Consider the following 55782-nt stretch of genomic DNA (forward strand, 5'->3'; position numbering starts at 1 on the left):
CGTCCGCGACGACGACGGCGCGCCCCGCGCCGTCCAGGGCGACCGTCGCGCGCGGGAGCGCGAGCGCTGCCGGCGCCACACCCTTGGCGAGCTGCACTGCCACGGGCGTGGTGTCGGCCCGCCGGTCGCCGGGGTCGATCACCGCGCCGAGCATGTGGTCGCCGTCGAGAGCGATGAGCCCGCCGTCTGCGAGCAGCCAGCCCCGGCCGTCGGCCCGGACGACCCCACCGGCGACCCGGCCGCCGACCACGGGCAGCGGCGAGCGGGAGCCGACGCGGAAGGCGCCGGTGGCCGTCACGAGCAGGGGCGGGCGCCCGCCCAGGTCGGGAACCAGTTCCGACCCGTCCTGTCGCAGCTGGGGGAACCGGTCGGTGCCCGCCGCCGTGCCGTGCACCGGGGTGCCCGGCGCCTCCACCCACCAGACGCCGCCCGAACCGTCGGGCCACACCGGCCCGGCGCCGCCGTCCGCGCGGACGCCGACAGGTGTGCGCGCGCCGCCGGGGGCCACCACCGCGATCTCGCCGCCCGGTCCGGCGGACGCCCAGCGGCCGTCGGCGCCCAGCGGGATGCCGAGCCTGTCGCGGCCCGTCCGGCTGACGGGCACCAGCGCGACCGGTGGGGCGAGCGGGGCGAGCGGGGCGGCGCAGCCGGGTGCCGGGGCAGGCAGGTCCGTCAGCGCGGCGGCGGGGTCGGGCAGCCGCCATAGCGCGGGGCCGGCCGCGTCGGCCAGAGTCAGCACCGGTTCCCCGTCGGGCGTGACGACCATCGACGACGCCACACCCGGCAGCGGCGCGGCGACCACTCGGAGCTCGCCGTCCGGCCCGAGGCGGGCCAGCCTCCCGTCAGGAGCCGGTCCGGTCACGAACCAGACGCCGCCCTCGCCGTCCGCCGCCAGCGGGCCCGGCTGCGGGAGGAAGCTCGCCGGGCCGGAGCGCGTCAGGCCGCAGGTGGCGTCCAGGCCACCCGCCAGCAACGTCACCGTTGTGTGGCCACTCGCGTCGCCCGAGAGCCGCTCGAGCCGCTGCCCCGCCTCCTGGGGGACCGCCCGGATGGCGCCCGTCCCCACCGGCAGCAGCGTCGCGACGTCGACCGCGGCGCTGGCGGTGGGCCCGTGTATCGCGAAGACGGGCAGGTAGGTGGCATCGGCGGTCTGCTCGCCGTCGCGCTGGGCGAGGTCGAGCAGGCGGGCCGTGCCGGGTGGGTCGCTAGTGGCGCGCACCCAGAGCGTGCCATCCGCGCCTAAAGGACTCGCGGCGCTCACCCCGTGCACGGTGACGGCCACCGGGTCGCGCTCGTCGAGTCCCGTGACGGTGACCGCGTCGGCCGCCGACCAGCGCACCACCCGCCCGCCGGCCGCACCGATGATCGACGCGCGCTCCGGCGGGCCGTCGGGGGTCGTGGCGAGGACCTCGGCGTTCCCTGCCGCGTCGAGGACGGTGAGCCCGCCCGCGGTGACGACGCCCGCCCGCCCGTCGACGACAACCGCGACGGCGGCGGCCGCGTCCAGGCGCGCGACGCGGACGAACGGTCCGGCCGCACCTCCCGTGTCTGGTGCGGCCGTGTCTGGTGCGGCGCGGTTCACCGGGCCGCCGGGGAGCACGGGCACCACGGCGGCGAGGAGCGCCACCGCGAGGATCGCCGGCAAGCCGAGCGCGGCGAGCACGGCTGCCGCCGCTCCGCAGACCGCCGCCGCGGCCGCCGGGAGGCTCGCCCCTCGTCCGACGAGCACACCGGCCCCGACGGCCACTCCCGTGGCGCCCGCCAGCACGAGCACGACCCGTGCCGCACCGCTGCGGCGCACCGCGAGCAGCACGGCGGCCGCCACGACCAGCGCGACGAGCAGGGTGGTGGTGACCGGCCCGGCCAGCTCCCACCCCGCCTGGCCGGCGGCCTCGCCGCGGGTGGCCGGGCCCGTTCCGACCAGCACGACAGGCGCCCGGGGCGCCGTCAACCAGGGAAGTGGCAGCAGCAGCGCCGCCGCGGCGGCGAACCCCAGGGAGGCGAGCAGCGTGCGGGGCGGCGGTACAACCACGACACCTCCTCACGAGCGCGGCGGTTCCCGTGTGTGACGGCCCGAAGCGCCCCGCCACCCGGGCGGGGCTACCCTGGATCAGCGTGACAGCTCCGTCCGTGTTCGCCGACCTCGAACCCCTGCTGCCCCGGGTCTCGAAACCCGTGCAGTACGTCGGGGGTGAGTTGAACGCGCAGCTCAAGGACTGGGAGTCCGCCGCGGTGCGGTGGGCGCTGATGTACCCCGACGCGTACGAGGTGGGGCTGCCCAACCAGGGCCTCATGATCCTCTACGAGCTGCTCAACGAGCGGGCCGACGCCCTGGCCGAGCGCTGCTACGCCGTGTGGCCGGACCTCGAGGCGCTGATGCGGGAGCACGGCGTACCCGCCTTCACGGTGGACTCCCACCGGCCACTGGCGGCCTTCGACGTGCTCGGGGTCAGCTTCTCCACGGAGCTGGGCTACACGAACCTCCTCACCGCGCTCGACCTCGCAGGCATCCCGTTGCACGCCACCGACCGGGGCGTCGAGCACCCGGTTGTGGTCGCGGGCGGGCACGCGGCGTTCAACCCGGAGCCGATCGCGGACTTCGTGGACGTCGCCGCGATCGGCGACGGCGAGGAGGTCGTCGGCGACATCACCGACGTCGTCAAGGCGTGGAAGGCCGAGGGACGGCCCGGCGGGCGCCGCGAGTTGCTGCTGCGGCTGGCGGCGGTCGACGGCTGCTACGTCCCGTCGCTGTACTCGGTGACCTACGGCGATGACGGCGCGATCGCCGCCGTCGAGCCGGTCGAGGCGCGCGTGCCGCGCACCGTCACCAAGCGCACCACCATCGACCTCGACGACTGGCCCTACCCGAAGCAGCCGCTCGTCCCGCTGGCCGACACGGTGCACGAGCGGGCGAGCGTGGAGATCTTCCGCGGCTGCACGCGGGGCTGCCGGTTCTGCCAAGCGGGCATGATCACCCGCCCCGTGCGCGAGCGGTCGCTGCAGGGCATCGGCGCGATGGTGGACTCGGCGGTGCGCGCGAGCGGGTTCGACGAGGTCGGGCTGCTGTCGCTGTCGTCGGCCGACCACTCGGAGATCGCCGAGATCACGAAGGGCCTCGCCGACCGCTACGAGGGCACCAACACCTCGCTCTCGCTGCCGAGCACGCGGGTGGACGCGTTCAACATCGACCTCGCCAACGAGATCTCCCGCAACGGCCGCCGCTCGGGGCTGACGTTCGCGCCGGAGGGCGGGTCGGAGCGGATCCGGCGCGTGATCAACAAGATGGTGTCGGAAGAGGACCTCATCCGCACCGTCTCGGAGGCGTTCGGGCAGGGCTGGCGGCAGGTCAAGCTCTACTTCATGTGTGGCCTGCCCACCGAGGAGGACGATGACGTCCTCCAGATCGCCGACATGGCGCACAACGTCATCCGCGCGGGCCGCGAGGCGTCGGGCCGCAACGATGTGCGCTGCACGATCTCCATCGGCGGGTTCGTGCCCAAGCCGCACACCCCGTTCCAGTGGGCGGCGCAGGCGCACCCCGACGTCGTCGACGACCGGCTTCGCAAGCTGCGCGCTGCCGTCAACAGCAACCGCAAGCTGGGCCGCAACGTGGGTATGCGCTATCACGACGGCCAGCCGTCGCTGATCGAAGGGCTGCTCGCCCGTGGTGACCGGCGCGTCGGGCGCGTGATCGAGCGGGTCTGGCGTGAGGGCGGCCGGTTCGACGGCTGGAGCGAGCACTTCTCCTACGAGCGCTGGACGGGCGCGGCGGCCGCCGAGCTGGAGCCGCTCGGCGTCTCGCTGGAGTGGTTCACCACCCGCGAGCGCGAGCGCGCGGAGGTGCTCCCGTGGGACCACCTCGACTCCGGGCTGGAGCGCGACTGGCTGTGGGACGACTGGCAGGACGCTCTCGCCGCTCGTGAGCAGGACGACTGCCGCTGGACGCCGTGCTTCGACTGCGGCGTCTGCCCCTCGACGGGCACCGACATCCAGGTCGGGCCGAGCGGCACCATGTTGCTGCCTCTGACCGTCGTGAACCCGCTGACCAGCGGAGACACGAGCGCGGGTGGCTGACCGCAGCGCTCCCGGACCACAGGTCGGTATCCGCGTCGCGGACGAGCGTGACGTCGGGGCACTGGCCGGGCTGCGGCGCGCGTGGCTGGAGGAGCGCACCGGGAGCCCGGTGGAGGACCCTGGGTTCGAGGCCGCGTTCGCCCAGTGGTGGCGGGTCGAGCTGCCGCGCCGGACGTTCTGGCTGGCCGAGGTGGGCACCGCGCGCAGCGGCTACACGGCCGTCGGCTCGATCAACGTGGTGGAGATCGTGCACATGCCCCGCCCCGGCGCCCGCGGCGGGCGGATCGGGCACGTCGGCAACGCGTTCGTGCTGGCGTCCTTCGCCGACCGCGGGGTGCCCGGCGCGCTGCTCGGAGCGGCGATCGAGCATGCCCGGATGCGTCGCTACCGGCGGCTGCTGCTCGCCCCCACCGCGGGCAGCGCGGCGTTCTACCGCAGGGCGGGCTTCGTCTCGTCGGGCGAGTCGCTGCTAGTGCTCGACCCGTCGACGCTGCCGGCGCCCGCTTCCTGAGGCTCACACCGGCAGCTGCGCCGTCCGTAGTGACTCCAGCGGTGTGTGCGACCTACTCGGGGTTCACGTCCGCCGGGAACACCGTGTCCACCTCCACCTCCACCAGCCAGCCCGCCACCGGGAGGCTCTGCACCTCCAGGGCGAAGCGGCTAGGTCGGGTCGGGTTGCGTAACAGCGGGGCGGCCGGCTCCGCCGAGCCCAGCGGCACCAGCTCGGTGTCGCCCGTCGTCAGGTTGGTGTTGGCGAAGTACTGGCGGTAGGCGCGGTTCCAGCCCGCGTAGTCGGCGCGGTCGGCCGCTCGGCCCTCGCCGTCCCGGTGCGCGACGCGAGCAGCTCCGTGGTCGGCTGCATCGTCGGGATCGGGAAGACCGGACGGCTCGGCGTCGAGGACGCGGGGCTGGCGGACCTGCTGCGCAGCTACGCGGAGCGAGCAGCGGCGCACCCGAGCGTGCGGTAGGTCTGGATTAATGGGCCGTTCGTGCAACCCGGGATTCACGGATCGTGCACCGCTGTTGAAACCGCGTCGCCCGGCAGTTGTGTCGCTGCGGCATCCGGGGGAGGCGATCCGGGCACCGCATGGACCTGTCGGCCCTGTCCGCCGACCAGCGACGGGTCTAACGTTGCTCGCCCCGGGAAGTTTGGACGGGGGTGTGAAGCGGATGGTGCGGTACGAGTACCGGTGTCCTGCCTGCGGGCCCTGGACAGCCGCGTTCCCGATGGGAGCCGCTGAGGCGGCGCGGCCATGTCCCGAGTGCGGAGTGCGGTCGCCACGGCTCTGGTCCGCGCCGGCACTGAACCGCATGGACCCCGGGGTGGCTCGCCTGCGACAGAGCGAGGAGGCGAGCAGTGACGCCCCGGGCGTGACGTCGACCGTTCCGGCGGCGGCGCGGCGGCCCCGCCGCACGGATCCGCGTCAGGCGCGCCTGCCGCGGCCCTGACCTCGCACTGATAGCTCCTCCGTTCGGACCCAGCCAACGAGGAGGTCGGATATGGGTTTCGTCGGTCTTCTGTACGTAGGTGCCGTGCTCTTCATCAACGGCTTGATGCTGCTCGGAGCTGTCGAGCCCAGATCAGCTGCGCCCATCAACCTGTTCGTCGGCGCCCTCCAGGTCATCACACCGACTTACCTGATCTTCACCGCGAACGGCGACCCGGCGGTGATCCTCAACGCCTCGGGCCTGTACCTGTTCGGCTTCACCTACCTCTACGTCGGCATCAACCTCCTGGCAGGCCTCGACGGGACCGGGGTCGGCTGGTTCTCGCTGTTCGTCGCGGTCGTCGCGGTCGGCTACGCCTGGGCGAACTGGCAACTCCTGGGCAGCCTCCCGTTCGCCGTCATCTGGCTCTACTGGGCGTTCCTGTGGGCGCTGTTCTTCCTGGTCCTCGGGCTCAAGCGCGAGGAGCTCACCCGCTACACCGGCTGGGTGACCGTCATCGAGGCCTGGGTGACGGCGGCGATCCCGGCGTTCCTGCTGCTCACCGGTCTGTGGCGCGAGCCGGGCATCACCGCGATCGCTCTCGCCGTGGTCGGAGTGGTCGTGTTCGGCGCGCTCTACGCGCGCATCCACCCGCGCGCGCCGAGCGCGCCCGCCACCACACCCACCCGGACCGCCCACCCGGCGGCGGGCTGACCCACCGGATGAAAGGAGCACAGCCATGCCCGATGTCGTGTTCACCGTCGATCAGTCGAAGTCGATGCGCGATCAGGCAGTGCCTGGGCACAACCGCTGGCACCCGGATGTACCGAACGCGGTGATGGTCCGGCCCGGGCAGCAGATCCGGGTCGAGTGCCGGGAGTGGACCGACGCCCAGATCGGTAACAACGACTCGGCCAACGACGTCCGCGACGTCGACCTGACGCACGCGCACATGCTCAGCGGGCCGATCGGCGTCGAGGGGGCCGAGCCCGGCGACCTGCTGGTCGTCGACATCCTCGACCTCGGGCCGGTGCAGGCCCCGCAGGAGTACGGTGATGCCCCCGGCCAGGGATGGGGCTACACAGGCATCTTCGCCAAGGTCAACGGCGGCGGCTTCCTGACCGACTACTTCCCCGACGCCTACAAGGCGATCTGGGACTTCGCCGGGCAGGTCGCGACGTCCCGGCACCTCCCGGGGGTGCGCTTCACCGGCATCACGCACCCCGGCCTGTTCGGTACGGCGCCGTCGGCCGAGCTCCTGGCCCGCTGGAACCAGCGCGAGCGGGCCCTCATCGACACCGATCCCGACCGGGTGCCGCCGCTCGCCCTTCCACCGCTCGAGCAGAACACGCTCGGCGGGACCGCGTCCGGCTCGGACGCGCAGGGGATCGCGCGGGACGGAGCCCGCACGGTGCCCGCCCGCGAGAACGGCGGGAACCACGACATCAAGAACTTCACCCGTGGCTCCCGTGTCTTCTACCCGGTGCACGTCAACGGCGCGAAGCTGTCGGGCGGGGACCTGCACTTCAGCCAGGGCGACGGGGAGATCACGTTCTGCGGCGCCATCGAGATGGGCGGGTTCATCGACTTCCACGTCGATCTGATCAAGGGCGGGATGGAGACCTACGGCGTCACCACGAACCCGGTGTTCATGCCGGGCAACGTGGAACCGCGCTACTCGGAGTTCCTGACCTTCATCGGGGTCTCGGTGGACCGGGAGACCGACGAGAACTTCTACCTGGACGCCACGGTGGCCTACCGCAGGGCCTGCCTCAACGCCGTGGAGTACCTGAAGAAGTTCGGCTACTCCGGGGAGCAGGCATACCTGCTGCTCGGCTCGGCCCCCATCGAGGGCCGGGTCAGTGGGATCGTCGACATCCCGAACGCCTGCTGCTCGCTGTACCTGCCCACCTCCATCTTCGACTTCGACATCAAGCCGTCGGCGTCGGGACCGGTGATGGCCGACCGCGGCCAGTGCGCGATGACGTCCTGACGGAGACGGTGCCGGATCACGCCTCTTCGGAGCGGTGATCCGGCACCGCCGGCCGGGCGGTGACGGTGACGGCACCGCCGCAGTTCCAGCACGAGGGATCGGAGCCGGGTCCGCGGCCTTCCACGTCGCAGGCGGCGCAGAACCAGTGCGCCACGATCCGAATGCTCACGATTCGAGGGTAGATCCGCCGCACCAGGCGGGAGGAGGTGGCGTGAGCGAGGAGACACCTCACGAGAAGACCTCGGACGAGCTACCGGTGCACCCGAAGCACCGGGCCCGCGACAGGTTCGGCAAGGAGGCCCTGCAGACGGCTCACGAGATCACCCAGGCGCTGGCCGAGACCGGGGCGGACGACGACGGTGTCGTCGTGCTGCGGACGGGTGGCCCGCGTCCGGCGCTCGCCGATCTCGAGCGGCTCATCGACGAGGCCCTCGAGGAGGAGGCCCGGGCCGAGGCCGGCGAAAGCGGCGAAGCAGGCGGAACCGCCGAGGAGCCGGGTTCCCGGTAGCCGACGCGGTCCGGGTTCCCGTGAACTGGTCCGAATGTTGGCAGCCATCGGCTCCTGGGTGAGGATGGCGGGGTGAGCGAAGCGCGGGAGGTCGCTGCCCGGAACGAGAGCGAGGCTGCCGTGATGGCGGCCATCGGATCGTCGGTCCGCAGGGCGCGGGCGCGCAGCGGCCTGTCCACCCGCGAGCTCGCGCAGCGGGCGTCGATGTCGCAGCCGTTCCTGTCCAACATCGAGAACGGCCGCTCGACGCCGAGCGTCGCCACCCTCTACAAGCTCGCCGCCGCGCTCGGCGTGAGTGCGTCGGAACTGCTCCCGGACAGCGCAGACGAGGGGATCGTGGTGGTGCGGGCCGGGGAAGGCGTCGCGACCGGCATGGACGAGACGCCCGGCGTGGCGCTCTCGACGCTGCTCGCCGGCGCGCCCGGCCGGATCATGGAGGCCCGGCGCGCAGTGATCGAGCCCGGCCAGCCCGCGGGCGACTGGTTCGACCACGGAGGCGAGGATTTCCTGCACGTGGTGGACGGGGTCGTCCTGGTCGAGTTCGGCACCGGCCGCGTCGAGGAACTGAGCGCGGGCGACTCCCTGTGGCACGAGGGGACCATCCCGCACCGCTGGCGCGTCGGGCCCGATGTCGGTGCCCGGTTGCTCCTCGTCACCGGCCAGGTACCAGGTCACGATTGATTCCCCTGGGGAATCGCAACGCCCCCGCAACACGGCGACATCTGGACATAACGCCTTCTCCCTAGCGTTCGGGGCTCCCACCAGACGGGCCCGGACGAAGGACGCCGCCGATGCCACGAACCAGGACCCACCGGCGCGGGTGGCGCGCCACTCTCGTCCTGACCGCCGCCGCAGTGCTCGTGCTCGCGGGTTGTGGCGACGCGGGACGCCGGGACACCGCCGCGCCCGGTGGGGCGGCGTCGAGCGCGCCGCGGATGGCGATCGTCTACTACCCCCAGCTCCGCGACGGTTCGTGGGGCGAGGCGGCGCTGACCGGCGCGCAGAAGCTGAAGGACGCCGGTGTGATCTCCGACTTCGCCGTGCAGGAGAACGTGAACCCCGGTGCCGACGGCGTGCGCGCGCTGCGCAGCTTCGCCGAGCAGGGCTACAACCCGATCATCGCCCACTCGTTCAACTACGGCGACGACGTCAAGCAGGTGGCGGCCGAGTTCCCGAACACGATCTTCGCCTACGCGGGCGGTTTCGGCGACGTGGCCGCGAACGTCGCCGACTACGCCCAGCCGTTCTACGAGGCCACCTACCTGGAGGGCATCCTCGGTGCCGGGGCCACGGCGGGCGGCGGCGTCGCGGGTGCGGGCGGGTTCGACATCCCGGTCTGCCGCGCGATGTTCAACGCCTACCTCGAAGGCGCGCGGGTGGTGCGGCCGGACACGAGTGGCGCGTTCGTGGCCGTCGGAGACTGGTCGGACGTGCAGCGGGCCAAGGAGGCTGCGCTCGCGCAGGCCGACCAGGGCGCCACGATGTTCGTCGGCTGCGGACAGGGCCCGACGTTCGGGCAGATCGAGGCCGCGGCGGAGCGCCAGGGGGTGGCCAACGGTTACACGGGCGACATGTCCGGGCTCTCGCCCTCGGTCCTCGCCTCGTTCACGTGGAACCTCGACCGCATCTTCGAGGAGATGGTCGCCGACGTCGCTGCCGGGCGGGTGAACCCGACTCGGTACTTCGAGGTGGGCATGTCCGGCGGCGGGATGGAGGTCGTGATCAACCCCGCGTGGCGCGACCGCATCCCGGCCGTGGTGATGTCCACCTACGAGCAGCGCCTGGCCGACATCCGCAGCGGGGCGTTCACCGTCCCGTACAACGACAAGTGACGTCCGCTCCCCCGGCCGTGGTGACCGGGGTCCGGCGCCGGTTCGGCGCCGGGCCCCCGGCCCTCGACGGCGTCGACCTCGAGCTTCGTGCCGGGGAGGTGCACGCGGTGCTCGGTGAGAACGGGGCTGGCAAGACCACGCTCATGCGGATCCTCGCCGGGCTCGACGAGCCGGACGAGGGCAGCGTTGTGGTGGCGGGCGAGCCCGTCACCGAGTTCACGCCGCGCGCCCTGCGCGAGCGCGGGGTGGCCATGGTGCAGCAGCACTTCACGCTGGTCCCCACGCTGACCGCGGGGGAGAACCTGGCGCTGGCGCGGCCGGAGGGCCGGCTCCGGCCCGGGGCGCGCCGCGTCCGGCGCCGCGTCGAGGCGCTGGCGCAGCGGTACGGGCTGCCGGTGCGCGCGGACGTGCCGGTGGACCGGCTCTCGGTCGGCGAGCAGCAGCGCTTGGAGATCTTGCGCGCCCTCGACGCCGACGCCCGGCTGCTGATCCTCGACGAGCCGACCGCCGTGCTCGTCGACGCCGAGGCCGAGGCGCTGCTCGCCGTGTGCCGCGCCCTCGCCGCCGAGGGCCGGGCGGTCGTGATCATCACGCACCGGCTGGCCGAGGTGTTCGCAGGCTGCGACCGCGTGACGGTGCTGCGCCGGGGCGCGGTGGTGTGCGCGGGCGAGCCGGTGTCGGCACACGACCGGACGAGCCTCGCGACGCTCATGGTGGGCGCGGTGCCGGCTCCGCCCCTGTCGATCGAGCGGCCGGCCCGAAGCGGCGTGATCCGGATTGCCCTCGACGGGGCGGCCCGTGGCCGGCTCCGGCCGCTCGACCTGGAGGTGCACGCGGGCGAAGTGCTCGGCGTCGCGGGTGTGGACGGCAACGGCCAGGCCGAGCTGGAGGACCTCCTCGCCGGGATCGCCGCGCCGCAGCAGGGGACCGTGTGCGTCGAGGGGACCGAGATGCCGGTCGGCGCGCCGCGCGAGCGGGTCGGCAAACGCGTCGCGTACGTCCCGGCCGACCGCTACCGCCGGGCGCTGGCCGGGCCGCTGTCGCTCGCCGACAACTTGGAGCTGGGCCGTGGCCCGAGCCGGCGTGCGCCGCGGGGGCGCAGGGAAGAGCAGGCCGTTCCCGCGCTCGCCGCGTGGGACGTGCGTGCGGCCGGGCCGGGAGCGAGCGCCGCGAGTCTGTCGGGTGGCAACGCGCAGAAGCTCGTGCTGGCCAGGGAGTTGGGGGTGGGCCCGGCGGTGGTCGTGGCCGCGCAGCCGACCCGAGGGCTCGACCCCGAGGCTGCGCGGATGATCACCGAGCGGATCCTCGCGGCCGCCGCCGACGGTGCGGCTGTGGTGTGGTTCGGCGCGGAGCTCGACGAGCTGTTCGCCGTGGCCGACCGGCTCGTCGTGCTCGCCGACGGCATCGCCACCCCGTTCGAGCCCCCCTACGACCGCGCGGCTGTCGGGATGGCGATGGCCGGTGGAGCGGGCGCATGACGCTCACCCGCGACCCCGCCCCGGCCGGGCAGCAGGCGCCGGACGGGCTGGTCGGGAAGGCCCTGCGCGGCCCGGCCGACCGGTCGCCGCTCGGTCTCGTCGCGGTGCCGCTGCTCGCGCTGCTCGGCGCGCTGGTCGTGGGCGGGGTGCTCATGGCGGTCGAGGGGGTGGCGCCGCTGTCGGCGTACGGCGAGGTGGTGCGTGGGGTGTTCGGGCGCACCCGCGGACTCGTCGACACCGCCGTGATCGCGACGCCGCTGGTGCTGCTCGCGCTCGGCATCACCGTCGCGTACCGGGCACGGGTGTTCACGATCGGCGCGGAGGGCCAGTACATCGCGGGAGCGCTGGCGGGCACGGCGTGGGCGACGGTCGGCCCGCTCCCGGGGTTGCCCGCGCCGGTGCTGGTGGTGAGCTCGCTCGCCGTCGCCGTGCTCGCGGGTGCCGCGTGGTCCGGCGTGACGGCGTGGCTGCAGAGCCGGTTCGGCGCGAGTGTGGTGATCACGAGCCTGCTGCTCAACTACGTGGCGGCCGCCGTGCTGGCCTGGGCGGTGCGGGTCGGGATGCGCGACCCCGGCTCGTTCACGCCCCAGAGCCGCCAGGTCGGCGACGCGGCCCTCCCCGACCTCCCCGGCACCGCGATCCACCTGGGCTTCCTGTTCGCGCTGCTCGCGGTGCCCACCGTCGCCGCGGTGCTGCGCCGCACCCGTTTCGGGTTCCGGGTGGAGGTGCTGGGCGCGAACCCGGACGTGCTCGCGGCCACCGAGGCCCGCCCGTCGCGGACCCGTTTGTGGGTGCTCGCGGTGGCGGGCGCGCTCGCGGGCCTCGCCGGGTTCGTCGAGGTTGCAGGCGTGACCGGCCGGATGACGCAGGCGTTCGCCGTCGGCTACGGCTTCACGGCGATCATCGTGGCGCTGCTGGGCAGGCTGCGGCCGCTCGGCGTGCTGGCGGCCGCGCTGGTGATGGCCGGGATCACGGTCGGGTTCGACGAGGCCGAGCGCGTGTTCGTCATCCCGTCGGCGACGGTCGGGGTGATCCAGGCGCTCATCGTCGTCTTCTTCGTGACGGGTGACGCGCTCAGCAGGCGACGCCTCCGCAGGCGGGAAGGGGCCTGAGCATGGACACCCTGTTCACCCTCGCCACGCTCGCGGCGGCGGTCCGGCTCGCGATCCCGGTGGCCGTGGCCGCGCTGGGCGAGGTGGTGACCGAGCGGTCGGGCGTGCTCAATCTGGGGCTCGAAGGCACGATGCTCTTCGGCGCGCTCGCCGGGTACCTGGCCACCCTCGCCACCGGCTCCCCTTGGATCGGGCTCGGCGCGGGCCTCGGCGCCGGAGCGGGCTGCGGCGCACTGCTGGCGCTGCTCATGGTGGTGGTGCGGGCCGACCAGATCGTCACCGGGCTGGCGTTCACGCTGTTCGCGGGCTCGGCCACCACCTACCTCTTCGAGCTCTCGTACACGATCGGGCAGCCACCGCCGCGGATCGAGAGCCTGTCGATGGTGCCGCTCGTCGTGATCGTGCTCGTGGTGCTGGTGGCGGTGTGGTTCCTGCTGACCCGGACGTCCGCCGGGCTCGTGCTGAGCGCAGCGGGGGAGGCGCCCGCCGCCGCGGACGCGCTCGGCTACCGCGTCGCCCGCGTGCGCGCGGCGGCCACCGTCGCCGGCAGCGCGCTCGCCGGGCTCGCGGGCGCGATGCTCGTCTGCGGGCCGCTCGGGCTCTTCGTTCAGAACGTCACGGCAGGGCGTGGGTGGGTGGCGCTCGCGCTGGTCGTCTTTGCGCGCTGGCGTCCCGGCCGGGCGGTGGCGGGCGCGCTGCTCTTCGGGCTCTGCGACGCCGCCCAGTTGCGCCTGCAGGGCACGGCCACGCAGATCCCGTACGAGGTCTTCCTGGCGCTGCCGTACGTGGTGACGCTGCTCGCGCTGATGGTGCGCGCCCGGCGCAGCGGCACCCCCGCCGCGCTCGCCGTGCCGTTCGTTCGAGGGCCGGCCAGATGATTCCCGACCTGCGGATCGGCCCCGCGCTGGTCGTCCCGGTGACGGCGCCGCCGCTGCGCGGGTACGTCGAGGTCACGGCCGGGGCGATCAGCCACGTCGGCGCCGCGCCGACGGCCGGACGGGCGGTGGAGACCGTCGAGGCGCGGGACCGGATCGTCATCCCCGCGCTGGTCAACACCCACTGCCACACGAGCCAGCAGCTCGGGCGCGGCCTCGGCGACGACGTCGGGCTGCTCACCTGGCTGCACGACCGGATCTGGCCCTACGAGCTGGCCCTGGAGGAGTCCGACGCGGAGCTCTCGGCACTGGTCTGCGCCATCGAGCAGATCCGCAACGGCTGCACGCTGCTCGCCGACCCCGGCGGCCGCCACGTCGACGGGATGGCCCGCGGGATCGCGGCTGCGGGAATCCGGGCGCTGCTCGGACGCAGCGCGATGGACTCCGGCGACGGGCGGCCCGACGGCGACCGCGAGACGACCGCCGAGGTGCTCGACGCCCAGGACGAGCTGGCCGATCGCTGGCACGGGGTGGGCCTGCTGCGCTTCTCCTACACGCTCCGGACGATCTTCAACTGCACGGACGAGCTCGTCACGGCCACGATGGAGCGGGCGCGGGCGCTCGGCACCGTAGCGCAGATGCACGTGGCCGAGGTGCCGGAGGAGAACTCGCACGCGGTCGCGACCCGGGGCGCCACAACCGTCCGGCACCTGGACCGGCTCGGCGCCCTCGGGCCCGACCTGCTCGCCGTGCACGCCACCTGGGTGGACGACGAGGAGATCGCGCTGCTCGCCGAGCGCGGCTGTCCGGTGTCGCACAACGCGGCATCCAACCTCAAGATCCTCGGCAGCCCCCGCGTCGCCGACATGCTCGACGCGGGGGTGCTCGTCGGGCTCGGCACCGACGGGGCCCCGTCCAACAACCGGATGAGCATGATCGACGAGATGTGGCTCGCGGCCATCGTCCAGAAGGGGCTGCGCCGTGACCCGACCGTGCTCCCGGCGGACGCGGTGTTCCGGATGGCGACGGCCGACGGCGCCGCCGCGCTCGGAATGGCGGACGTCGTCGGGGCGATCGAGGTGGGCAGGCGAGCGGACCTCGTGGTTCTCGACCCGTTCACGCCGAACTTCGCCACCGCGGCCGACCCCGTCGCCGCGCTGGTGACCGCACTCAAGTCGGAGAATGTCGAGTCCGTCCTGTGCGACGGCGAGTGGGTGCTGCGCGACCGGTGCATCACCCGCGTCGACGAGGCGGCGGTGCTCGCCGAGGCCGCCGGCCGGGCAGCCGCGGTGCGCCGCCGCGCCGGTCTGCTCACCTGACACCGGAAGGGAACACCGTGACCGAGAGCCTGCCCACCGTCGACGTCAGCTCCTTCGCCACCGGCGTCCCGCCGAGCCCCGAGCAGGACGCGACCGCCGCCGAGATCGACCGGATCTGCCGCGAGACCGGCTTCTTCCTGATCACCGGCCACGGCGTGGACCCGCAGGTCAAGACCACGATGATGGATGCGATGCAGGACTTCTTCTCCCGTCCGCTCGACGAGAAGCTCGCGATCGCGATCGGCAACTCGCCCTGCCACCGCGGGTACGTCGCGATCGCCGCGGAGACCCTCGACGAGGACACGGCGGGCGACCTCAAGGAGTCGCTCGACACCGGCGGCGAGCACGGCCCCGACCACCCCGAGGTGCAGGCGGGCGTGCCGATGTTCGGGCCCAACCAGTTCCCACCCGACCCGGCGTTCCGCGCCGCGTGGGAGGCATACCGCGCGCAGGCGATCGAGGCTGCGCGGCGCGTGCAGCGGGCGATGGCCCGCGCGCTCGGCCAGCACGACGAGTTCCTGCTCGACCGGCCCGGCGGCGAGGTGATGTACCACCTGCGTCACCTGCACTACCCGCCGCAGGACGCCGTGACCCCCGGCCCCGACCAGCTCGGCTGTGGCGCACACACCGACTACGGCACCGTCACCCTGCTCGCCGACGACGGGGTCGGCGGGCTGCAGGTGATGCGGCGCGACGGCGCCTGGATCGAGGTCGAGGTTCCCGCGGACCGGCTCGTGGTGAACATCGGCGACCTCATGGCGATCTGGACGAACGACCGCTGGGTCTCCAACCCGCACCGCGTGGTGAACCCGCCACACACCGACCGCTACTCCATGCCGCTCTTCGTCACCCCGCCGTTCCACGCGCAGATCAGCTGCCTGCCCGCGTGCCTGGAGGCGGGGGAGGAGCCGAGGTACGCGCCGCAGGAGGCGGGGGCGTACCTGATGAGCCGGATCGACGCGACCCACAGCTACCGCAACCCGTTGCTGGCCGCCAACGCCTGACACCCCGGGCCTGACACCCCCGGCCGGCCCCAGGCTCTGCACACATATACGCGTCCATCGTCGGCCGGCCCGCCGGTGAGATTCGCACCAGGGCTTTTGGATCTTGCTCTGATGGCGCTGGCGTGCATCTCACGGCCGCCCGGTGCGTATGTGTGTGCAGAGCCTGCGGTTGCAGCCGCGCCCCTAGACTCAGCCCATGGCTCGTGTGCGGCCCGGAGAAGCCGCCAATCCCGCTCCGCCCACCGTGCAGCGCGTCCGGCTGCGGTTCGCGAAGCGGGGCAGGCTGCGTTTCCTCTCCCACCGCGACGTGGCCCGCAGCTTCGAGCGCGCGGTCCGGCGGGCCGGGATACCGGTCGCGCACTCGCACGGGTTCAACCCGCACCCGCGGATGTCGTGGGTCGGCGCGGCGCCCACCGGCTCCGCGAGCGAGGCGGAGTACCTGGAGATCGGCCTGACCCGCCAGGTCGAGCCCGCGGCGCTGGCCACCGCACTCGACGCTGCCCTGCCCGACGGACTCGACGTCCTCGCCGCTGCCGAGGCCGAGGGCGCCGCGCTCGCCGAGCGGATCGACGCGAGCCGCTGGCGGCTCGAACTGCCCGGTGTTGAGCCCGCCGAACTGCGCTCGGCGCTCGCCGCGCTGATCGCCCAGGATTCGGTTGTGGTCGAACGCGTCACACCCTCGGGACGGCGGCACATCGACGTCAGGGCCGCTCTCGTGCGGGCCGATGTACTCGACGAGGGGGTCGAGAGCGGCGTCCCGACGGGTGCCTCCGCTTCCACGCCCCCCGGTCGGGCGCGAGTCTGTGCGATAATGAGCGCGGTCGTGCGGCAGACGACACCCGCCGTTCGACCCGACGACGTGTTGGGTGCACTCGACGTTGTCGCAGGCCTCAAACTGCCGGTGCCCGCGAAGGCGACCCGGATGGCGCAGGGCCTGCTCGACCGTCAAGGGGACCTGCGCGATCCTCTCGGCTCTGACCGGGTCACCACCCGGGCCTGAGCGAGGAGGCTCGCGTCCCGGCGCACCGGCCCTTGCCGGTGCCGGCTCGCCGTCGAGGACGACCCGCCCCCCGGGGTGGAGCGAGACAAGGATTGCTCGTCGCGCACCGCGCGGAGAGAGAACTGCACGTGCCCCTGCGCGGCCGCCTCTACCGGAGGCGCCCGGGGGCGGAGGAGCTGGATGTCGAATAACGATTCGCCCGCCGGTGGTCCCGGCGGGCCGGTCACCGTACCCCCCATGGATGACCTCCCGGAAAGGATGCGAGTGCACGCGCTCGCGAAGCTGCTGTCGCGCACGAGCCGTGAGATCCTCGCGGCACTCGCCGGGCTCGGTCTCGACGTCCGCAGCGCCCAGTCCAGCATCGACCGCAAGGCCGCCGAGCAGGTGGTCACGGCGCTGGCCCCCGGCTCCGACACCACCGCCGAGCGGGCGTCCGCGCCACCCGCCGCCCCGGCCGAGGACGCCCCCGCCGCCGAGTCCAGCGCCCCGCTCGCGCCGCTGTTCGCGCCGCCCACACCGCTGTTCCAGCCGCCGACGCGCCCGTCGCGCTTCCGCCGCAGGGCCGCCGAAGCCGACGCCCCCACTCCTGAGCCGGAGAAGCCCGAGCAGCTCCCGTCCTCCGCGGCGGAGGACACCCCGGAGCCGCAGGCCCCCGACGCCGACATCGACGGCGACGGCGACGGCGACGGCGACGATGCCGGCCGCAGGCGCAGGCGCCGTGGCCGTCGTGGCCGTGGCCGTGGCCGCGGTGCCGACGGCTACGACGACGAGAACGACGAGAACGGCGACGACGCCGAGGACACCCAGTCCGACGCGGCGTCCGACGGTGAGTCCGCGTCCGACGAGGACGCCGACACCGACGCCGACGCCGACGCCGAGCAGGACACCGACGCCGAGGACGACGACGAAGGCGCTCAGGCCGATGGCGAGACCGCAGGCTCGCGGCGCCGCCGCCGCAGGCGCCGCCGCCGCGGCTCGGACGACAACGACGCCGCCGCCGACGACTCCGACGGCACCCCCACCGTCACCCGGGTCCGCGCCCCGCGGGAGCGCAGCGACGACGAGGGCGACGGCGTGCAGAGCGTCCGGGGCTCCACCCGGCTGGAGGCCAAGCGCCAGCGCCGCCGTGACGGCCGCGACGCGGGCCGCAGGCGCACGCCGATCCTGTCCGAGGCCGAGTTCCTCGCCCGCCGCGAGTCCGTCGACCGCGCGATGGTCGTGCGCGAGCACGGCGACCGCGTCGAGATCGCGGTGCTGGAGGACGACGTGCTCGTCGAGCACTTCGTCGCAGGTCGCAACGGCGGCTCGATGGTCGGCAACATCTACCTCGGCCGCGTCCAGAACGTGCTGCCCAGCATGGAGGCCGCGTTCGTCGACATCGGCCGCGGCCGCAACGCCGTGCTGTACGCCGGTGAGGTCGACTGGGACGCCGCCGGGCTCGGCGGCAAGGCCCGCCGCATCGAGCAGGCGCTTTCCAGCGGCGACAGCGTGCTGGTGCAGGTCACGAAGGACCCCATCGGCCACAAGGGCGCCCGGCTCACCACGCAGATCAGCCTGGCCGGCCGGTTCCTCGTCTACGTGCCCTCCGGCGGCGCAGCAGGCATCAGCCGCAAGCTGCCCGACGTCGAGCGCAAGCGGCTCAAGGACATGCTCAAGGAGATCGTCCCCAGCGAGGCCGGGGTGATCATCCGCACCGCGTCGGAGGGCGTGAGCCAGGAGGCGCTCGAACGCGACGTCCGGCGCCTGCAGGCGCAGTGGGAGGTCGTCAAGGGTAAGGCGGAGACCACCGGCCCCAACCGGCCCAAGGCGCCCACCCTGCTCTACGAGGAGCCCGACCTGCTCCTGAAGGTCGTGCGCGACCAGTTCAACGAGGACTTCTCCCGGCTCGTCGTCGAGGGCGCCGACGCGTGGGACACCCTGCAGAACTACGTCGGGCACGTCGCGCCGGAGCTGGCCGGGCGGCTGCACCGGCACGTCGGGCCGAAGGACGTGTTCGCCGAGTACCGCATCGACGAGCAGCTGCTCAAGGCGCTCGACCGCAAGGTGTGGCTGCCCTCGGGCGGCACCCTCGTGATCGACCGCACCGAGGCGATGACGGTCATCGACGTCAACACGGGCAAGTTCACGGGGTCCGGCGGCAACCTCGAGGAGACCGTCACCCGCAACAATCTCGAGGCGGCCGAGGAGGTCGTGCGCCAGCTCCGCCTGCGCGACATCGGCGGCATCATCGTCGTCGACTTCATCGACATGGTGCTCGAGGCCAACCGCGACCTCGTGCTGCGGCGGCTCACTGAGTGCCTGGCCCGTGACCGCACGCGGCACCAGGTCGCCGAGGTCACCTCGCTCGGGCTCGTGCAGATGACCCGCAAGCGCGTCGGCGGCGGACTGCTGGAGCACTTCTCCACGCCGTGCGAGCACTGCCGCGGCCGCGGCGTGATCGTCGACGCCGACCTGGCCGGCAACGGCAACGGGCACACCAACGGGCACACCGCCGGGCACCCGAACGGCCACGCGGATCGGGGCGACCGCTCCGACCGCGACGGCCGCCGCTCGCGGCGCGGCAAGCGCGGCGACGACGACCGCGGTGAGCGGGGCGGCCGTGACCGGCAGACCTCGGAGGGCGAGCCGGACGGCGTGGGCCGGGGCCGGCCCGATCTGCCCGCCCCCGCCGACCCGGATGCCTCCGTCGACGTCGGCGCGCCCGATCCGATGGTGGAGGCGCCCGCCGAGGCCGTTGTGGAGGCCTCGGTCGTCGCGCCGGAGCCTTCGGTCGCCGAGGCCCCGGCCGCCCCGATCGTTGACGTGCAGCCCCCGGCGGTCGAGACGCCGGTCGGTGGCAGCCGGCGGGTCCGCAGGCGCGGCGGCGCGGTCGCGAGCGCCCCGGCGGAAAGTCAGGTCGATGTGGCCGCCGACGCCGTCGAGGAGGTTGTCGTCGAGCGGTCGGTGGCGGAACGGGCCGAGGAGGCCAGGTCCGACGCCGCTCAGAACGGCGTCCCGGCCGACGCTCCCGCAGCCGACGTTCCTGGGGCCGTCGCTCCCGAGGCCACCGACGATGAGGAGCCGGCCCCGCGGCCGCGCGCCCGTCGCCGGGGCCGGGTCACCCGCACGGCCGGTGCTCCGGTCACGGCCGACGGAGACGCGCCGGTGGCCGTGGTCCTCACGGTGCCTGCGCCGTCGGCCGCGGACGCGACGGCGACGGACATCGCGGTGGAACCCGCTGTGCCCGTCTCGGCGCCGCCACAGCCCGAGCCCACCGGAGCCACCCGTCCCCGGCGCGCCCGCCGGGCGGCGTCCCGGCCTGCCGGCCCGCCGGCGGAGACGGCTGCGGGAGACGACGCCTGACCCCAAACGCTGTCCCCCTACCAGTGCGTTATCCTGGATGAGGTTCGCCGCGCCCCGCCCGTCGGTGGCAGCGGCCCGCGTAGGGGTGACCCTGCACTTCGTCCCCGAGCTTCAGGAGCAGTGCGTCGATGTACGCGATCGTCAAGACCGGCGGCAAGCAGTACAAGGTGGCCGTCGACGATGTGCTCACCGTCGAGAAGATCGACGGTGAGCCCGGCGCCGAGGTGACGTTCCCGGCCGTGCTCCTGGTGGACGGCGGCGATGTCACCACCGACGCGGACGCCCTGGCCGCCGCCTCGATCACCGCCACGGTGGTCGAGCACACCAAGGGCCCGAAGATTCGCATCCACAAGTTCAAGAACAAGACCGGGTACCACAAGCGTCAGGGGCACCGTCAGCCTCTGACCAAGGTCCAGGTCACCGGCATCGCGAAGTAGGAGACGCAGCCATGGCTCACAAGAAGGGTGCGTCCAGCTCGCGCAACGGGCGCGACTCCAACGCACAGCGCCTCGGCGTGAAGCGCTTCGGCGGTCAGGTCGTCAACGCGGGCGAGATCCTCGTCCGCCAACGCGGCACCAAGTTCCACCCCGGCGACGGCGTCGGCCGCGGCAGCGACGACACGCTGTTCGCCCTCGTCGAGGGTGCGGTCGAGTTCGGCTACGCCCGCGGCCGCAGGGTCATCAACGTGGTCCCGGCGCAGGTCTGAGGCCTGCACCGAGTACAACCTGACAACGGCGGGCCGCCCTGGTGGTGGCCCGCCGTTGTCGTGTGAGGAGAAGTCGATGTCGAGGTTCGTGGACCGCGTGGTGCTACACGCCACCGCGGGGGCGGGCGGCAACGGCTGCGCCTCCGTGCACCGCGAGAAGTTCAAGCCGCTCGGCGGGCCCGACGGGGGCAACGGGGGGCGCGGCGGTTCGATTGTGCTCGTCGTCGACTCCGGCGTGCACACGCTGCTCGACTTCCACCACCGCCCGCACGCCATGGCGCGCAACGGCAAGCAGGGACAGGGCGGGTTCCGCGCCGGTGCGAGCGCCGAGGATCTGGAGCTCGCCGTCCCGGACGGCACCGTCGTGTTCGACGGGCAGGGCACCATCGTCGCCGACCTGACCGGACCGGGCACCCGGTTCGTGGCCGCCGAGGGCGGCCGCGGCGGGCTGGGCAACGCGGCGCTGGCCTCGTCCGCGCGCAAGGCACCGGGGTTCGCGCTGCTCGGTGAGCCGGGGGAGAGCCGCGACCTGGTGCTCGAGCTGCGCTCGATGGCCGACGTCGGGCTGGTCGGGTTCCCGTCCGCAGGCAAGTCGTCACTGGTGGCGGCCCTGTCCGCGGCGCGGCCGAAGATCGCCGACTACCCCTTCACCACACTCGTGCCGCAGCTCGGCGTGGTCAACGCAGGCGAAAACGTCTTCACCGTCGCCGACGTGCCCGGCCTCATCCCGGGCGCGTCCGAGGGCCGCGGTCTCGGGCTGGACTTCCTGCGCCACATCGAACGCACCTCGGTACTCGTGCACGTCGTCGACTGCGCCACCGCCGAGCCCGGCCGCGACCCCGTCTCCGACGTGCAGGCTCTGGAGGACGAGCTCGCCCGCTACACCCCGGCGCTCGGCGGCGAGCTGGCCGACCGGCCCCGGCTGATCGCGCTCAACAAGATCGACGTGCCGGACGCGCGCGACATGGCCGCGCTCGTCGCGCCCGAGCTGGCCGAGCGCTTCGGCTGGCCGGTGCTGACGATCTCCACGGCCACCAGGGAGGGCCTGCGCGAGCTGTCGTTCGCGATGGCGGAGCAGGTGCGTGAGCACCGCGCGGCGCAGCCGATCATCGAGGCAACCCGCATCGTGCTCCGGCCGCAGGCCGTGGACGACGCCGGCTTCACCATCGAGCCCGACCCGGAGCTGCCCGACGGGTTCGTCGTCCGCGGGGCGCGGCCGGAGCGCTGGATCCGGCAGACATCCTTCGAGAACGACGAGGCCGTCGGCTACCTCGCCGACCGGCTGGCCCGCCTCGGGGTGGAGGACGCGCTGGCCAACGCGGGGGCGCGGCCCGGCTGCCCTGTGACGATCGGCGACGTCACGTTCGACTGGGAACCCACCGCCCCCTCCACGATCGCGTCGCTGTCGGGTCGCGGCACCGATCGGCGGCTGGAGCAGAGCAACCGGATCGGCGCGGCGGCACGCAAGGCAGCACGGGCCGACCGGCGTCGCCAGCGCACCGACGAGGAGCTCTTCGCCGGGTCCGACGACTCCGCCGACGACGGGCACTGATGAACGCGCGCGCGCAGCTCGCGGCGGCCCGGCGGGTGGTCGTCAAGGTCGGGTCGTCGTCGCTGACCAGCCTCGACGGGGGCCTCGACCCGCTGCGCCTCGACGCGCTCGTGGACGCGCTCGCAGCCCGCCGCGCGGCGGGTGGCCAGGTGGTGCTCGTGTCGTCCGGCGCCATCGCGGCCGGGCTCGCGCCGCTCGGGCTCGCCCGCCGCCCCCGCGACCTCGCCACCCAGCAGGCCACGGCAGCCGTCGGGCAGCTGCTGCTCGCGCAGGCCTACGCTGCGTCGTTCGGCAGGCACGGGCAGGCGATCGGGCAGGTGCTGCTCACGGCCGACGACATGATCCGCCGCGCCCACTACCGCAATGCCCAGCGCACGCTCGAACGGCTGCTCGGGCTCGGTGTGCTCCCGGTGGTCAACGAGAACGACACGGTGGCCACCGAGGAGATCCGGGTCGGCGACAACGACCGGCTCGCCGCGCTCGTGGCGCATCTCATCGGAGCCGACGGGCTCGTGCTCCTCTCCGACGTCGACGGCCTCTACGACGGCGACCCGCGGCATCCGGGCGCGCGGCTGCTCAGCGACGTCGACGCGCCTTCGGACCTGGAGGCGGTGCGGATCGCGCGCCCCGGGGCGGGCAGCCTGGGCACCGGCGGGATGGCCACCAAGATCACGGCGGCCGCGATGGCGGCGGCGTCGGGCATCCCCGTGCTGCTCGCCGCGGCCGAGGACGTGCCTGCTGCGCTGGACGTCTCCGAGACCGGGCCGAAGGTGGGCACCGCGTTCCGCCCGTCGGGGCGGCGCATGTCGGCCCGGCGGTTCTGGCTGCGGCATGCCGCCGACGTCCGCGGTGCGCTCGACCTCGACGCGGGGGCGGTCGCCGCGGTGATCGACAAGCGCCGGTCGCTCCTCGCCGCGGGAATCCACGGCGTCTCAGGGGACTTCGTGGCCGGTGACGTCGTGGACCTCGTCGGACCGCACGGCGTGGTCGTCGCCCGTGGGGTGGTGGGTTTCGACGCTGCCGAGCTGCCCGAGCTGATCGGCCGCCGCTCGCGCGACCTGGCCCCCGAGCAGCGCCGCGAGGTCGTGCATGCCGACGACCTGGTGCCGCTGCGCTCCGACGCCTCCTGAGCCGAGCCGGCTCCGCTTGTCCGGGCCCACCCTGGCAACGAGACTCGGACGGGTGGTGGCAGACGCCCAGCGCGCCCGCACCCGGATGGTCGACGCCCTGCGCGAGGCCCGCCGGGTGCGCACACCTGCCGTCGAGAACGCCCTACGGAGCGTGCCACGGCACCTGTTCCTCCCCGGGGTCTCCATCGCCGGGGCGTATGCGGACGAGGCCGTGGCCGTGCAGTTCGACGGCCCGATGGCCACCAGTTCGGCGTCGCAGCCGTCGATGGTGGCGATCATGCTGGAGCAGCTCGACCTGCAGCCCGGGCAGCGGGTGCTCGAGGTCGGCGCGGGCACCGGCTACAACGCGGCGCTGATGACCCGGATCGTCGGCCCGGCCGGCCGGGTGACGGCGGTGGACATCGACGAGGAGCTGGTCGACCGGGCCGCTGTCCATCTGGCCTCTGCAGGCGTCGACGAGGTGGAGCTGGTGGCCGGCGACGGCGCCCTCGGCCACCCGCCCGGCGCGCCCTACGACCGGATCGTGCTCACGGTCGGCAGCGATGACGTCCGTCCGGAGTGGGTGGCCCAGCTAGCGCCGCGGGGCCGACTCCTGCTGCCGCTAGCCGTGCGCGGCAGCCAGCTCTCCATCGCGCTCGACCTGGGCCCTGACGGCCTGCTGCGCAGCAGCTCCGTGCGTAGCTGCGCGTTCATCCGCATTCGCGGGGAGGGCGCGAGCGCGGACGCCAGCGTGTGCTTGGAGGGCGTGGGCCTTGCCCTGCACGTGCCTGAGGACGGCCCCGATCCGGACCTCGCCGGGGTGACGGCGGCGCTGGCCGAGCCGGGGGACCTGGTGGCGTCGGCGGTGTCGCTGGGAGCGGTGGACGTGTGGGACGGGTTCGGGCTGTGGCTCGCGCTCACCGAACCGGGGGTGTGCCGGTTGCTGGCGACCCGGGCGGAGACCGGCCTGCCCGACGACCTCCTCCCGCTCGGCGCGACGGGTGGCACGGTGGCGCTCGCCTCCGAGCCGGGGAACCCGCTGCCCGGCATCGCCGCGGTGGTGCCGGTGCCCGGCCAGGAGCGCGGCCGGGGACCGGGCCCGGTGGGAGTTCGCTCGTTCGGCCTGGGTGGCCCGGCCCTGGCCGCCCGCCTGCTCGCCGCGCTGGAACGGTGGGTGGCGGCGGGCAGGCCGGAGGCGATGAACTGGCGGTTCACCGTGGGGCCGCGCCCGCAGGGGCAGCACGAGCGATTGCAGCCGGGAGCGTGTGCGGTGGCGAAACGCCACTGCCAGGTACTGGCGACCCTCCCCCCGCCCTGACCCTCGACCGGGATCAGCCGGACTGGGCCAATGCGAACGGGAGCACAGCCCGGGCGCCGGCGAGGCGGAGCAGGCGGGCGGCCACAGTCATCGTCCAGCCGCTGTCGATCACGTCGTCCACCAGCAGGACCGGGCCGTCCGGTACCGGGAAACCGGGTTCCTCGAACGCCTCCCACACAGCCGCCAGCCGCTGCGGGCTGTTGGCGTGCGCGGCCGGGCGCGGGCCGGCGGGCACGAGCGTGCCGAGCAGGGGGAGCCTGCCGATCTCGGCGATGCGGCGGGCGAGGTGGTCGAGCTGGTGGGGGCGGGTGCGGGAGCCGAGGCCGACCACCCCTACCGGCCGTTCCGCCCAGCCCCACCCGGCGAGCACCCGCACGCTCGCGTCGAGCACGTCCTTGGGCACGGGCGCGTCGGGCAGGTCGGGATCCCCGACGAGCTCGCGCAGCCGCGTGCCCCACCCGATGTCGGAGAGCCGCCCGATCACCCGGCCGGGATCGGCCAGCGCGCCCGCCGGGATGCGGCCGGACGCGCGGACGCCCAGCTCGGCCATCCCGCTCGGCCACTGCTTGCGCGGCGCCACCTCCACACCAGGCCGGGTGATCCGCTCCTCGGCCGCGCCCGCCGCCTCGTCGGCGACCGTGGTGCTCCACGCGGAGCCTGCGCACGTGTCGCAGCGGCCGCACGGGGTGGCGTCCGGGTCGTCGAGCTGGCGGCGCAAAAACACCATCCGGCACTCGCCGGTGTCGATGTAGTCGAGCATCGCCTGCTGCTCGCTCTTGCGGGCCTCGGCGATCCGGCGGTGGCGTTCGCCGTCGTAGACCCATTCCTCGCCGGTGGCGACCCACCCGCCCTTGACGCGCCGGGCGGCGCCGTCGCTGTCGAGCACCTTGAGCAGCATCTCCAGTCGAGTGCGGGAGAGGTCGACCTGCGTCTCGATGGCCGCCGTGGACAGCGTGCCCTCCGCGCCGCCGAGCACGCGCAGCGCCTGGCGCACCAGCGGCTCGGGCGGGAAGGCGAGCGAGGCGAAGTACGCCCAGATGTCGCGGTCCTCGTGGCCGGGCAGGAGCACCACCTCGGCCCGCTCGACGGCGCGGCCGGCGCGTCCGATCTGCTGGTAGTACGCCACCGGTGAGGCCGGCGCCCCGAGGTGCACCACGAACCCGAGATCGGGCTTGTCGAAACCCATGCCGAGGGCGCTCGTGGCGACGAGCGCCTTGACGCGGTTGGCGAGCAGGTCGCCTTCGGCGGCCAGCCGCTCCTCCGGCTCGGTCTTTCCGGTGTAGGAGGCCACGGGGTGGCCGCGCTCGCGCAGGAACTCCGCGACCTCCTCGGCCGCCGCGATCGTCAGCGTGTAGACGATGCCGGCGCCCGGCAGCGTGTCGAGGTGCTCGGCCAGCCAACCGAGCCGCTGCGCGGGCGTGGCCAGCCGCACGACCGACAGCCGCAGGCTCTCCCGGTCGAGCGAGCCGCGCAGGACGAGGGGCTCCCCTGATGCGAGCCCGAGCTGCTCGGTGACGTCGACGACCACCCGGTCGTTGGCCGTGGCGGTGGTGGCGAGCACCGGGATGCCGGCGGGGAGATCAGCGATGAGGGCGCGCAGCCGCCGGTAGTCGGGCCGGAAGTCGTGGCCCCAGTCGGAGACGCAGTGCGCCTCGTCGACCACGAGCATCCCGGCGCTCGCGGTGAGCCGGGGGAGCACGCGGTCGCGGAAGTCGGGGTTGTTGAGCCGCTCCGGGCTCACCAGCAGCACGTCGACCTCACCGGCGTCGACGGCCGCGTACGTGCGCTCCCAGTCGCCGGTGTTGGCGGAGTTGACGGTGGCGGCGTGGATCCCGGCCCGCGCGGCGGCGTCGATCTGGTTGCGCATGAGAGCGAGGAGCGGCGAGACGATCACCGTGGGGCCGGCGCCCTCCGCCCGCAGCAACGCCGTGGCCACGAAGTAGACCGCGGACTTGCCCATCCGGTGCGCTGCACGACCAGCGCGCGCCTGCGCTCGGCGACGAGCGCGTGGATGGCCGTCCACTGGTCCTCGCGCAGGCGCGCGCTCGGCCCCGCCAGCGTGGCGAGCACGGCCTCGGCGCGCTCCCGGAGTCCGGTCTGGGTGGAAGTCACGCCACCCATGGTGGCCGAGCACCCCGACAGCCGGGCGCGCGGGGACGCGCCGCGCCGTCAGGAGCTCCGTCGCGCGGCCGCGAACACGGCAAAACCTCCGCGAGTCGGGGCGTGAGTGCGCGCGAGTCGGGGCGTGAGTGCGCGCGAGTTGCAGTCAGCGGATGCGGACCACTGTCATGCCCGCGGGCGTTGGGCCGTCCATCGCCGCCAGTGCCGCGCCGGCGTCGTCCAGGCCGACCACCTGTCCCACCAGCGATGTCGGGTCCAGGTCCGCCCGTCCCATCAGGTCGAACGTCGCGGGGTACTCGCCCGCCCCGACGACGTGCGAACCATGCAGCGACAGCTCCCACGCGATCACCCGGTCCATCGGCAGCGGCGGGGTGGCAGCCTCGCCTAGCAGCGACGTCACCTGCGCCCGGGCGACCCCGTTCGATGACACGTGTGGAGTACTGCCGACGGGGAACCCTCGGACATGAGCAGCGTGTCCCGGAACTGGCCCTTCACGATCCGCCGATGCACCCGGTGCACGCGGGAGGCCGTCGTCGTGGTGGCGGCGGATCGCCATCCCGGGACGGTGGCCGCGTGCGCGGAGCACCTGGAGTGGGCGTTCTTCCTCAGCGTGGACGAGTGGAGCGGGCGCCGCCGCACGGCATAGCCCGGAGCGCACGCCGAACCACCTCCCGATCCGGCGAGGTCGCGCCTGTGCCGACCGCCGATGGGGAGGCAGGATGATCGGGTGAGCGCCCCCCAGCCCCCGCTGTTCGGTTCCGTGCAGGATGTCGCCGAACGCCTGGCCGGTGTCGGTTACCTCGCGTCGACTGCCGTCGCCACCACCGTCTTCCTCGCCGACCGGCTCGGCAAGCCGCTCCTCGTCGAAGGGCCCGCAGGGGTCGGGAAGACCGAGCTGGCCAAGGCCGTCGCGGCCGCGACGGGCTCCGGGCTCGTGCGGCTGCAGTGCTACGAGGGCATCGACGAGGCCCGTGCGCTCTACGAGTGGAATCACGCCAAGCAGTTGCTGCGGATCACCGCGGGGCAGGGCCGGGAGTCCTGGGACGACACCCGCGACGACGTGTTCTCCGAGGAGTTCCTGCTGCCCCGCCCGCTGCTCACCGCGATCCGGCGGGCCGAGCCGACCGTGCTGCTCGTCGACGAGATCGACAAGGCCGACGTCGAGGTCGAGGGCCTGCTGCTGGAGGTGCTGTCGGACTACCAGGTGACCGTCCCGGAGATGGGCACGATCACCGCGGCCCGGCGGCCGTTCGCGCTCCTGACCTCCAACTCCACCCGCGAGCTGTCCGAGGCCCTGAAGCGCCGCTGCCTCTTCCTGCACCTCGACTTCCCCGACGCCGACCTCGAGCGACGGATCGTGCTGAGCCGCGTACCGGAGTTGACCGAGTCGCTGGTGGACGCCCTCGTGCGCACCGTCCGGGTGCTGCGCGGGCTGGAGCTGCGCAAGTCGCCGTCGGTCGCCGAGACGATCGACTGGGGCCGCACGCTGCTCGCGCTCGGCCTCGACACTCTGGACGACGAGGCCGTCCGCGCGACGCTCGGTGTGGTGCTCAAGCACCAGTCCGACGCGGTGAAGGCGGCGGCGGAGCTGCGGCTCAACTAGATCTGAGCCGTTCGCTATCGCATACGTTGAATGGTGGCTGACCTGCGACGACAGGAAGGTGTTCGAATATCTGTTCGAGTAGAATTGGGGCATGGACACCGGCCTGGTCGGGCGCGCGTACCGACTCCTCACCGAGGCGGCCGACGCGCTGGCCGCGGCCGCCACACCTTCGGCCACTGACGCCGAACTCCTGTCGGCGTTGACCTTGTGCGAGGGCCTGACGCGGCGGCTGGACCGGGTCGTTGTCGACGCGGTCGCCGAGCTGCAGCGGCGAGGGACGTTCGCCGAGCGGGGCTACAAGTCCACCGCCGGAGCGCTGGCCGACCTGCTGGGGTGGGAGCGGTTCGAGGCCCGCCGCCGCGTCACCGCCGCCGAACACGTGAGTCCCCGAATCGGCTTGGACGGCGCTGTCCTGCCCGCCCGGCTCGCGGCCACCGCCGACGTGTTCGCGGCCGGGCGCACCGGCCTGCGGCATGTCGAGGTGATCGCCCGCGTGCTCGCGAGCCCGTCCGCCGCCCGGCTCGCCCCCGGAGTCTGGGCCGGTGCCGAGGCGGCGTTGGCCGACAAGGCGGAGATGTACACGCCGTCGGAGCTGCAGGCCTGGGGCACCGCACTCGTCGAGGCCCTCGACGAGGACGGCGCCGATCCCGACGACCGCGACCCCGAACCGGTCAACGAGCTGCGCCTGACCCGCCATCCCCGTGGCGGCGGGAAGCTCGTGGGCCGGTTCGAGGACGCTGCGATGTTCGACGCCATCGCCGCTGTCATCGACACCAAGGCCGCCCCGCTCACCGCCGACGACGCACGCACCGCCGCGCAGCGGCAGGCCGACGCGCTCGCCGACGTGTGCGGGTTCGTCCTCGACCACGGCGACCTCCCCCAGGCCGGCGGCCGCCGCCCCCACCTGAACGTGCTCGTGCGGCTCGAGGACCTGGAACACCGCTGCCGCTCCGCGCTGCTGGACTTCGGCGGAGTACCAGCGCCCGCTGCCCTGCGAATGCTGGCCTGCGACGCCGCCGTCATCCCTGTTGTCCTCGGCGGCACCAGCCAACCCCTCGACGTCGGCCGCTCCACCCGCACCATCCCCGACGGGCTCCGCCGTGCCGTCGCCGCCCGTGGGCGCGGCTGCGAGTACCCGGGCTGCGGCCGCCCACCGTCCTGGTGCGAGGTCCACCACGTGATCCCCTGGCAGGACGGCGGCGACACCGCCCTGCACAACTGCGTGATGGTCTGCCGCGCCCACCACCGCCTGCTGCACCACTCCGACTGGATCGTCCGCCTCCGCCACGGGCTGCCGGAATTCATCCCACCAGTCTGGATCGACCCGAGACGAAAACCCCGCGCCGCACCCCGACCGCACGCCGTTGCATGATTGAGCGGCGGCGATGAACGTGTCCAGCGTCGTCCCTGCGCCGCGCGGTGGTGGATGCGATCTTGTACGTGGTGCAGACGGGGTGCGCGTGGCGGCAGCTGCCCGCGGACTTCCCGCCCTGGCAGACGGTGTACTGGTACTTCATCCGCTGGGAACAGGCGAAGGTTACCGAGAAGATCCTCCCGGTGGTCCGCGAGCAGCTGCGCCTGCAGGAGGGACGCAACCCCGGGCCCAGCGCCGGGCTGATCGACTCGCAGAGCGTCAAGGGCGCCGACACCGTCGGGCGTGAGTCCCGCGGCTACGACGCGGGGGAGAAGGTCAACGGCCGCAAGCGGTTCATCGTCACCGACACCCTCGGGCTGTGATCCCCCGCCGGTGGGCGGTCGAGCGGACCCGCGCCTGGCTCCCGCGCACCGCGCCTGGCGCGGGACTACGAACGAGACCACGCCCTGTCCGACCCGCACCTCGCGGGGAGAACTTCGACCTCCAAGCCATGATCCATGTCCTCCACTCAAGTGTGGAGCCTCCATCAGACCGGGGCGGTTCATCCTCGCCGATGGCGTGTGTCAGGAACCCAGATACCGCAGCACCGCCAGCACCCGCCTGCTGTACCCCACCGTCTCCGGGATGCCCAGCTTCCCGAAGATCGAGGCCACGTGCTTCTCCACGGCGCTGACGGACATCCGCAGCCGCTCGGCGGTGCCGGCGTTGGTCAGGCCCGCGGCCATCGCGTCGAGGACGTCACGCTCGCGCGGGGTGAGGCGGGACAGCGGGTCGGCGTGGCTGCCGCGGGCCAGCAGCTGCCGCACGACCTCGGGGTCGAACGCGGCGCCGCCCGCGCCGATCCGGTCGAGCGCGTCGAGGAATTCCCCGACCTGCGCCACGCGGTCCTTGAGCAGGTAGCCGACTCGCGCGCCCGGGCCGCCGACGAGCTGGGCGGTGTGCCGCCGCTCGACGTACTGGGAGAGCACCAGCACGCCGACGTCGGGCCAGCGGCGGCGGATCTCTAGCGCTGCGACGATGCCCTCGTCGCTGTGCGTCGGGGGCATGCGCACGTCGGCGACGACGACGTCGGGTTGGTCCTTCTCGATGGCGCCGAGCAGTGCCCGGGCGTCGCCGACCGCGGCCACCACCTCGTGTCCCTCGTCGACGAGCAGCCGGACGAGCCCCTCGCGCAGTAGTGCAGAGTCCTCCGCGATCGTCACGCGCACGGCAGCTCCGCGGTGATCGTCGTGCCGCCACCGGGCGGGCTTGTGACGGTGAGGGTGCCGTCGGCGGCCTGCACCCGCCGGGCGAGCCCGGCCAGCCCGCCGCCCGAAGGGTCGGCGCCGCCCCGCCCGTCGTCGCGGACGTTCGCCCGCAGCACACTTCCGTCCATCAGCACCTCCGCCTCCACACGCAGCGCCTCCGAGTGCTTGGCCGCGTTGGTCACCGCCTCGCAGACCACGAACCACACCACCGCCCGCAGTGCCGGCAGCGGCTCGGCCGGCAGCGCGCACGTGATCCGCACCGGCAGCGGCGCCCGCTCGGCCACGGACTCCAGCGCGGCGGCCAGGCCCTCGCTGTCCAGCGCCGCCGGGTAGACGCGCCATGACACGTCACGCAGGTCGGCGAGAGCGCGCCGGGCCTCCTCGTGGGCCTGCGCGACGAACTCCGTCGTCCGGTCCGGATGGCGCCGCGCGCGGCCCAGCAGCATCCCGAGCGCGACGAGCCGCTGCTGCACGCCGTCGTGCAGGTCGCGCTCGATGCGGCGGCGCTCGTCGTCGACGGCCGCGATGACGGCGTCGCGGGTGCGGGACAACTCGGCGACGCGCTGGGTGAGCTGTTCCTCACGGGACGGTGCGAGCAACCGGGCCAGCAGCGACCGCTCCCAACGGGCCACGGCGGCCGCGCCGGCCAGCCCGAGGTACAGCAGCACGGCCCCGGGCAGCGCGTAGTACGCGACCAGCGTGGTGCTGACGACGATGGCCGGCTCTTGTTCGAGCACCCACGGCGTCCGCGTCACCCATGACCACAGCATCGTCGCCCCGAACACCGCACCGATGCCCAGCAGCGTGAGCACGGCGGCCCCAAGCAGGCCGACCGGGAGCCGGGCGGCGAGGTACCGCAGGACACGCCGCAGGGACGGCTGCGCCACCGCCGCGTCCTGGCCGCCGAGCAACGCCGCGACCCTGGCACGTTCGACCCCGGCCAGCCGCCGGACCGCGCCGGCTACGGCGGGCCGGGCGGGAGGCAGCAGCAGGGCGGCGGCCGGCGCGACGAGCACCAGGTGCGCCAGCGCTGTCAGCCCGCCGAGGGCGAGCCCCAAGGCCGTGCGAGCCGCCCGTTCGATCACGGGCGCGACGCTACCCGCGCGGGCGCCGCACCGTAGCGGGACCTCGCTGGAACGGCGAGGGGGAGCCAGCCCGAACCGGACCCTGTGGATGTCCGCATCGAGCCGGGGCGTAGAGCCTCATGGCCCGGTGCTCCACTCGTTCGTACCGTCCGCCGAGTGAGATCGACTACCGCCGCCCTCGGGCTTGCCGTCGCTGTCGTGTTCGCCCTCGGATTCACCGTCCCGGCGTGCGCGCTCCCCGTTCCCGACCCGTTCCCCCGCGCTGATCTGCAGTCCGGCCTGAACCGGCTGGTCGACTCCGGTTCAGCGTCGGCGGCGTTGCTGCGCATCCAGCAGGGCAACGACGAATGGGCAGCCCAGGCCGGCGCGAACCAGCTGTCCTCCGACGTCCCACCGAGTCCCTCTAGCCGGTTCCGGATCGGCAGCGTGACGAAGACGTTCGTGGCCACCGTGGTCCTACAGTTGGTCGACGAGGGCAGGCTCGCGCTGGACGACCCGATCGACCGCCACCTACCCGGGGTCGTACCGAACGGAAGGGCCATCACGGTCCGCCAGATCCTCAACCACACAAGCGGGATCTACGACTACGCGCACGAGCGCGACTGGTCCACCAACCGCTGGCGCGGCGACGCCAGATTCCGAACCTACCGCCCCCAGGAACTCCTCGACGTGGCGTTCGCCCAGCCCCCCTACTTCCCCCCAGGCCAGGGATGGCACTACTCGAACACCAACTACATCGTGGCGGCGCTGCTCATCGAACGGCTCACCGGACGGCCGTACGGCGTCGAGATCACAGAGCGGATCCTGCGGCCGCTGCGGCTGAACCAGACCAGCGTGCCCGGCACGGATCCGTCCGTTCCAGAACCACACGCCCACGGCTACACCGAGGTCGAGGGTGAAGGTTGGGCCGACGCCACGGAGATGAACCCGTCGCTGGACTGGGCCGCGGGCGAGATGATCTCCACGACCACAGACTTGAACCGTTTCCTCCACGCGTTGCTCGGCGGGGAGCTGCTCGGCCCGGCCACGCTCGGTGCGATGCGGGAGACAGTCGAGACGGGTGCCGGGTTCCGCTACGGGCTCGGCCTGCAAGAGTTCGACCTGCCGTGCGGCACCACGATCGTGGGCCACAGCGGGCAGCTCCTCGGGTACCTCACCTACGTGACGGCCGCACCCGACGGCCGTCAGGTCACGCTGTCCTACAACCCCTACCGCGAGCAGGCGTCCACCGCGGACTCGGTGCTCGGCCTCCTCGCCACCGCTCAGTGCGGGCCGCCGTCGCCCTAACTCGACCTGAGCGTGTTCGGGAAGATCAACTCACGGGTGTGAGGGTGCGCCGTTGCTGACGGACGGCGGGGCCGCCTCGGGCGAGTCGTCAGGTCATGGTGTTGATCGCGACCCAGCGGATCATGGCCTCGGACAGGGCGGGGTCTCGTTCGTAGTCCCGCGCCAGGCGCGGTGCGCGGTGAGCCAGGCGCGGTGAGCAGCAGCCCGCGGCACGGGCGACGTGGTGGAAGCGGCCCGCGACCGCGGGATCCCCGTCGACCCGTCTGGCCCGACGGCGCAGCACGGTCGGCATAGCACTCAGCAACCCGTCTGCGCGCCCGCGAGCGTCGCCGCCGCTCCGGCCCGGGCCGCGTTCGCGCTGCGCCAGTCGTCGTCCTCCCACACGATGCGGTGCGCGATCGAGTTGAGCGCGCACGACCGCACCGGCTCCGGCAGCCGGCCGAGCGCCGGCACGGCGTCGGCCGAGAGCCGGGCGTGGTAACCGGCGTCGAACTCCCCGGTCGTCGTGTACCGGTCCACGTTGCGTTCGGCGACGAACCGCTCCGGGTCGAGCACGGCGAGCGCGAGCAGCGCGACCGCGCCCGCCACCACCATCCCGCGGGTCGGGCCGCCCGCCCGCAGCCGCAGCACCGACCACAGCACGATCACGAACCCGACGCCGAGCCACAGCTCGCAGGTCAGCACGAGCAGCCGCAGCACCGTGAAGCCGTAGGCCTGCTGGTAGAGCCACATCCGGCTGAGCGCGGAGGCGACGATCACCAGTGTGAGCACGGCGAGCGTCCCGAGCAGCACCCGCTTCGTCGTGCGGGCGGCCGGGGAGTTCTCGGGGGCCCACCGGGAAGCTGCGACGATCACGCACAACGCGAGCGCCGTGACCGCGAGGAGCTGCCAGAACCCGCTGCGCGCGTACTCGGCGTAGGTGAGGCCGGTGGTGCGCACGACGTGGTCGTCGGAGCCGAAGAGTGTGGCGAGCTGCACCGCGACGAACAGTGCGAACAGCCCCGCGAGCAGCCCGACCGGCAGCGCCCACTCCAGGCCGCGCAGCCGCGACGGCGGCTTCCCGGCGTCCGGCGGCGCCGGTGGGGCCATCAGCAGCAGCGCGCCGCCCACGGCGCTCGCGGCGCCGAGCACGAACAGCCCGACCGAGCGCGCGGTCGACGGGCCGTCGAGGGTCGGCACGAGGGCGTCGAGGACGGTGGCGAACGCCGCGTCGGCCTCCGCGAGGAGCGAGCCGAAGACCGTCAGCAGCAGCACGCCCACGACGGCCGCCACGGCGATACGCAGCCCCTTCTGCGTGTCGCCGTGCCGCAGGCCGCGCGCCACCCACGGCACCCCCCGCAGGGCCGCGACCGGCATGGCCGCCCCCGCCATCAGCACATTCCGGAAGGACCGCCCCGCCACCGCGAGCGAACCCGCGCCGCATGCCGCCACCAGGCACAGCGTCACGAACCACCCGGCGTCGCGCACCGCGCTGACGCCGGCGAGCGCGACGGCCACGAGCAGCCAGCCGAGGTCGGTGGCTGCGGCCCGCCGCGAGCGCGGCCTGCGCCACCCGACGGCCACCGCGGCGGCGGCGAGCACGAGCGCGGTGACGAACCAGCCGATGCCGGGCCGCCCGGCCGGAACCGCGACGGCTGCGGTGAGGCCGGCGGCGACCGCGCCGACCAGCACGGCCCGCGACGGCGGGTGCGCGGGGGCGGGCCACCGCGCACCGAAGATCGGCGGCGGTGCGACCGACACCGGGGCGGGCGGGGTGGTGGGCCACTGCGGCTGGCCAGGCGGGAGGGCGGTCGGCACCGCTGTCGTCCGTTCCGCTGTCGTCCGTTCCGCGTCCTGCCGAGCGTCCGCGGGCCCGGCTTCCTCGGGGGTCGTCGGCTCGTCGCTCACTGCGTCCGATGGTGAGCTCGCAAGCTCGCTCACGACTGCCCCGGTACGGTCACGCGGATGCGGCAGCCCGGCATCTCGCCGGCGCCCGCCTCCGGCTCGACCACCTCGATCCGGCCGTGGTGCAGGTCGACCGCCCACCGGGCGATCGCGAGCCCCAGTCCGGTGCCCCCGCCGACGGCCCGCTCGCCGTGGGTGAAGCGGTGGAACACCCGGTCGCGGTCCTCCGCCGCGATGCCGGGCCCCTCGTCCCGCACTTCGAGCACGAGCTCCCCTCCTTCTCTGCGTGCCGTCACGTGCACGTCGGTGCCCGGTGGGCCGTGCCGTGCGGCGTTGTCGAGCAGGTTGACCACGACCTGGTGCAGACGCTTGAGATCGGCCCGCACGGTCAGGCCCGGTGGTTGCACGTCGGTCAGGAACCGCACGGTCCGGCCCGCGACGCCCGCGGCGACCTCGGTCTCGGCCACCGCCTGCGCGAGCATCGGCGAGAGCGCGAAGTCCTCCGGCTCGAGCGCGATCGCGCCCGCGTCGATCCGCGAGAGGTCGAGCAGTTCGGCGACGAGCCCGCCGAGCCGTTCGGTCTGCGCCAGCGCGGTGCGCAGCGTGGCGGGGTCGGGCTCGGCCACTCCGTCGACGACGTTCTCCAGCACGGCCTGCAAGGCGGCGATCGGCGTGCGCAGCTCGTGGGACACGTTGGCGATGAGCTCGCGCCGCTGCTGGTCCGCGGCCGCCAGGTCGGCGGCCATCTGGTTGAACGCCACCGCCAGCTCGCCGACCTCGTCGCGGGAGGTGGCGCGGACCCGCTGCGTGTAGTCGCCGTGCGCCATCGCCCTGGCCGCGGCGATCATCTCTCGCAGCGGCCGGGTCATCCCGTGCGCGAGCACCTGCGCGGTGACCAGGACGATCGCGAGCGCCGCCACAGCGGTCATCGTCGGCGGCACCCAGTGGTAGACGTTCCACAGGTACAGCAGCCCGGCGCCGCCGGAGGCGAGCAGCAGGACCGTGATCTTCAGTTTGATCCAGGGGATCGGGTCGAGCGGCCGGGGCAGCAGGTCGGCGACCGTCGCCAGCCGTTGCGGGACTGTGGCCTGCTGTGTCATCTCGGCACCTCCAACGCGTAGCCGACGCCGTGCACCGTGCGGATCAGGTCGGCCCCGAGCTTGCGGCGGATGGCCTTCACGTGGCTGTCGACGGTGCGGGTGCCGCCGGCGGCGGCCCAGCCCCACACCTGCGCCAGCAGCGCCTCCCGGGGCAGCACGGTGCGCGGCTGCCCGGCCAGGTGCACGAGGAGGTCGAACTCGATCGGGGTCAGATGCGCCGGTTCGCCCCGGCACCAGACCCGGTGCTGCGCGAGGTCGATCTCGAGCTCGCCCAGCACGATCCGCTGCTGGGCCTGTTCCTGCGCCTCGGCGGCACGGGCGACCCGCCGGAACAGGACGTGCACGCGCGCGGCCAGCTCCCGGATCGAGAACGGCTTGGTCAGGTAGTCGTCGGCGCCGACGGCCAGCCCCACCAGCAGGTCGGTCTCGGCGTCACGCGCGGTGAGCATGAGCACCGGCACCGACCGCGCGGCCTGGATGCGGCGGCACACCTCGAGCCCGTCGAATCCGGGCAGCATGACGTCCAGAACGACGAGGTCCGGCTCGTCTGCCAGGAAGCTCGCCATCGCGGACGGCCCGTCGCGAGCGACGTCGACGGCGAATCCCTCCGCGCGTAGCCGGGCCGCCACCGAAGCGGCGATGGTCGGCTCGTCGTCCACCACGAGCACCCGCCGCTGTCCTGGGGCGCTGGGTCCCGGGGTGCTCGGTCTCTCCTCCATGACGCCGACCCTATTGACTGACGGTGGAGGGTTTCGGCGGACGATGTGAAGATCGTGTGGAGGCAATGCGTTCGTCCATCCCGCATGATGGCGGGATGGAGGCGCCGCTGCGGGCCGGGTCGGAGCACGGGCTCCCCGGACATCTGGTCGACTTCGTCGGCGCGCTCCGCCGGCACGGCGTCGCGGTCGGCCCCGGCGAGACGATCGATGCGGCCCAGGTGCTCGGCGCGCTCGAGCTGCTCCACCGCGAGCACGTCCGGGAAGGGCTGGCCGCGGCGCTGCTTCGGCGGTCCGGGCAACGGTCGGCCTTCGATGCACTCTTCGACCTCTACTTCCCGGCGGCACTCGGCGCGGGCACGGGCGAGGTCGAGGTTCCGCGCGTCGACGACGCAGCCGACGGCCCGGTGGACGTCGACGCGCTGCGCGACGTGCTCGCCGACCTGCTGCGCGACGGCGACACCGCGGCGCTCGCCGAGCTGGCCCGCGCGGCCGTCGACGCGCTGGGCAGCTCCGGCGCGGCCGGGACGGGCATCCGGGGCGCGGGCGCGCAACCGAGCTGGTCGGCCTACCAGGCGCTGCGGGTGCTCTCGCCCGAGACGCTGCTCGCCAGGATCCTCGACGACCTGCGGGCCGCCGAGCCGGACGACAGCGCGTTCGTCGACGAGGTGCGGCGCCGGGAGATCCGCGACCGGATCGCCGCGTTCCGCAAGATGATCACCGACGAGGTGCGGCGGCGAACGGCGGAGCAGCGCGGGAGGGAGCAGGTAGCGCGCACGGCCGTGCCGAAGCAGGCCGAGCAGGTCGAGTTCCTCTCCGCCCACGCCGAGCAGCTCGCGCAGCTGCGCCGCACCGTCCAGCCCCTCGCGCGGCGGCTGGCGTCCCGGCTGGCGGTGCGCCGCCGGCACGCCAAGCGCGGCACCCTCGACATGCGCCGCACACTGCGCCGCTCCATGTCCACCGGTGGGGTGCCGATGCGCCCGGCGTACCGCACGCGCCGTCCCGGCCGCCCGGAGCTCGTGGTGCTGTGCGACGTCTCCGGCTCGGTGGCCGGGTTCAGCCACTTCACGCTGCTCCTGGTGCAGGCGCTGCGGGAGCAGTTCAGCAAGGTCAGGGTGTTCGCGTTCGTGGAACGCGCCGACGAGGTGACCCACCTGTTCGACCCGGGGGCCGAGCTGTCGGGGGTGATGCAGCGCGTGCTGCGGGAGGCGGACCTCGTGGCGTTCGACGGGCACAGCGACTACGGAGGCTCGTTCGGAAGCTTCGCCGAGGGGTGGAGTGAGGCCGTCGGCCCGAAGACGTCGCTGCTCGTGCTCGGTGACGCGCGCACCAACTACCGCGACCCGAACCTGCGGGTGCTGAAGCGGCTGGTGGGGCAGGCCCGGCACGCGCACTGGCTCAACCCGGAGCCGCGCCGGCAGTGGGGGAGCGGCGACTCCGCTGCCCTCCGCTATGCGGATGTGCTGCCGATGCACGAGTGCCGCACGGTTGCGCAGCTCGCCGACGTGGTGGAGGCCCTGCTCCCCGTGTGACTGCTCCCCGTGTGACTGTTCTCGGGGCAGGTCGGTCAGTCGGTCGGGTTCCGCAGCGCGAAGCGTTCCGCGACGCCCACCTCCCCCGAGACGTCGAGCTCGGACGCAGCCCGGCGTCGGTAGAGGTAGAGCAGGAGGTCGGCGGCGGAGGCCCGCAGCACGGCGGAGGCGTGCTCGGGCTCGCCTGTGAGCCGCCGCCACCGCGCCGTGCCCTCCTCGTCCTCCTCGATGCTCCAGCCGAACCCGGTGTCGGAGGCCACCAGTGCCAGCCGCCCACCCAGCGGCTCCGCCCCGCTCGTGCGGTACGGGGTGACGGTCTCCAGGAACTCCTCGACGCCGTCGGTGGCGGCCGCGGGGTCCAGCGCGACCTTGGCGCCCACGGCCTGCCCCGCGTCCCAGCGGTGCACCGCCGCCTCGTGCACCTGGTGGCGCACGACGAACGCGACGTCCTTCTGCGCGGCCCAGGTCCACACCGGCTCGGTCGGCTCCGCTGCGCGGAGCGTGGTGAGGAGCCGCCCGGCGCCTGCCACCAGGCCGGGCACCAGCGTGGCGTCGTCGTCCGGCCGGACCGGGTCGGCGACCTCCGTGTGGTCCTGCGCCCGCGCGGCGACGAGCGCGCCCCACCACGCGTGGACCTCGGTCAGGTGCCACACGAGGTCGGCGACGCGCCAGCCGGGGCAGCTGGGCACCGGCTCGGCCAGGTGACCGTCGGCGCTGTCGGCCAGCGCCGCGGTGTAGGCCTCGATCCGCTCGAACGGGTCGAAGCCGGTGATGAGCCCGTACGCGGCCTGGTGGCCGGTGCCTGCTGCCATGCGGCGGACCGTAGCGGTAGGCCCCGACAGGACCGACCGAGATCATCATCGAACTGATGTTCGACTGGCGGTAGCGTCGGGCCCATGGCCATGGACCTCGCCTGGCAGCCCTCGCTGCTCGACGCGCCCGCCGTCGAGATCGACACGAGCTTCCGCGGGCTGCGCCGCGACGAGTTGGCCGATGGGGCCTGGGTCGACCTCGCGCCCGGCTGGTGCCGCGGCGCCGACGACCTGTTCGCCCGGCTACTGGCGGAGACGCCGTGGTCCGGCCGCGACGTGCGGATGTACGACCGGGTGGTGCGGGAGCCCCGCCTCACGCACCGCTGGCGGCTCGACGACGGGCCGGCCCCGCCTGCCGAGTTGCGCGAGATGGCGGCGGCGCTGAGCTACCGGTACGGCGTGGAGTTCACGCAGATTGGTGCCAACCTCTACCGCGACGGGGCCGACAGCGTCGCTTGGCACGGCGACCGGGTGGCGCGGGAGCTCCCGGAGGCGGTCGTCGCGCTGGTGTCGCTCGGCGCGCCCCGGCCCTTCCGGCTGCGGCCCACGGGGGGCGGCGCCTCTGTCGGGTACGTGCCGGGGCCGGGCGACCTACTGGTGATGGGCGGCTCCTGCCAGCGCACCTGGCAGCACGCGGTGCCGAAGATGCGGGTGGCCCCGCCGCGCATGAGCGTCCAGTTCCGGCACGCCTACATGCGCTGATCGCTGTCCGTCAGCCACCTCGCCGTCGGACGTCCCGGTCACCCCGTCGCCGGGTGTCCTCGCGGCGCGGCCGGGCAGCGGCGGCGCAGCGCGGGCACACCCGCCGCGCGGGATGCACTGGGACGCCACGCGCCCACCGTTCGAAGTCTCCGGGTTCGCCGTGGACACCGGCCGCCTGCGACCCGGGGTCCCGATCGTGCGGGCCAGGGGCCGGTTGGACCGGGCGACGGTGGGCCGGCTCTGGATGGCGCTCGACCAGTGTCTCGACGCCGCCCCATGGGCGGTCGTCGTCGATCTCACCGCGTTGTCGGAGATTCGGGCCGGGGCCGTGCCGACGCTCGTCGACGTCGCCCGGCGCGCCGCTGCGGACGGCATCGGGCTGCATCTCGTGACGGCCGGGGGGCGCGGTCGACCAGATGCTCGGCGGTCCGCCGGGCGCGGATCTGCTGGTCATCCACCACAGCGTGGCCGCCGCGGAGAGCGCACTGGGCCGGGTCAGCTGAGCGGGCCGGTCAGCTCCTGCGCGCCGTGGCGGAGGGGGACCGGCCGAAGCGCCGCTTGTAGGTCGCCGAGAAGCGGCCGGCGTGGAGGAACCCCCAGCGCGCCGCCACCTGCCCGACGGCGACCGCATCCGGCCCGGCGGCGAGCAGTTCGGCGTGGATCCGGTCCAGGCGGACATCACGCAGGTACGCCATCGGCGACGTCCCGAGGGTACGGGCGAACCGGCGGTGCGCATCACGGGACTTCCGCGGAACCGTTCGCGCAGCTCCGTCATCCAGGCATACCTCCTCACCGACGCACGCCGCTCAGCCCGCTCTGCCCAAAGTGTGCGCTAGCCGTCCTCGTCGCGCGTGGCGAGATCTCGGTGACGCATCCGTTCCCGCCGGCCGTAGGTCGCGTTGCGGACCGCCTCCTCGCTCTCCAGGCTCGAACCGAGAGCACCGGCGACGATGCCGATCGAGCTGCTCAGCCAGACCAGCTCCGCGTAGACGTCCAGGGCGGCGGGCCGGTGCATGATCGACGCGAGGTACCCCGGATCGACGAGGGCGATCGCGGCCAGGAACGACGCCGCGAAGAGCAGCGCGTACATGCACGTCACGCCGAGCGCCAGCGTCAGGACCGTGGCGCTGTTGTACAGGATGGTCTCGGCCCGTGCGCCGAGGTCGGACGTGCGGTCCCAGAGGTGGTTGTAGTAGATCAGCCAGATCGCCATCGCGGCGATCGCCACGATGTTGATCAGCGCGAGCCGCGTGATGGAGAGCGCGTTCGCCATGATCCAGAGGTCCGAGGTGACGATGGCGTAAGCGGATGTCGCCGCGGCGGCCGCCGTGGCGCTCGACAGGTGCGGGACGAGCCGCCACGGCCGGTTGTCCCGCACCAGCCCGGCGAGGAGGCGGAACCGGCCCTGCGGTCCGAGCAAGGCCATCTGCTCGTCGATGTCCGGATCGTCCGAGGTCACGTACCTCGAGTGGCTGAGCAGTCGCGGGGAGTCGGGTTTGCGGAACCGGCGGCCCCTCCGCGCCGGCGCGACTGCGCTCTCGGCAGCGGTGAGCCGCCGGACGAGATCGACGACGAGCTCCCTGATCCGATGTCGCAGCCTGAGGGCTCCGAGTGCAGGCACCGACACGACTCCGACGCCCTGCGAACTGCTCACCTCGGAGGCGACGACTCGCCTGCCCGACCGGCGCGGCAGGTCGGTGAGCAGGAGCATGAGGACCCACCCGTTGGCGTGCTTGTACTCCTGCGCGAGATCGGCCACGGGGATCCGCCCGTGCTCGTCGAGCACGATCGGCTCGCGCTTCCGCGACACCGTCCAGACCACCTCGTCGCTGACTGTGGCGGTCAAGATCGCGGGGAGATGTTCCACGAGCCAGTCCGCGAGATCCGTCGGCAGTCCCGGGTCCGAGAGCACGCCGATGTGCACGACGTCGGGTTCCGGTGACGGGTCCGGCGGCTGGATGTAGATGGTCATCTGTCGCTCCGATGCGGAAGGGTGCGAGGCGGGGTTCCCGCTGACCGGGGGGCCGAACGGCCGGATCATCCGGATGGGATCAGTGGCTGCCGGGTCCTGTGCTCGCCGCCGCCCGCCCGCACGGCTGCGCCGCCGCCGACGTCGACAGCGCGGCCCACCTGCTCGCATCGGCCGTCAGCTACCGGCACTCGGTGGCGCGGCACGCCGAAGCCGGGCGCGAGGCCATGCACCGTGAGCTGCGGTTCCTCGCCGACGCTCTGGCGGCAGGGGCCGGTGCAGGCGCCTAGTGGTGGCGGGGGCGGATGAGACGATTTCGTCGCCTCGACACGTGTTTCACGTGATCGTAACGGCTAGGTGCATCGGAGCAGGTCAGACTGTATGAACCACCCGGTTCATACGGAGGATCGCAGTGAGCAATCTCGACCTGAGCGCTTTCGCCGACCTCGGCGTTTTCACCCCGGCGGACGGCGCGGAAGCGGCAAAGTCGTTCTACGACCGCTGGGGGTTCGTCGTGCTGCGCGACTACGTCGGGCCCGACGTCATCGACGCGATGGAGGCCGAGTGCGTGGCCGCGCAGAAGGGTGTCCTCGCCGGCGCGCTCCCCGCCCGGCACGGCTCGACGAAGTACCTCGACGACGAGAGCAAGGCCGAGCAGTTCCTCAACTACGTCGAGCACGTCGAGGAGATCGCTCCGAGCATCGACGCCGCGCTCGCCACCCCTGTAATCGTCGAGCTGGTGACGCAGATCCTCGGCGCGGACTACTGGCCGGGCCGCAACGGAGTCGTCTACCAGGACGCCCGGCCGGGGCGGGAGTCCGGCTACACCCGGATCGGGTGGCACGCGGACTGGCAGGCCGTGCCGCACCTGGACATTTGGCCAGGCACCGCCTTCACGTTCCACATCGACGGCACGAGCCCGGCCAACGGCTTCCTCCGGGTGGTGCCGGGCAGCCACCTGTGGGCCACCGCGTCGCCGTTCGAGAACATCAACAAGGTCGCCGTGCCCGACGGGACGCCCCCCGCCCGCGGCTACACCGACACCCCACCCCCGGCGCCGATGCCGCTGGGCTTCGAGAAGATCCACGGTGAGATCCCGGTGTTCGCCGAGCGCGGCGACGTGATCCTGCACGACGCCTACCTGTGGCACTCCGCGGCCCGCGCGACCGACGACGACACGATGCGCCGCCACGTCCGCGGCGGCTGGCACGGCGGGGACCGGGCGTTGATGGACACGGAGACGGGCTTCGTGAAGAACGCCGCCCGCTGAGGGTCCCGCATACGTCAGCGGGGTGGCCTTGCAGACGTTCAACGTCTGCAAGGCCATCCCGCTGACATCGGTCCCGGGCCCGGCGTCACACCGGCGTTGTCAGCCAGTCCTCCACGTGTTCCACCGCGTCCCTCACCAGCTCCTGTGGCGCCCCCGAGCCCACGATCGACGACCGCGCGAGCTGGGCCAGCCGCTCGTCGGGCAGCCCCATCGTGCCCCGCACCAGCTCGTACTCGGCGAGCAGGCCCGGGCCGAAGAGCAGCGGGTCGTCGCCGTTGATCGAGCACCGCACCCCGGCGTCGAGCAGCTTCACGAGCGGGTGCTCGTCGATCGAGGGCACGACGGCGAGCATCACGTTGGACGTCGGGCATACGTCGAGCACCACCTCGTCGGCGGCCAGCCGCTCCACCAGCGCCGGGTCCTCGATCGCGCGCACGCCGTGGCAGATCCGCCGCGCGCCCAGCGCGTCGAGCGCGCCGTAGACGCTGGCCGGCCCGGCCAGCTCGCCGGCGTGCGGGGCGGAGATCAGCCCGGCGTCCCGCGCGATGCCGAACGCCTCGGCGAACGGCTCTGGTGGGAAAAGCGCCTCGTCGGCGGCCAGCCCGAAGGAGACCACACCCGCCCCCGCGTAGCTCGCCGCGAGCTTGGCCAGCTCGACCGCCTGCTCCGGGTCGAAGTCGCGCAGCGCCGAGACGATCCACCCGCACCCGATGCCGCGGGCCGCCGCGGCGCGCTGCCCCTCGTCGATCACGATTCCCAGCACATCCTCGGCCGTGCCGAGCTGCCCGACGAAACGCGGCGGGTAGAAATGCGGCTCGACCCAGACCGCACCGTCGTCGGCTGCGTCGTCGACGACCTCGCGCACCACCCGGCGCAGGTGCGCCTCCGTCTCCATCAGCGCGGACGCGCCGCGGTACTGCAGCCCGAACTCCGTGAACGAGGTGTAGCCGCGGATCGGCGGTGCCGGCACCCCGGCCTCCGCCGCCAGCTCGGCGAGCGTGGACGGCCGCATCGCACCCTCGAGGTGCAGGTGCAGGTGGGCCTTCGGGAGCTGCCGGAGATCGCGGACCATCAGACTGTTGCCCTCCCCTGGAAGACGGCGTCGAGCACGGTCGTGTCGACGATCTTCGCGACGTCCGGCAGCGGCTGGACACCGGCCGCCTGGTACGCCGTGTACATCGGGCCCGCGAGCCGCTCCGGGTCGATGCGGAACAGGCCGCTCGACCGGGTGAGGTCGCTCTGCGTGTAGGGGATCTGCAGCTCGTTCTCGCGGGTCTGCTGGGCGAGGTCGAGGCCGAGGTCGGCGCCGTACTTCTCGACGGCCAGATGGGCGGCGACCGACGGGTCGGTGGCGTTGTCCTGCCAGCCGCGCACGGTCGCGTGCATGAACTTCTCGACCACCGGCCGGTTGGCGTCCAGCCAGGAGCGCTGGCTGCACAGCGGGCTCGCGTACTGCGGCAGGCCCAGCTGCTCGTACGTGGTGACGACGAAGTCGCGGTCGGCCACCAAACCCTGCTGCTCCAGCATGATCGGCTGGTTGGTGGCGAAGCACGTGTAGACGTCGCCCTGGCCCTCCACCAGCGGGCTCGGCTCGTAGCCGACCGGGATGAACTCGTACTGCACCGGCACGCCCGCGAGCCGCATGGCGGCCTCGATGTAGGGCTGCACGCCCTGCTGGCCGAGCACCTTGGCGCCGACGAGGTCCTGGGCCGTGCGGACCGGCTTCTTCGCCATCGACAGCAGCGCGGACGGCGCGTTCTGGAACATCGTGCCGTAGGCGACGAAGTCGTTGCCCTCGTTCACTGCGGAGATGAACGCCTGCAGCGCGACCGGGATGGCGATCTCCGCGCCGCCGCCCGCAAGCGTCTGGGTGGGCTGGGGCGCGTTCGGACCGCCGGGGACGAACTCGATCTCGAGGCCCTCCTCGGCGTAGTAGCCGCGGTCGTCGGCGATCCAGAACCCGGCGAACTCGACATTGCTGATCCAGCCGAGCGCCACCCGCAAGTGCGTGGTCGCGCCCCCGCCGCCACCTGTGTCGCTGCCGCCGGCACACGCCGCGAGGGCGGGCGCGGCGGCGAGTCCCAGGCCGGCAAGACCGGCGGTGCGCAGCAACTTGCGGCGGGACCAGAGCGCGGGGTCGGTGGACATGTGATCTCCTCGGGGGCGGGATCGGGGGGTTCGGGGAACGGGGAGCGGCTCGGGTGAACCGGGATCAGGTGAAACGGGCTGTGCCCCAGCGCTCGACGGCGCGGGCCGCGACGAAGCTGGCGACGGACACGACCGTCGCGACGAGCGCAGTGCCCCACGCCCGGTCCACCTGGTAGAAGCTGACCGACTGGGCGAAGAGCGTGCCGAGGCCCCGCCCGCCCATCAGGTACTCGGCGAGCATCGCGCCGAGTACCGCGGTGGAGGCGGTCAGCCGGAACGCGACGAGCAGGCCCGGCACCGCGTGCGGCAGCAGCAGCCTGCGCAGCACCGTGGGCCGGGAGGCGCCCAGCACGGCCATCAGGTCGAGCGCGGCGCGGGGCGCGTCTCGGAGCCGGGCGCCGACCAGCACGAACGCCGGGAAGAACGAGACGACGCTCGTGATCACGAGCACCGTGGTCCAGCCGTAGCCGAACACCCTGGCGAGCACGGGGATCATCGCGACCACCGGCACCGAGCGCATGATCAGCGCGACCGGCGTCATCATCCCGGAGACGACCCGCGAGGACCACACGGCGACGGCGAGCGCGGTTCCGGTCGCCATCCCGACGAGCAGCCCGGCCGCGGCCATGCCGAGCGTCCAGGCGAGGTCGGGGAGGTAGGCGCCGACGTTCCAGGCGACGTCGCCGAACACTGTGCCGGGCGACGGCACGACGATCCGGTTGAGGCCCGAGAGCGAGGAGAACAGCTGCCACGCCACGAGCAGCGCCAGCACCGTCCAGTACCGGGAGAGCAGGGATAGCCCGACGTTGCCGGCTCGCCGGCGCGGCACGGACGCCTGACGCTCCGGCAGCACCTCGACCGTCATGAGAACCTCCGGTTCACCACGTCCCGGGCGGCCACCAGGACGACGTAGGCGAGCAGCGCGACCGCCGCGGCCGTCAGCGCGGCCGCCCACAGCTGGTTGACCTGCAGGTTCTGCATCGAGCTGACCAGGAGCACCCCGATGCCCCTGCGTGCGCCGAACCATTCGCCGATCACCGCACCCAGCACCGCGGCGGGAGCCGCGAGCGTGAGCCCGTCGACGATCAGCGGCACCCCGGCGGGCAGCTGCAGTCGCAGCAGGGTGACGAGCCGCCCCGCGCCGAGTACGGAGAAGACGTCCCGCTGGGCGGGGTTGGTCGAGGCGAGTGCGGACGTCGCGGCAATGAACACGGCGAACCCGGAGGCGAGCGCGGCGACCAGCGTGGGGGTCGCGTCGCGGCCGGCGATCGTGATCAGCAGCGGGCCCACCGCGATGAGCGGCACCGCGTGCAGGACGGCGGCGAGCCGGTCCAGCCCGGGCGCGGTGGCGGGCAGCAGCGCGCCGAGCGCCGTGACCAGCAGCGCGACGACCGTGCCGAGCAGGAACCCGGCCGCAGCAGCGGCCCCGGTGGCGGCGAGCGCCCGGCCGAGGAGCTGCTGGGCCGAGGACTCGGTGAGGTAGAGCGCGACCTCGCTGATCGGCGGCCAGCCCACGCCGGCGATCCCGGTCCGGCCGATGAGCTCGGCAAGCACGAGCACTGCCAGGACCCCCGCGACGGCGAGCCCGCGGTCGCCGGCCCGTGCGGCAACAGGGCTACTCACGAGGGCTCCGCGGTCGGCTCGGGGTCGTCGAGCATGGCGGTGAGCCGGTCGACGAGTGCGTGGAAGTCGGGGTCGCGGGTCACCTCGGTGCCGCGGGGGTGCGGCATGTCGACCTGCTGCACGTGCCGGACGCGGCCGGGACGCCCGGTCATCACGACGACGCGGTCGGCGAGCAGCACTGCCTCGTCGACGTCGTGCGTGACGAGCAGGGTGGTGATCCGCTGCTCCATCCAGATGCGGGCGAGCTCCAGGTTCATGCGCCGCCGCGTGACGGCGTCGAGGGCGCCGAAGGGCTCGTCGAGCAGCAGGACGTCGGGCTCCAGCGCGAGGGCGCGGGCGATCGCGACGCGCTGGCGCATGCCACCGGAGAGCTGCCGTGGCCGCGCGTCCTCGAAGCCGGTGAGGCCGACGAGCGCGAGCAGGTCGTCGACGCGGGTGCGGTCCACCGGGCGGCCGGCCACCCGGAACGGCAGGGCGACGTTGTCGCGGGCCGACGCCCATGGCAGTAGCGCGTGCTCCTGGAAGGCGACGCCGAGCCGGTGGGCGCGCACGAGGTCGGCGGGGCTGCGCCCCTCGACGGCTACCTCTCCCTCGCTGGGTTGTTCGAGACCTGCCACCATCCGCAGCACCGTCGACTTGCCGCAGCCGGACGGCCCGAGTAGTGCGACGAACTCGCCGTGCCCGATTTGCAGGTCGAGGCGCTCCAGGGCACGCACGGCGGTGCCGCGGCGGAGCGGGAAATCCTTGACGATGCCCTGCAGCGAGATCGCCGTCGGGGTGGCGGTCTCGGCCGGTGCAGGGGTGGAGCTCGTCTGTGCTGGCATGCAGGCTCCAGTGAATCGCGCGGTTCACGACACGTTATGGAGCGCCGGTTGCTGCCATGTTGCGTCGGAGGCGCCCGGACGTTACGGCTGGCGGGGGCCTCTCCGTCCGTTACGGTGCTGCGGCATGGGGGCCGACGGTGTGGGAGCGGGGGCGGAGCCGGAGCGCGATCGGCTGCTGCGCCTCACCGTCGACTACGTGCTCGAACACGGCGTCGCGGACATGACGCTTCGCGGCCTCGGCCGCGCGATCGGCACGAACAACCGCATGCTGCTCTACTACTTCGGCTCGAAGGAGCAGTTGATCGGCCAGGCGCTGAACGTGGCGTCGCAGCGCTTCCCGGCCTTCACCGCAGCGATGACGGCCCTCGACGACTCGGGCACCCCGCTTGTCGAGCGGCTGCTAGCCGCCTGGCGGGGCATCGCCGCCCCGGAGAACCTTCCGTTCCTGCGGCTGTTCTTCGAGATCTTCGGGCAGGCCGCGCACAATCCCGGCCGGTTCGACGACTTCCTTGCGCGCGTCGGGCACGACTGGACGAACCAGGTGACGGGCGCGCTGCGCGCCGAGGGTGTGCCGGATCCGGCGGCGGGCGCGCTGGCCAGGGAGGTCGTCGCGCTGTGGCGGGGTTTGCAGTTCGATCTGCTCTCCACCGGTGACGCCGCGGCGGTGGCGGCCAGCTACGCCGCCACCGCCCAGGCGTTCGCGCGCCGATGCGCCGCGGCGAGTGAGAACGGGGTCGCTCAGCCGGCGAGCTGAGCGGGCTTCTGCGGGTTGACGATGTCCAGTTCACCCACCGGCACGGCCACCGCCGCGCTGCTCCAGCCCCAGATCGAGTAGAGCTTTCGCGCTGGGTCGGTGTAGCCGTGGCGGCCGTGGAAGACCCGGTAGTTGTCGACGCACGCCATGTCGCCCGCCTCCAGCCGGAACCGCGCGCCTGCGTCCCGCGCGTAGGTCACCGCGGCCTTCCAGAGCTCGACGAACTTCCACTGCTGCGCCTCGTCCCCGCTCACCACCGGCGCGAGGTAGGGGTGGTGGCGCACCTGCGGGCGACCGGCGGGGGTGGTCCGGAGGATGGGGGAGACGCCGTCCTGCGGGAAGTTCGGCTCGGAGTGGTCGATGTCGACCGTGCGGCAGAACTCCACCATCTCCGCGTTCGCGGGGTCCTTCGCGAGGATGTCGAGCACCGCGAGCCCGTCCACGAGGAACGACTCGCCGCCGACGGCCGCGGGCCGGGCGCTGAACAGGAACAGCCGGTCGGGCGCGTAGTCGCCGAACGCGAAACCGTCGTTGTGCGGGGGCATCGGGAGCGACACGTCGGTCGAGAGCCGCCGCTTGCGGCCGCGCGCGTCGACTGGTTGCGCGTCGACCTTCGCCCCCTCCTCGACGGCCCGTTTCGTCGTCGCCTCGATCTGACGGCCGATGCGCCGCAGGTCCGCGCCCAGCATGGCCGTCCCGAACGCGATGGCGGCGGTCTCGTCGGTGATGCCGCTGACGATCGCGGCACCGTCGGCGTCGACGACCTCCCTGGCCTCCTCGGGGGTGGACACCCGTCGGGGAACCAGGCAGGCGGCGGCGAGGTCGGGGCTCAGATCCATGGCGCAACTCCCTTGCGTCTGTGTGAACCGCGTCTGTGTGAACCGCGTGGTTCACACGACGCTACGACGTGGTCGTTGCCACCGTGTTTCTGCGCGGAGACCGATTAGTCTTCTACGGTGCAGCGGAAGATCGGGGTGATGGGCGGGACGTTCGACCCGATCCACCACGGACACCTGGTGGCGGCCAGCGAGGTCGCCGACCGCTTCGGCCTGGACGAGGTGGTCTTCGTGCCCACGGGGCAACCGTGGCAGAAGACCGAGCGCAAGGTGAGCCGGGCCGAGGACCGGTACCTGATGACCGTGGTCGCCACGGCGTCCAACCCGAGCTTCTCCGTGAGCCGCGTGGACATCGACCGGGGCGGCCCCACCTACACCGCCGACACCCTCACCGACCTGCAGGCCGAGTACCCCGACGCTCGCCTGTACTTCATCACCGGAGCCGACGCGCTGGCCCAGATCCTGTCCTGGCACCGGCTCGACGACCTGTTCCGGCTCGCGCACTTCGTCGGCGTGACGCGGCCGGGGTACGAGTTGGGGGACGATCACCTGCCGGACGGGGCCGTCACACTCGTCGAGGTGCCGGCGATGGCGATCTCCTCGACCGACTGCCGCCGCCGCGTCGCCGAGGGGCACCCGGTCTGGTACCTCGTGCCGGACGGGGTGGTGCAGTACATCTCCAAGCGAAACCTGTACCGCTCCCAATGACCGTGACCACCAGGGATTGTCACAGGGGGTCGCTCCTCATCGGTGGACAGGGTAGGTGGGGTGCGGGACCCGGGGGTGGATGCGGTCCTCGACGAAGATGCCGTGCCAGATGAGGAACACCAGCAGGGTCCAGATCCGGCGGCTGTGGTCGATGGGGCCTTCGCGGTGGGCGTCGAGCATGCGCTGGACGGCGGCGAGGTCGACGAGATGGTCGGCCTGCGAGTCGCGCACGACGTCGCGGGCCCACGGGTAGATCTCGTCGCGCAGCCAGTGCCGGATGGGCACCGGGAAACCGAGCTTGCGCCGGTGTAGGACGGCGGACGGGACGATCCCCTCCAGGGCGCGACGGAGGCCGTATTTCGTGGTGCCGCCGGCGAGCTTCTGCCCTGGCGTTAGCCCCGAGGCCACCGCGAACACCTCGGGGTCGAGGAAGGGCACCCGTAGTTCGAGGGAGTTGGCCATGGTCATCTTGTCCGCCTTGACGAGTATGTCGCCGCGCAGCCACGTGTACAGGTCCACGTGCTGCATGCGGGCGACCGGGTCCCATCCCGCCGACTCCGCGTAAAGGGGCGCGGTGAGGTTGGTCTGGGAGCGCCGCGGGTCGTAGCGGCGTAGCACGCCGGCGAGCTGGTCGTCGCGGAAGATGCGGGCGTTGCCGTAGTAGCGCTGCTCGAGCGGAAGCGCGCCGCGGCGCAGTAGGTCCTTGCCGCGCATCCCGTCGGGCAGCCGCGCCGACGCCCGCCCGAGCAGCCCGCGCAGCGCCCCGGGCACCCGCTCGAACGGGGCGAGCGACTGCGGCTCGTGGTAGATCGTGTAGCCGCCGAACAGCTCGTCGGCGCCCTCGCCGGAGAGCACCACCTTGACGTGGGCGCGGGCCTCGCGGGCGATGAACCACAGCGGGACCAGTGCTGGGTCGGCCACCGGGTCGTCGAGGTACCAGACGATCAGCGGCAGTGCGGCGGTCATCTCGTCGGGGGCGACGGTGCGCACGACGTGCTTGACGCCGATCGCCGCCGCCGTCTCGGAGGCGAGGTCGACCTCGCTGTAGCCCTTGCGTTCGAACCCGGCGGTGAAGGTGATCAGGTCGGGGTTGTGTTCCTTGGCGAGTGCGGCGATCGCGCTGGAGTCGATCCCGCCGGAGAGGAACGCTCCCACCGGCACGTCCGCCCGCATGTGGGCGGCGACGGAGTCACGCAGCACTTCGGAGATCCGTCGGTGGGCGTTCGGCGCGGGGCGCGGGCCGGAGTGGAAACCCGGCCTGAAGTACCGCTCCTGCTCGATCCTGCCGCCGGGGCGTGCGGTGAACCGCGTGCCCGACTCGATCCGGCGGATGCTGTGGTGCAGCGTCATCGGTTCCGGCACGTACTGCAGTTGCAGGTAGTGCTGCAGCGCCACCGGGTCGACGTGCCTGTGCGGGTTCAGCATGCCCAGGGCGGGGGCGAGATGCAGCAGGCTCTTCTTCTCACTCGCGAACGCCACCCCCGCGGGGCCGGTCGCGAAGTACAGCGGTTTGATGCCGAACGGGTCGCGCGCCCCGAACAGGACCCGTTCGTGGGCGTCCCAGATCAGGAACGCGAACATCCCTCGCAGCCGCCCGACGGCGGCCGCGCCCCAATGGTGATAGGCGGCGACCACTGCCTCGGTGTCGCCCGCGGACGCGAAGCAGGCGCCGTGTCGCCGGGCGAGCTCGTCACGCAGTTCGAGGTAGTTGTAGATCTCGCCGTTGAAGACAATCGTGTATCGGCCCGGCTGGGCGGGCGGCCCCCACTGCAGCGGTTGGTGGGACCCGGTGACGTCGATGATCGACAGGCGGTTGAAGCCGAAGGCGATGTCCTCGTCGTTCCAGGTGGCGCTCTCGTCCGGGCCGCGGTGGCGGCTGCAGCCAAGCGCATCCGCGAGCGGCCCGGTTCGGACTCCGGCGTCGGCTCCCGAGGCAAGCAGCCCCAGCAGTCCGCACATGGTTTGTCTCCTCTCGGCGCATCGGCTGCCTTCCTCGAGGCGGCGACGGTGCGCCAGTTCCTGCCGCCGGATCGGCGGCGTCAGGGGTCGGGTCGCCGGACGCGGTCGGCGCCGGATCTGCCGGACGTCTCCCATCCGGTGTGGCCTGTCGGGAGGTCAGCAGCGGCAGGGGTCGCCAGCGTGATCGCGCGGACTCGATGTCTCGGGCCGCTGGTGACGCGGAGCTACCGGGCGGGGATGCGTCCTCGGTAAGAGCTCGGCTGCGTCCGCGGGTTGGGATGCGTCGAGGCGGATGGACCGCGGGGATACGGCCCGGCCCGACGCAGATGCGGTTTGTCAGGCAGCGAGGGACAGCGGGGCGGGTGGCCCGCGGCGGGCCCGGCGGCGTGCCCAGTGCCAAAGCATCGGCGGCAGGAGCTGACTCGTCAGGGGGATCGCCGCCCAGGAGATGCAGGGCGGGGAACAGCTGCACCAGCCACCGGATCGTGCGACGCAGCATCGCGGCGAGGAGCAGCATGACCCACTCGGCGCACACGACGGTACTGACGATGAGCAGGGTGAGTGCGAGGTGGCCGAGCGTCATCGGCACGTCAGTGCCGATCAGGTGGGCGGCGTCGATCCGCCCGCCGTCGGCGAGGCGCGGTGCGATCTTGCTCGCCACGTGCAGCGGGCTGCAGGACCACCGCCCCGCTGGCGGTTGCGAACAGCCACCGGTACCGGTTGGCGAACCGGACCCGGCACGCACCCACGACGGCGGCGATCACACCCAACGCCGCGGTGTGCAGTGGGTACTGGCCGGCGGCCCCATCAAGCATGATCGCCGCGATCAGGACACCTGCCCGCAGCGGCTGCGCTCGTCACCGGCGTCACCGGTGATCCTGAAGCCCTCGATCTCGACGTAGTCGCCTCGGTTGCGCCACGCGGCCTGATCACCGGTGCCGATCACCTCTGCCGCACCGACCGGGTCGGACCGGTAGGTGATGCGGGCGTCCGCCGTGCCGGAGGTCCCAGTGCTGAACGAACCCACGTACCGGCCGGCCGCCACCCGCACGAGCGGGCCGGGCCCAGCGAGCTCGGCCGCGCGCGCGATGGTTCGCAGCGGTGCGTCCTGCGTGCCTTCGGCGGCGTCGTCAGAACGGACTCGCGGAAGACGCCGAGCATCCGTTCGGAGAGCGCCCCATTGCCGCACCCGATCACCAGCACGCGTGCGGGTGGCGGATCGGGGAACAGGAACCGCAGCTCGCCGGCGTACTCGCGGTAGCGCTCCTCGTCCTCACGGACGTACTGCGGGGTCGTCTTGTCCGCCCAGTACGAGCGCCAACACTCGCCCGTCATCGTCACGATCCACTCCTTAGCTACCGCCCGGCATCGACCACCTGGTCCCCGGGAGCCGTACCGTCACCTCCCTGAGTGCGGGAGAAGACCGCGCAGCAGGGCTGACGAAGGGCGGGCCCGGCTGCATCGGTACGAAGGACGTTACGAATGCCTGTGGCAGGACGGACACAACCGCGAGCAAGGTGTTGGCAAAACACCGTGGTGAGGCGGAGGACGGCCACCAGCCCGCGAGCACGACGTGACAACCAGGTTGCCCGCCCGCCGCGGTCATCACGTTCACGGCGCTAGCGACGTTGTCGTTGACCATCGCTGCCCACTACATCTCCAAGCGGGGCCTCTATCGCCGCGGAGAGCCCTGACCAGCGCACGACGGAGGCCGGACCGTCGGTGCGGAGGCTCACAACTCGCGGCCTTTCGGCCGGGTTCTCCCATGTGCCGGGCGTACGTTGGGAGTCGGCGGCGCTGCTCGACGGGCCCGCAATGACGCGATGAGAGGCCCTCGACCAGCGCCCGAGACCGAGAAGTCCCGGATCCTGTCCGACGTCCGATCCGACCGGATCCGACGATCGCGCGAGTGACCTCCCTCAACGCCGATCGCGAAATCTCGCTGCCTTCGGGTGCTCCGGGTGACGTAGCAGGAAGGCGGAACTCATGAAGGCAACCCTGATTCACGGTGCCGGTGACGTGCGGGTCGAGGAGGTCCCCGACCCGACCCTGCGGGAACCCACCGATGCACTGGTGCGCGTGCTGCGCTCGTGCGTCTGCGGCAGCGACCTGTGGCCCTACGCGGTCATGCCCGCCTCCGAAGAGGGCAACCGCATCGGTCACGAGTTCCTGGGCGTCGTCGAGGACGTCGGGTCGGACGTGTCGGGCCTCAAGGCCGGTGACGTCGTGGTCGCACCTTTCGTCTGGGCGGACAACACCTGCGACTTCTGCGTCGAGGGCCTGCAGACCTCCTGCCGGCACGGCGGTTTCTGGGGCACCCCGGGCGTGGACGGCGGCCAGGGCGAGGCCGTGCGGGTGCCGCAGGCCCAGGGCACGTTGGTGAAGCTGCCCGTCGGAGAGGACTCGGCGCTGCTGCCGTCGTTGCTCACGTTGTCCGACGTGTTCCCCACCGGCCACCACTGCGCCGTCACGGCGGGCGTGGGGCCGCGCACGACGGTCACGGTGATCGGCGACGGTGCCGTCGGGCTGTCAGCGGTGCTGGCCGCGAAGCGTCTCGGTGCCGAGCGGATCCTGCTGATGGGCAGGCACGAGGACCGCACCGACCTGGGCCGCGAGTTCGGCGCCACCGACGTCATCCCCGAGCGGGGCGAGGAGGGCGTCGAACGGGTACGGGAGCTGACCGGGGGCGACGGCACGCACACGGTGCTCGAGTGCGTCGGCCTCGAGCCGGCGCTGGAGACCGCGTTCGCCGTGGCACGCGACGGCGGAGTCGTCAGCAGGGTCGGCGTACCGCAGTACGCGCTGGGGCCGGTCGGACGCGACATCTTCCTTCGCAACATCAGCCTCACCGGTGGCATCGCGCCGGCCCGGGCCTACATCGAGGAACTGCTGCCCGACGTGCTCGACGGAAAGGTCGAGCCGGGACGGGTGTTCGACCGCACCGTGAGCCTCGAGGAGGTGCCGGACGGCTACCGCGCGATGGCCGACCGCAAGGCGCTGAAGGTACTCATCCGTCCTTGAGCACCCCCTTCCGAGGGCGCCGATCCACGCCCGGGCGGGCGGACCGTGATTGGCCGGCGGGCGCGGATACAGTGCTCCGGTGAAACCCGCCGGTGACGAGCGCACGCCAGACGGCGGCGAGCGTGCGGAACCACGCCCTGACCGCGAGCAGCTGATCAGCCTGCGCACGGTCGACCGGGACGGTGGCGTCGTGGTGGAGGTCGACGGCGAGATCGACGGCCTCACCGCACCCCGCCTGCGCTCCGCCGTCTTCGACGCGTTCGACCGTGTCGACGGTAAGCCCGTGGTCGTCGACCTCACCTCCGTGCGGTTCCTCGGCTCAGCAGGTCTGCGCGCGCTTTTCGACATGGCCGCCGAGTCCGTGAACCAGCGCGGTCACACGCCGCTGCGGGTCGTCGTCGATCACACGCGCCCCGTCATCCGGCCGATCGAGATCGTCGGGCTGGACAATGTGCTTGCGCTCTACGAGAGCGTGAGCGATGCCCTGGTGCACTGAACCGCCAGCCGCTGCGAGCGGGCGTTCGGGGATCCAGGATGGGGCGCATGGCCCCGCCGT

Annotated in this window: 55 protein-coding genes and 2 pseudogenes (2 of these 57 cut by a window edge); 35 read left to right on the top strand and 22 right to left on the bottom strand. The window is 73.1% G+C overall.

Annotation, left to right across the window (positions count from 1 at the left end; translation table 11 throughout):
- A protein-coding gene (locus tag ABD143_RS36025; RefSeq protein ID WP_343987609.1) for a hypothetical protein crosses the window boundary here: on the bottom strand, positions 1–2032 show its 5' portion. The gene continues 146 nt to the left of window position 1, outside the view; the window shows 2032 of its 2178 coding nt (coding positions 1–2032); it begins with the start codon at positions 2030–2032; its stop codon lies off the left edge, out of view.
- An 83-nt stretch (positions 2033–2115) separates the two neighbouring features.
- Between ABD143_RS36025 and ABD143_RS36030 the strand changes: the two genes are divergently transcribed.
- Complete coding sequence (locus ABD143_RS36030) at positions 2116–4074, top strand: TIGR03960 family B12-binding radical SAM protein (RefSeq protein ID WP_343987612.1); 1959 nt, start codon at positions 2116–2118, stop codon at positions 4072–4074.
- Positions 4067–4585 (top strand): GNAT family N-acetyltransferase, encoded by a 519-nt coding sequence (locus tag ABD143_RS36035; RefSeq protein ID WP_343987615.1) that lies wholly within the window; start codon positions 4067–4069, stop codon positions 4583–4585. Before ABD143_RS36030 ends, ABD143_RS36035 begins: the two co-directional genes overlap by 8 nt.
- A gap of 52 nt (positions 4586–4637) precedes the next feature.
- Here ABD143_RS36035 and ABD143_RS36040 read toward each other — a convergent pair whose 3' ends face one another.
- Positions 4638–5027, bottom strand: a complete 390-nt coding sequence (locus ABD143_RS36040; protein WP_343987618.1) for a RidA family protein — start codon at positions 5025–5027, stop codon at positions 4638–4640.
- A 217-nt stretch (positions 5028–5244) separates the two neighbouring features.
- Here ABD143_RS36040 and ABD143_RS38420 point away from each other — a divergent pair, with 217 nt between their 5' ends.
- The 3 genes from ABD143_RS38420 to fmdA are packed head-to-tail and all read left to right on the top strand — an operon-like array spanning position 5245 to position 7495.
- Positions 5245–5523 (top strand): zinc ribbon domain-containing protein, encoded by a 279-nt coding sequence (locus ABD143_RS38420; protein WP_379659758.1) that lies wholly within the window; start codon positions 5245–5247, stop codon positions 5521–5523.
- 51 nt (positions 5524–5574) lie between these two features.
- Positions 5575–6216 (top strand): AmiS/UreI family transporter, encoded by a 642-nt coding sequence (locus ABD143_RS36045; RefSeq protein WP_343987621.1) that lies wholly within the window; start codon positions 5575–5577, stop codon positions 6214–6216.
- A 25-nt stretch (positions 6217–6241) separates the two neighbouring features.
- Complete coding sequence (gene fmdA / locus ABD143_RS36050) at positions 6242–7495, top strand: formamidase (protein WP_343987624.1); 1254 nt, start codon at positions 6242–6244, stop codon at positions 7493–7495.
- 16 nt (positions 7496–7511) lie between these two features.
- Here fmdA and ABD143_RS36055 read toward each other — a convergent pair whose 3' ends face one another.
- The gene (locus ABD143_RS36055; RefSeq protein ID WP_343987627.1) at positions 7512–7664 is read right to left on the bottom strand and encodes a hypothetical protein; all 153 of its coding nucleotides are present in this window, start codon (positions 7662–7664) and stop codon (positions 7512–7514) included.
- 42 nt (positions 7665–7706) lie between these two features.
- Here ABD143_RS36055 and ABD143_RS36060 point away from each other — a divergent pair, with 42 nt between their 5' ends.
- The 15 genes from ABD143_RS36060 to fxlM all read left to right on the top strand — a co-directional run bounded on the left by ABD143_RS36060 (position 7707) and on the right by fxlM (position 24650).
- On the top strand, positions 7707–8003 hold the full coding sequence (locus ABD143_RS36060; RefSeq protein WP_343987630.1) for a hypothetical protein: 297 nt from the start codon (positions 7707–7709) through the stop codon (positions 8001–8003).
- A 72-nt stretch (positions 8004–8075) separates the two neighbouring features.
- On the top strand, positions 8076–8684 hold the full coding sequence (locus ABD143_RS36065) for a helix-turn-helix domain-containing protein (RefSeq protein ID WP_343987633.1): 609 nt from the start codon (positions 8076–8078) through the stop codon (positions 8682–8684).
- A gap of 110 nt (positions 8685–8794) precedes the next feature.
- Positions 8795–9835, top strand: a complete 1041-nt coding sequence (locus tag ABD143_RS36070; protein ID WP_343987636.1) for a BMP family protein — start codon at positions 8795–8797, stop codon at positions 9833–9835.
- Positions 9832–11313: an ABC transporter ATP-binding protein gene (locus tag ABD143_RS36075; protein WP_343987639.1), complete on the top strand. Its 1482-nt coding sequence runs from the start codon at positions 9832–9834 to the stop codon at positions 11311–11313. Before ABD143_RS36070 ends, ABD143_RS36075 begins: the two co-directional genes overlap by 4 nt.
- On the top strand, positions 11310–12425 hold the full coding sequence (locus ABD143_RS36080) for an ABC transporter permease (RefSeq protein WP_343987642.1): 1116 nt from the start codon (positions 11310–11312) through the stop codon (positions 12423–12425). The genes ABD143_RS36075 and ABD143_RS36080 overlap by 4 nt, the downstream gene beginning before the upstream one ends.
- A 2-nt stretch (positions 12426–12427) precedes the next feature.
- Positions 12428–13303: an ABC transporter permease gene (locus ABD143_RS36085; RefSeq protein WP_343987645.1), complete on the top strand. Its 876-nt coding sequence runs from the start codon at positions 12428–12430 to the stop codon at positions 13301–13303.
- The gene (locus ABD143_RS36090) at positions 13300–14619 is read left to right on the top strand and encodes an amidohydrolase family protein (protein WP_343987648.1); all 1320 of its coding nucleotides are present in this window, start codon (positions 13300–13302) and stop codon (positions 14617–14619) included. The genes ABD143_RS36085 and ABD143_RS36090 overlap by 4 nt, the downstream gene beginning before the upstream one ends.
- Positions 14620–14636: 17 nt before the next feature.
- A complete protein-coding gene (locus ABD143_RS36095) occupies positions 14637–15623 on the top strand; it encodes an isopenicillin N synthase family dioxygenase (RefSeq protein WP_343987651.1) in 987 nt (328 codons plus the stop codon).
- Positions 15624–15819: 196 nt separating this feature from the next.
- Entirely contained in the window at positions 15820–16623 is an 804-nt protein-coding gene (locus ABD143_RS36100) for a TIGR03936 family radical SAM-associated protein (RefSeq protein ID WP_343987654.1), read from the top strand.
- Positions 16624–16803: 180 nt separating this feature from the next.
- Positions 16804–19965: a translation initiation factor IF-2 N-terminal domain-containing protein gene (locus ABD143_RS36105; protein WP_343987657.1), complete on the top strand. Its 3162-nt coding sequence runs from the start codon at positions 16804–16806 to the stop codon at positions 19963–19965.
- Between the two features lie 128 nt (positions 19966–20093).
- Positions 20094–20402: a 50S ribosomal protein L21 gene (gene rplU / locus ABD143_RS36110; RefSeq protein ID WP_343987660.1), complete on the top strand. Its 309-nt coding sequence runs from the start codon at positions 20094–20096 to the stop codon at positions 20400–20402.
- 11 nt (positions 20403–20413) lie between these two features.
- Positions 20414–20671 carry a 50S ribosomal protein L27 gene (gene rpmA, locus ABD143_RS36115; RefSeq protein WP_343987663.1) on the top strand — a complete coding sequence of 86 codons (258 nt, stop codon included), beginning with the start codon at positions 20414–20416 and terminating at the stop codon, positions 20669–20671.
- Positions 20672–20747: 76 nt separating this feature from the next.
- Positions 20748–22223, top strand: a complete 1476-nt coding sequence (gene obgE / locus ABD143_RS36120) for a GTPase ObgE (protein ID WP_343987666.1) — start codon at positions 20748–20750, stop codon at positions 22221–22223.
- Complete coding sequence (gene proB, locus ABD143_RS36125; RefSeq protein WP_343987669.1) at positions 22223–23353, top strand: glutamate 5-kinase; 1131 nt, start codon at positions 22223–22225, stop codon at positions 23351–23353. The genes obgE and proB overlap by 1 nt, the downstream gene beginning before the upstream one ends.
- Before the next feature lie 52 nt (positions 23354–23405).
- Entirely contained in the window at positions 23406–24650 is a 1245-nt protein-coding gene (gene fxlM, locus ABD143_RS36130; RefSeq protein WP_343987672.1) for a methyltransferase, FxLD system, read from the top strand.
- 13 nt (positions 24651–24663) lie between these two features.
- On the opposite strand, the pseudogene ABD143_RS36135 reads toward fxlM, so the two are convergent.
- Positions 24664–26771 (bottom strand): annotated as a pseudogene (locus tag ABD143_RS36135) (RecQ family ATP-dependent DNA helicase).
- A gap of 145 nt (positions 26772–26916) precedes the next feature.
- Positions 26917–27201 (bottom strand): MDR/zinc-dependent alcohol dehydrogenase-like family protein, encoded by a 285-nt coding sequence (locus ABD143_RS36140; RefSeq protein WP_343987675.1) that lies wholly within the window; start codon positions 27199–27201, stop codon positions 26917–26919.
- Positions 27202–27234: 33 nt separating this feature from the next.
- Here ABD143_RS36140 and ABD143_RS36145 point away from each other — a divergent pair, with 33 nt between their 5' ends.
- The 4 genes from ABD143_RS36145 to ABD143_RS36160 all read left to right on the top strand — a co-directional run bounded on the left by ABD143_RS36145 (position 27235) and on the right by ABD143_RS36160 (position 30111).
- Positions 27235–27417, top strand: a complete 183-nt coding sequence (locus tag ABD143_RS36145; protein WP_343987678.1) for a hypothetical protein — start codon at positions 27235–27237, stop codon at positions 27415–27417.
- Between the two features lie 60 nt (positions 27418–27477).
- Positions 27478–28374 (top strand): AAA family ATPase, encoded by an 897-nt coding sequence (locus ABD143_RS36150; protein WP_379659760.1) that lies wholly within the window; start codon positions 27478–27480, stop codon positions 28372–28374.
- A 91-nt stretch (positions 28375–28465) separates the two neighbouring features.
- Positions 28466–29746, top strand: coding sequence for an HNH endonuclease signature motif containing protein (locus ABD143_RS36155; RefSeq protein WP_343987682.1), 1281 nt, complete (start codon positions 28466–28468; stop codon positions 29744–29746).
- A gap of 47 nt (positions 29747–29793) precedes the next feature.
- A complete protein-coding gene (locus tag ABD143_RS36160) occupies positions 29794–30111 on the top strand; it encodes a transposase (protein ID WP_343987686.1) in 318 nt (105 codons plus the stop codon).
- Between the two features lie 201 nt (positions 30112–30312).
- Here the strand turns inward: ABD143_RS36160 and ABD143_RS36165 are convergent, their stop codons facing one another.
- Both ABD143_RS36165 and ABD143_RS36170 read right to left on the bottom strand, forming a co-directional pair.
- A complete protein-coding gene (locus tag ABD143_RS36165) occupies positions 30313–30957 on the bottom strand; it encodes a response regulator (protein WP_343987689.1) in 645 nt (214 codons plus the stop codon).
- Positions 30948–32081: a sensor histidine kinase gene (locus ABD143_RS36170; protein ID WP_343987692.1), complete on the bottom strand. Its 1134-nt coding sequence runs from the start codon at positions 32079–32081 to the stop codon at positions 30948–30950. Before ABD143_RS36170 ends, ABD143_RS36165 begins: the two co-directional genes overlap by 10 nt.
- 156 nt (positions 32082–32237) lie before the next feature.
- On the opposite strand from ABD143_RS36170, the gene ABD143_RS36175 reads away from it, so the two are divergent.
- Entirely contained in the window at positions 32238–33368 is a 1131-nt protein-coding gene (locus ABD143_RS36175; RefSeq protein ID WP_343987695.1) for a serine hydrolase domain-containing protein, read from the top strand.
- Positions 33369–33456: 88 nt separating this feature from the next.
- Here the strand turns inward: ABD143_RS36175 and ABD143_RS36180 are convergent, their stop codons facing one another.
- From ABD143_RS36180 to ABD143_RS36195, 4 genes are read right to left on the bottom strand one after another with little or no spacing between them, the layout of a single operon-like run.
- Positions 33457–33660 (bottom strand): hypothetical protein, encoded by a 204-nt coding sequence (locus tag ABD143_RS36180; RefSeq protein ID WP_343987698.1) that lies wholly within the window; start codon positions 33658–33660, stop codon positions 33457–33459.
- A 5-nt stretch (positions 33661–33665) separates the two neighbouring features.
- Complete coding sequence (locus ABD143_RS36185; RefSeq protein WP_343987700.1) at positions 33666–35255, bottom strand: DUF4153 domain-containing protein; 1590 nt, start codon at positions 35253–35255, stop codon at positions 33666–33668.
- A gap of 29 nt (positions 35256–35284) precedes the next feature.
- On the bottom strand, positions 35285–36352 hold the full coding sequence (locus tag ABD143_RS36190) for a HAMP domain-containing sensor histidine kinase (RefSeq protein WP_343987703.1): 1068 nt from the start codon (positions 36350–36352) through the stop codon (positions 35285–35287).
- Positions 36349–37071, bottom strand: a complete 723-nt coding sequence (locus tag ABD143_RS36195) for a response regulator transcription factor (protein WP_343987705.1) — start codon at positions 37069–37071, stop codon at positions 36349–36351. The genes ABD143_RS36190 and ABD143_RS36195 overlap by 4 nt, the downstream gene beginning before the upstream one ends.
- Before the next feature lie 95 nt (positions 37072–37166).
- On the opposite strand from ABD143_RS36195, the gene ABD143_RS36200 reads away from it, so the two are divergent.
- Positions 37167–38600, top strand: coding sequence for a vWA domain-containing protein (locus tag ABD143_RS36200; RefSeq protein ID WP_343987708.1), 1434 nt, complete (start codon positions 37167–37169; stop codon positions 38598–38600).
- 35 nt (positions 38601–38635) lie between these two features.
- Here the strand turns inward: ABD143_RS36200 and ABD143_RS36205 are convergent, their stop codons facing one another.
- On the bottom strand, positions 38636–39412 hold the full coding sequence (locus tag ABD143_RS36205) for a maleylpyruvate isomerase family mycothiol-dependent enzyme (protein WP_343987710.1): 777 nt from the start codon (positions 39410–39412) through the stop codon (positions 38636–38638).
- Between the two features lie 84 nt (positions 39413–39496).
- On the opposite strand from ABD143_RS36205, the gene ABD143_RS36210 reads away from it, so the two are divergent.
- Positions 39497–40114: an alpha-ketoglutarate-dependent dioxygenase AlkB gene (locus ABD143_RS36210; protein WP_343987713.1), complete on the top strand. Its 618-nt coding sequence runs from the start codon at positions 39497–39499 to the stop codon at positions 40112–40114.
- Positions 40115–40226: 112 nt separating this feature from the next.
- Positions 40227–40514: pseudogene (locus ABD143_RS38425) on the top strand (STAS domain-containing protein); the annotation flags it as partial.
- Positions 40515–40626: 112 nt separating this feature from the next.
- On the opposite strand, the gene ABD143_RS36215 reads toward ABD143_RS38425, so the two are convergent.
- Positions 40627–40893 (bottom strand): helix-turn-helix transcriptional regulator, encoded by a 267-nt coding sequence (locus tag ABD143_RS36215; protein ID WP_343988547.1) that lies wholly within the window; start codon positions 40891–40893, stop codon positions 40627–40629.
- 53 nt (positions 40894–40946) lie between these two features.
- The gene (locus ABD143_RS36220; RefSeq protein ID WP_343987716.1) at positions 40947–42086 is read right to left on the bottom strand and encodes a hypothetical protein; all 1140 of its coding nucleotides are present in this window, start codon (positions 42084–42086) and stop codon (positions 40947–40949) included.
- Positions 42087–42184: 98 nt separating this feature from the next.
- Between ABD143_RS36220 and ABD143_RS36225 the strand changes: the two genes are divergently transcribed.
- Both ABD143_RS36225 and ABD143_RS36230 read left to right on the top strand, forming a co-directional pair.
- Complete coding sequence (locus ABD143_RS36225) at positions 42185–42373, top strand: hypothetical protein (protein WP_379659762.1); 189 nt, start codon at positions 42185–42187, stop codon at positions 42371–42373.
- A gap of 122 nt (positions 42374–42495) precedes the next feature.
- On the top strand, positions 42496–43353 hold the full coding sequence (locus ABD143_RS36230) for a phytanoyl-CoA dioxygenase family protein (protein WP_343987718.1): 858 nt from the start codon (positions 42496–42498) through the stop codon (positions 43351–43353).
- Between the two features lie 85 nt (positions 43354–43438).
- Here ABD143_RS36230 and add read toward each other — a convergent pair whose 3' ends face one another.
- From add to ABD143_RS36255, 5 genes are all read right to left on the bottom strand, one after another.
- Positions 43439–44425, bottom strand: a complete 987-nt coding sequence (gene add / locus ABD143_RS36235; RefSeq protein WP_343987721.1) for an adenosine deaminase — start codon at positions 44423–44425, stop codon at positions 43439–43441.
- The gene (locus ABD143_RS36240; protein ID WP_343987724.1) at positions 44425–45501 is read right to left on the bottom strand and encodes an ABC transporter substrate-binding protein; all 1077 of its coding nucleotides are present in this window, start codon (positions 45499–45501) and stop codon (positions 44425–44427) included. Before ABD143_RS36240 ends, add begins: the two co-directional genes overlap by 1 nt.
- 64 nt (positions 45502–45565) lie before the next feature.
- Positions 45566–46366, bottom strand: coding sequence for an ABC transporter permease (locus ABD143_RS36245; RefSeq protein WP_343987727.1), 801 nt, complete (start codon positions 46364–46366; stop codon positions 45566–45568).
- On the bottom strand, positions 46363–47124 hold the full coding sequence (locus tag ABD143_RS36250) for an ABC transporter permease (protein WP_343987730.1): 762 nt from the start codon (positions 47122–47124) through the stop codon (positions 46363–46365). Before ABD143_RS36250 ends, ABD143_RS36245 begins: the two co-directional genes overlap by 4 nt.
- Positions 47121–47948: an ABC transporter ATP-binding protein gene (locus ABD143_RS36255; protein ID WP_343987733.1), complete on the bottom strand. Its 828-nt coding sequence runs from the start codon at positions 47946–47948 to the stop codon at positions 47121–47123. The genes ABD143_RS36250 and ABD143_RS36255 overlap by 4 nt, the downstream gene beginning before the upstream one ends.
- A gap of 124 nt (positions 47949–48072) precedes the next feature.
- Here ABD143_RS36255 and ABD143_RS36260 point away from each other — a divergent pair, with 124 nt between their 5' ends.
- Positions 48073–48702 carry a TetR family transcriptional regulator gene (locus ABD143_RS36260; protein ID WP_343987736.1) on the top strand — a complete coding sequence of 210 codons (630 nt, stop codon included), beginning with the start codon at positions 48073–48075 and terminating at the stop codon, positions 48700–48702.
- Here the strand turns inward: ABD143_RS36260 and ABD143_RS36265 are convergent.
- Complete coding sequence (locus tag ABD143_RS36265) at positions 48687–49541, bottom strand: TauD/TfdA family dioxygenase (RefSeq protein ID WP_343987739.1); 855 nt, start codon at positions 49539–49541, stop codon at positions 48687–48689. The two genes, ABD143_RS36260 and ABD143_RS36265, sit on opposite strands and share 16 nt — an antisense overlap.
- 117 nt (positions 49542–49658) lie before the next feature.
- Between ABD143_RS36265 and nadD the strand changes: the two genes are divergently transcribed.
- The gene (gene nadD / locus ABD143_RS36270; RefSeq protein ID WP_343987741.1) at positions 49659–50246 is read left to right on the top strand and encodes a nicotinate-nucleotide adenylyltransferase; all 588 of its coding nucleotides are present in this window, start codon (positions 49659–49661) and stop codon (positions 50244–50246) included.
- A 36-nt stretch (positions 50247–50282) separates the two neighbouring features.
- Here nadD and asnB read toward each other — a convergent pair whose 3' ends face one another.
- Positions 50283–52205 (bottom strand): asparagine synthase (glutamine-hydrolyzing), encoded by a 1923-nt coding sequence (gene asnB, locus ABD143_RS36275; RefSeq protein ID WP_343987744.1) that lies wholly within the window; start codon positions 52203–52205, stop codon positions 50283–50285.
- Between the two features lie 826 nt (positions 52206–53031).
- The gene (locus ABD143_RS36280) at positions 53032–53394 is read right to left on the bottom strand and encodes a DUF1565 domain-containing protein (RefSeq protein WP_343987747.1); all 363 of its coding nucleotides are present in this window, start codon (positions 53392–53394) and stop codon (positions 53032–53034) included.
- 797 nt (positions 53395–54191) lie between these two features.
- Here ABD143_RS36280 and ABD143_RS36285 point away from each other — a divergent pair.
- The 3 genes from ABD143_RS36285 to ABD143_RS36295 form a co-directional block, all read left to right on the top strand.
- Positions 54192–55226, top strand: a complete 1035-nt coding sequence (locus tag ABD143_RS36285) for a zinc-dependent alcohol dehydrogenase family protein (protein ID WP_343987750.1) — start codon at positions 54192–54194, stop codon at positions 55224–55226.
- A gap of 79 nt (positions 55227–55305) precedes the next feature.
- Complete coding sequence (locus tag ABD143_RS36290) at positions 55306–55722, top strand: anti-sigma factor antagonist (RefSeq protein WP_343987753.1); 417 nt, start codon at positions 55306–55308, stop codon at positions 55720–55722.
- A gap of 47 nt (positions 55723–55769) precedes the next feature.
- Positions 55770–55782 carry the 5' portion of an ATP-binding protein gene (locus tag ABD143_RS36295; RefSeq protein ID WP_343987755.1) on the top strand. The gene runs 494 nt beyond the window's last position, so 13 of the gene's 507 nt are visible here — the first part of the coding sequence; its start codon is at positions 55770–55772; the stop codon falls past the right edge of the window.

This window comes from Pseudonocardia aurantiaca, from assembly GCF_039526725.1.
In the GTDB taxonomy this organism is placed as follows: domain Bacteria; phylum Actinomycetota; class Actinomycetes; order Mycobacteriales; family Pseudonocardiaceae; genus Pseudonocardia; species Pseudonocardia aurantiaca.

Coding starts and splice junctions, on each gene's coding strand:
- ABD143_RS38420 (WP_379659758.1), top strand. CDS start 5,245: ATGGTGCGGTACGAGTACCGGTGTCCTGCCTGCGGGCCCTGGACAGCC.
- ABD143_RS36045 (WP_343987621.1), top strand. CDS start 5,575: ATGGGTTTCGTCGGTCTTCTGTACGTAGGTGCCGTGCTCTTCATCAAC.
- fmdA (WP_343987624.1), top strand. CDS start 6,242: ATGCCCGATGTCGTGTTCACCGTCGATCAGTCGAAGTCGATGCGCGAT.
- ABD143_RS36070 (WP_343987636.1), top strand. CDS start 8,795: ATGCCACGAACCAGGACCCACCGGCGCGGGTGGCGCGCCACTCTCGTC.
- ABD143_RS36080 (WP_343987642.1), top strand. CDS start 11,310: ATGACGCTCACCCGCGACCCCGCCCCGGCCGGGCAGCAGGCGCCGGAC.
- ABD143_RS36085 (WP_343987645.1), top strand. CDS start 12,428: ATGGACACCCTGTTCACCCTCGCCACGCTCGCGGCGGCGGTCCGGCTC.
- ABD143_RS36090 (WP_343987648.1), top strand. CDS start 13,300: ATGATTCCCGACCTGCGGATCGGCCCCGCGCTGGTCGTCCCGGTGACG.
- ABD143_RS36100 (WP_343987654.1), top strand. CDS start 15,820: ATGGCTCGTGTGCGGCCCGGAGAAGCCGCCAATCCCGCTCCGCCCACC.
- ABD143_RS36105 (WP_343987657.1), top strand. CDS start 16,804: ATGTCGAATAACGATTCGCCCGCCGGTGGTCCCGGCGGGCCGGTCACC.
- rplU (WP_343987660.1), top strand. CDS start 20,094: ATGTACGCGATCGTCAAGACCGGCGGCAAGCAGTACAAGGTGGCCGTC.
- rpmA (WP_343987663.1), top strand. CDS start 20,414: ATGGCTCACAAGAAGGGTGCGTCCAGCTCGCGCAACGGGCGCGACTCC.
- obgE (WP_343987666.1), top strand. CDS start 20,748: ATGTCGAGGTTCGTGGACCGCGTGGTGCTACACGCCACCGCGGGGGCG.
- proB (WP_343987669.1), top strand. CDS start 22,223: ATGAACGCGCGCGCGCAGCTCGCGGCGGCCCGGCGGGTGGTCGTCAAG.
- ABD143_RS36145 (WP_343987678.1), top strand. CDS start 27,235: ATGAGCAGCGTGTCCCGGAACTGGCCCTTCACGATCCGCCGATGCACC.
- ABD143_RS36150 (WP_379659760.1), top strand. CDS start 27,478: ATGGGGAGGCAGGATGATCGGGTGAGCGCCCCCCAGCCCCCGCTGTTC.
- ABD143_RS36155 (WP_343987682.1), top strand. CDS start 28,466: ATGGACACCGGCCTGGTCGGGCGCGCGTACCGACTCCTCACCGAGGCG.
- ABD143_RS36180 (WP_343987698.1), bottom strand. CDS start 33,660: ATGCCGACCGTGCTGCGCCGTCGGGCCAGACGGGTCGACGGGGATCCC.
- ABD143_RS36190 (WP_343987703.1), bottom strand. CDS start 36,352: ATGACACAGCAGGCCACAGTCCCGCAACGGCTGGCGACGGTCGCCGAC.
- ABD143_RS36195 (WP_343987705.1), bottom strand. CDS start 37,071: ATGGAGGAGAGACCGAGCACCCCGGGACCCAGCGCCCCAGGACAGCGG.
- ABD143_RS36200 (WP_343987708.1), top strand. CDS start 37,167: ATGGAGGCGCCGCTGCGGGCCGGGTCGGAGCACGGGCTCCCCGGACAT.
- ABD143_RS36205 (WP_343987710.1), bottom strand. CDS start 39,412: ATGGCAGCAGGCACCGGCCACCAGGCCGCGTACGGGCTCATCACCGGC.
- ABD143_RS36210 (WP_343987713.1), top strand. CDS start 39,497: ATGGCCATGGACCTCGCCTGGCAGCCCTCGCTGCTCGACGCGCCCGCC.
- ABD143_RS36220 (WP_343987716.1), bottom strand. CDS start 42,086: ATGACCATCTACATCCAGCCGCCGGACCCGTCACCGGAACCCGACGTC.
- add (WP_343987721.1), bottom strand. CDS start 44,425: ATGGTCCGCGATCTCCGGCAGCTCCCGAAGGCCCACCTGCACCTGCAC.
- ABD143_RS36240 (WP_343987724.1), bottom strand. CDS start 45,501: ATGTCCACCGACCCCGCGCTCTGGTCCCGCCGCAAGTTGCTGCGCACC.
- ABD143_RS36245 (WP_343987727.1), bottom strand. CDS start 46,366: ATGACGGTCGAGGTGCTGCCGGAGCGTCAGGCGTCCGTGCCGCGCCGG.
- ABD143_RS36255 (WP_343987733.1), bottom strand. CDS start 47,948: ATGCCAGCACAGACGAGCTCCACCCCTGCACCGGCCGAGACCGCCACC.
- ABD143_RS36260 (WP_343987736.1), top strand. CDS start 48,073: ATGGGGGCCGACGGTGTGGGAGCGGGGGCGGAGCCGGAGCGCGATCGG.
- ABD143_RS36265 (WP_343987739.1), bottom strand. CDS start 49,541: ATGGATCTGAGCCCCGACCTCGCCGCCGCCTGCCTGGTTCCCCGACGG.
- asnB (WP_343987744.1), bottom strand. CDS start 52,205: ATGTGCGGACTGCTGGGGCTGCTTGCCTCGGGAGCCGACGCCGGAGTC.
- ABD143_RS36285 (WP_343987750.1), top strand. CDS start 54,192: ATGAAGGCAACCCTGATTCACGGTGCCGGTGACGTGCGGGTCGAGGAG.